The following is a 57,671-nucleotide window of genomic DNA, read 5'->3' on the forward strand; positions in this document are numbered from 1 at the left end:
CCGTCGTCCGCGACCTTCCAGGAGGTGGCCAGGCCCGGGCCGAGCTCACCGGTCTTGGGGTCGCCGACCAGCAGCCGGTCGTAGACCAGGTTCAGGTGCGGGTAGTCGTAGCCCGACGAGCTGACGGTCGGGTCCAGCGAGGTCGGGAAGTTCACGGTGCCGATCTTCACGGGCCCGGCGGTGGACGAGTCGTTCCCGGAACCACCGGACCCGCAGGCGGACAGGGTGCCGAGGACGAGGACGCCGACGGCGAGGACGGTGGTCGGTGGGCGGCGGTCGAATATGGTCATTGCTGCTCCTCATCGACGGGACGGGTGAGAGGGGTGGACCGGACGACGGGACGACTCATCCGATCCGTAGGCGGTCGCGCAGGCCGTCGCCGAACTGGCTGATCGCGAACGCGGTGACGGTGATCAGCAGGCCGGGTGCGACGGTGAGCAGGGGGGTGACGTAGAAGTCGGCGTAGGCGCGGGCCAGGTCCGGCCCCCAACTGGGCGCCGGCGGCTGCACGCCCAGGCCGAGGAATCCGAGGGCGGCCTCGATGATCAGCGCGGTGCTGGCCAGGCCGCAGAGTTGCACGACGACCGGCCCCATCGCGTTGGGCAGCACGTGCCGCACCGCGATCCGCCAGCCGCTCACGCCCAGCGAGCGGGCCACCAGCACGAACTCCGCCTGCCGAAGCGCCAGCACCTGGGCGCGCAGCAGCCGCGCGACGACGGGCGCGAAGACCACGCCGACCGAGAGCATCGCGGTGACCAGGCTGGGCCCGAGCGCGCCGGTGATCGCGATGGCCAGCACGATGCCCGGGAAGGAGATCACGGCGTCGGCGAGGCGCATCAGGATCTCGTCGACCGGCCCGCCGAGATAGCCGGCGACCAGACCCCAGAGGCTGCCGACGACGCCGGCCACCCCGACGGTGATGGCGATCCCGCGGAAGCTGGCGGCCGAGCCGTGCATCAGCCGGGACAACACGTCGCGGCCGTTCGCGTCGGTGCCGAGCCAGTGCGCCCCGGACGGCCCGGCGTACGGGTTCGCCGGGTCGATGGCCAACGGGTCGTACGGCGCCAGCCAGTGCGCGAACAGCCCGGCCAGCAGCACCAGCAGGACGACCGCGCCGCCGAGCCAGAAGGCGACGGCGCGCGAGCCACCGGCCCGCCGCGACCGCCGGGCGGGCAGCCAGGTGCGGGCCCGGAGCGGCGTGGCCGCGGTGCGCGGGTCCGTCGAGGTGGTCATCGGTGTGCCTCCCGCGGTCGCGCTGCCGGACTGGCCGACCCGCGGTCGGCCAGGTTCTGCCGCTGGTGCGCAGGGAGCCCGAGTTCGGCCAGGATCTCCGCGGTGTGTTCGCCGGTCCGCGGCACGGTGAGCGCGCCGGGGCGGGTGGTGAGGCCGACCCGCACCGGCCGGCCCGGGACCCGCACCGGGTGGCCGTCGGGTCCGTCCACGGTCAGCACCATGTCCGTGTCGGCCATCGCCGCGACCGCCTCGCCCACCGAGCGCACCGGCCCCGCCGCGACGCCCGCCGCCTGCATCGCCGCCAGCACCTCGGCGACGGTGCGGTCGGAGGTCCAGTCGCTGACCACCTGTTCCAGGCGGTGCCGCGCCGGGCCGGTGGAATCGTCGTAGCCGACCTCCCCGGCGCCGCCGAGGACGGCCCAGAAACGTCGCCAGGCGGCGTCGCCGAGGGGGGCCAGGAAGATCTGCCCGTCCCGCGCCGGGAAGACGTTCGCGAACGCGGTCTGGACCTGGTTGCCCCAGCGCCCGCGGGGGACTCCGGCGGCGGCCAGGCCGACCTCGTGCGCCAGCATGGCGGTGTACGAGTCGAGCATGCTCACGTCGACGTGGGTGCCGACGCCTGTGACGTCCCGCTCGCGCAGGGCCATCAGCACCGCGATGGTGGCGTGGTACGCGGCCACGTGGTCGGCCACGAAGGCTCCGACGAACGTCGGCTCCCCGCCGGGCTGCCCGGTGAGGTCGGCGATCCCGCCCATGGCCTGGATCACCCCGTCGTACGCGGCCCGCGGCGCGTCGGCCGCCCCGGAGCCGAACCCGGTGATGTGCACCATCACCAGTCGCGGGTTACGGGCTCGGAGCACGTCGTAGGACCACCCGAGCCGCTGCGGCACGCCGACGCCGTAGTTGGTGAGCACCACGTCGGCGGTGTCGCAGAGCCGCAGCAGCGCCCGCAGACCCGCCGAGGTCTTGAGATCCAGGCAGACGCTGCGCTTGCCCCGGTTGTGCGAGGCGAAGTAGATGCTGCGGCCGTCCACGACCGGCAGCGCGTTGCGGGACATCTCCCCCGCCGGCGGCTCGATCTTGACCACGTCCGCGCCGTGGTCGGCGAGCATCTGCGCGCAGTGCGGCCCGGCGATCGCGTGGCCGAGTTCGAGCACCCGGACGCCGGCCAGCGCGCCGGGCATGCGCTCGCTCATGCGGCCACCCGCCGATCGAGCCGGGCCAGGAGGAGGTCGGCGAAGAAGTTGAGCAGGAGCACGAGCAGCGCCATCAGCAGCACCGTGCCCTGCAACGTCGCGTAGTCCCGGTTGTCGACCGAGGACACGATCAGGCTCCCCAGGCCGGGGATCGCGAAGACGTTCTCGACCACCACGGAGGCCCCCACCAGCGTGGCCACCAGCAGCGGCACGAGGGTCACCACGGCGGGCGCCGCCGAGCGCAGCGCGTCACCGAGGTAGACCTGTCGGGGTGAGAGGCCCATCGCCCAGGCCGTGCGGACGTGCGGGCTCTCCAACGCCTGACCGACCGCGCTGCGGACGTGCCGGCAGACCAGCGCGCCGGTGGCGAAGGAGAGCACCAGCACCGGGAGCACGATCGAGCGGATCGTCTGCACCCAGTCGTCGCCCAGCGGCGTGTAGCCGACGGCCGGCAGGAGGGCCAGGTCGAGGCCGATGAAGCCGGCGGCGACCGTCGCCAGCCAGAAGTCCGGCACGGCGAGGCCGATGCCGGAGACCGCGAGGACCGAGCGGCCGTCGAGGTGGCGACGCCGGGCCGCCGACCACAGCCCCGCGCCGCCGCCGATCAGCAGGGCGAGCACCAGCGCCGAGACCACCACCAGCACGGTCGGTTCGAGCCGGCGCGCGAGCAGGGTGCCGACCGGTTCCCGACTGAAGTACGAGGTGCCGAGGTCGCCGCGCACGAGATTGCCGATCCAGGAGGCGTACTGCTCGACGAGCGGCCGGTCCAGCCCGAGCTGCCGGTTGATCGCGTCGATCGACTCCTGGGTCGAGCCGGCCCCGGCGATCGCCTCGGCGGGCCCACCCGGCACGATCTGCTGCAACCCGAAGACCATCAGGGTGATCAGCAGGAGCGTGGGCACGAAGGTGGCCAGTCTGCGGACCAGGAAAGCGCGCATGCCGTCACCTCTCACCCGGGGAGGCCGGTGGAACGAGCCCCACCAGCGGGTCTATTGTTGACACTGACGTCGGCGTCAGAATCATGGGAAGGACGTTAAGACCAGGGAGGACCCGGTGTCTAGGTTTTTTTATGATTCGGTTCACACGGCCGACCAACCCCGGCCGACCAGGCGGCATGAGATCGAATGGGGCGACGAGTGAGCGACAGGACCACCACGCCGGCGAGGCCGGACGGTGCGGCAACCCAGTCGAAGCGCTACCGCGAGCGCCGCGCCAAGCTGGTGGAGGGCGCCCACCGGGTCTTCGAACGGGACGGGTTCATCGATGCCCGGATCACCGACATCGCCAAGGAGGTCGGCTACGCGCACGGCTCGTTCTACACGTACTTCTCCTCCAAGGAGGAGATCTTCCGGGTCGTCGCGGAACAGATCCAGGCCGAGATGTTCGACGGCCAGCGCAGCGGTTCGGCGGACCTCACGCCGTACCAGCGGATCGAGGCCGCGAACCGCCGTTACCTGGAGTCCTACCGCCGGCACAGCCGGATCATGGCGATCATCGAGCAGGTCTCGACGTTCAACGACGACATCCACGCGATCCGCGAGTCCCGCGCCCAGCAGACCACCAGCCGGACCGAGCGGTCGATCCGCCGGTTGCAGGCCGAAGGTCTCGCCGACGCGGACCTCGACCCACACCTGAGCGCGGTCGCCCTCACCTCGATGCTCAGCCGGTTCGCGTACCTGTGGATGGGCGCCGACACCGGCCCGGACTACGAGTTCGACCTCGACGCCGCGGTCGACGGCCTGACCCGGCTGTGGGCCAACGCGATCGGGCTCAGGCGGGACTGACCCTCAGGTGGGACCGGCCGGTCGCACCTCCTTCGGCATCCCGAGCAGACGCTCGGCCACGACGTTGCGCAGCACCTGGGTGGTGCCGGCGTAGATGGTCCCCGGCCGGGCGTTGTAGAAGATGTCGACCCACGAGGCCGAGGTGATCGGCGCACCGGCCGCGTCCGGTCCCCCGTAACCCAACTCCAGCACGCGCCCGGTCGGCGTGGTGGCCTCCGGTCCGAGGATCTCCAGGGCGAGTTCGGTGACCGCCTGGTGGTGCGCGCTCCAGTGCAGCTTGAACAGGGCGGCGTCGCCCGCCGCGTCGGTGCCGGTGAGCCCGCCGCCGGCCAATCGCCGTCCCAGCGCGTCCATCACCTCGATCCGGACGTGCGCGTCGGCCAGTCCGTCGCGCACCCAGGACCGCTCCAGCATGCCGTTCTCGCGGGCGGTCCGGACCAACCGTTCCCACTCGGCGCGGTACCGGATGGCCTGGGTGGTGGCGGACTGCCCCCGCTCGTGGCCGAGCAGCGCCATGGCCACCGACCACCCCGACCCGACGGCGCCCACCACGTCCGCGGCCACCGCGTCGGTGAAGAACACCTCGTTGAAGTGGGAGGCGCCGGAGAGCTGCCGGATCGGGCGGACCTCGACGCCCGGCTGGTCCAGCGGCACGAGCAGGAAGGTCAGGCCCCGGTGCCGCTCGGCCCGGGTCCCGGTACGGGCCAGCACGAAGATCCAGGACGCGAGGTGGGCGTTGGAGGTCCAGATCTTCTGCCCGGTGAGCCGCCAGCGTCCGTCCGCGCCGAGCACCGCACGGGTCCGCACCGCGGCCAGGTCGGATCCGGCGCCCGGTTCGGAGAAGCCCTGGCACCACACGTCGGTGCCGTCGAGGATCCGGGGCAGGTGGTGGGCCCGCTGCTCCGGGGTGCCGACGGCGAGCAGCGTGTTGCCCAGCATGTCGATGCCGAACGGGTCGTTGCCGCTGCCGCTCGGCACGCCGGCGCGGGCGAACTCCTCCTGGAGCACCACCTGCCGGGCCGGGTCCAGGCCGAGCCCACCGTGCTCGACCGGCCAGCCGGGAGCGAGCAGCCGGTGCCGGGCCAACACCGTGCGCCACCGCGCGATCCAGGGGTGCAGTTCGTCGTCCCCGAGCGCCCCGAGGCCGCCCCAGCCGGGCGGCAGCTCCCGGTCCAGCAACGCACGGACGGCGGCCCGGAACTCCCGCGGCTCCCGGACGGTCTCCAGGCCACGGTCGGGCAGGTAGCGCTCGCGCAGGCGGTTCTTGGCGAGCTTGCCGGTGGGCAGCCTCGGCAGGGCCTCCACCACGAACATCGAACGCGGAACCTTGTGCCGGGCCAGTCGCCCGGCCAGGTGGTCGCGCAACCCGGCCACCAACTCGTCCCGGTCGGCCGCCGGATCGGCCGGTTGGACCACCGCCACGACCTGCTCCCCCAGTTCCTCGTCCGGGATGCCGAACACGGCGACGTCGACCACCGGCTCGTAGCCGAGCACCGCGTTCTCGATCTCCTGCGGCGAGATGTTGACGCCGCCGGAGATGATCAGATAGTCCCGCCGGTCGGTGAGGTAGAGGTAGCCCTCGTCGTCGAGGTGGCCGATGTCGCCGAGCGTGGACCAGCCGGGGCGCGTCGGATGCCGGGCCGCGGCGCTGTCCGCCCCGCCGACGTACTCGAACTCGGACCGGCCGCCCTCGGACTCGAAGTACACCAGCCCGTCCTGCCCGGAGGGAAGCTCGTCGCCCTCGGGATCGCAGATGCGCATGCGACAGCCGGCGATCGCCCGACCCACCGAGCCGGGGTGCGTCAGCCACTCCCGCGAGTCGATGAAGGTGGTGCCGTTGTCCTCGCTGCCGGCGTAGTACTCCAGCAGGATCGGCCCCAGCCAGTCGATCATCTGGCGCTTGACGTCGACGGCGCACGGTCCGGCTCCGTGGATCACCACGGAGAGCGAGTCGAGCACGGCGGCCCGACGCCGCTCGGCAGGCAGCCGCAGCAGCCGGACGAACATCGTGGGCACCATCAGCACGTGCGTGATGCCGTACCGCTCGATCGCGCGCAGCGCGCCGTCGGCGTCGAACCTGCGCATCAGCACGACGGTGCCGCCGGCCGCCGTGACGGTGCTGGCGAACGACAGCGGCGCGGCGTGGTAGAGCGGGGCCGGGGTGAGGAAGACCGAGTCGTCGGTGAACCGCCACAACTCACGCAACCAGCGCAGGAAGTGCGGGTGCCCCTCCTGCACGGTGCGCCCGGACAGCTCGCGCCGGACGCCCTTGGGCCGCCCGGTGCTGCCGGAGCTGTAGACCATCGCCACGCCCAGCGGCTCGTGCTCCAGCGGATCGGCCGACGACGCGGCGAGCGTCCCGGCGTAGTCGTCGAAGCCCGCCAGCGGGCCACCGACGGCCAGCCTGAGCACGGGTCCCGGCGCGGCGGCGAGCGGGCCCGCGGCCGGCGCCGCCGCGTCCACCACCAGGGCCTTGGCCTGGCAGCTACCGACGATCCAGGACGCCTCCTCGGCGGTCAGCGACGTGCCGACCGGGGTGAGGAGGAGCCCGGAGCGCATCGCGGCCCAGTACACCTCCAGGAAGCTGAGGTGGTTCGCCATCATCAGGGCGACATGGTCGCCGGGGCGCAGCCCGGCGTCCCACATCGCCCGCGCCAGGCGGCGGGAGGCGTCATCGAGCTGGCCGTAGGTCAGGGTCTCGCCGGTCTCGGCGATCACGACGGCCGGCCGGTCCGGGCACCGCAGCGCGTGCGCCGTGGGATAGGTCATCGTCGTCACGCCAGCCGCTCGACAGCCATGGCCATCCCCTGTCCGCCGCCGACGCACATCGTCTCGACCCCGACCGTACCGCCGGTTGTCGCCAGGCCGTTCAGCAGCGTGGTCATGATCCGGGCGCCGGTCATGCCGAACGGATGACCCAACGCGATCGCGCCACCGTGCGGGTTGAGCTGGTCCTCCACGGAGATCTTCAGGGTGTCCACGACGGCCAGCACCTGCGCCGCGAACGCCTCGTTGAGCTCCAGCACGTCGACGTCGCGGACGGTCAGGCCGGTGCGGTCGAGCACCCGGCGCACCGCCTCGATCGGGCCGACCCCCATGATCTCCGGCTCCAGGCCGGTGACCGCGAAGCCCATGATCCGCGCCAGGGGTGCGATGCCGAGGTTGCGGGCGCGCTCGGCGGACATCACCACGACCGCCGCCGCCCCGTCGTTCAGCGGGCAGGAGTTGCCGGCGGTGACCCGCCCGTCGGCCCGGAACGGCGTGGGCAGGCCGGCCAGCACGTCGAGGTCGACGTTGGCGCGGGGGCAGTCGTCCTGTGCCACGACGGTGCCGTCGGCCAGCGGGTACGGGCTGATCTCCCGGGCGAAGAACCCCTGGTCGCGGGCGGCGATCGCGCGGTCCTGGGAGAGTTTGGCGTACTCGTCCATCCGGGCGCGGGAGATGTCGAAGCGCTCCGCCACGTTCTCCGCCGTGCGCCCCATGGTGATGTAGGCGTCCGGCAGGGGGCCGGCGCCGAACCGAGGGTTCATCGCCGCGTCGTCGATGTGCGCGCTGGGGGTACGGGAGACGCTCTCCACGCCGCCCGCGACGTACACGTCGCCCTCGCCCGCCATGATCGCGTTGGCCGCGATCCGGATGGCGTCCAGCGAGGAGGCGCAGCCCCGGCTGACGGTGGTCCCGGTGACGGTGTCGGGCAGCCCGGCGAGCAGCGCCGCCAACCGGCCGATGTTCAGGCCCTGCTCCCCCGCCGGGTTCGCGGTGCCGACGATGACGTCGCCGATCTGGTCGGGGGTGACCGCCGGGACCTGCTCCAGAGCCCGCGCGATCGCGAAACCGGCCAGGTCGTCCGGCCGCGCCTGGCGGAGCGACCCCTTGTACGCACGACCGATGGGCGTCCGTGCGGTGGCCACGATGACTGCTTCCCGGGCTGGCGTCACGTCGTCTCCTTCGTCCTGGCGAGATCCGCGGACGGACCCGTCCATTTTCTTGACGCCGACGTCGACGTCGGATCTAATTTGAGCACCGTCACCGGGCCGACGCAACCACCCGGATCGCCAGCGACCCGGACCCACCTCCACTTCCGGCCGGTCCGATCGACCCTTGGAGCTCCCCATGGACTTCGCCTACTCGCCGACCTCCGCCGCGCTGCGCCAGACCCTGCAGACGTTCATGGACGAGTGCGTCTATCCGGCCGAGCCGGTGTACCAGCGACAGCTCGCGGACAGCGGCGACCCGCACTTCTTCCCTCCGGTGATGGAGGAGCTGAAGCGCGAGGCGCGCGCCCGCGGGCTCTGGAACCTGTTCCTGCCGCACAAGACCCAGTGGACCGAGGGGCTGTCCAACCTCGACTACGCGCCACTGGCCGAGATCCTGGGCCGCTCGCACATCGCGTCGCAGGCGCTGAACTGCTCCGCGCCGGACACCGGGAACATGGAACTGCTCACCATGTTCGGCACCGACGAGCAGAAGGAGCAGTGGCTCCACCCGCTGCTGGAGGGCGAGATCCGGTCCTGCTTCGCGATGACCGAGCCGGCCGTGGCCAGCTCCGACGCCCGCAACATCACGTGTTCGATCGTCCGCGACGGCGACGAGTACGTGATCAACGGCCACAAGTGGTGGATCTCCGGCGCCGGCGACGCCCGTTGCCGGCTCGCCATCGTGATGGGCAAGACCGACCCGGACGGCCCCACCTACCGGCAGCAGAGCATGGTCCTCGTGCCGCTCGACACCCCCGGCGTCACCATCGTCCGCAGCCTCACCGTGCTGGGCTACCAGGACCAGGAGGGGCACTGCGAGATCACGTTCGACAACGTCCGGGTGCCGGCGACCAACCTCCTGGGCGAGGAGGGCGGCGGCTTCGCGATCGCGCAGGCGCGACTCGGCCCGGGTCGGATCCACCACTGCATGCGGTCGATCGGGGCGGCCGAACGTGCCCTGGAGCTGCTCTGCCAGCGGGTGACGTCCCGGGTGGCCTTCGGCGGCCCGCTGTCCGAGCAGGGCCAGATCCAGCGGTGGATCGCCGACGCGCGGATCGAGATCGACCAGGCGCGGCTCTACACGCTCTACACCGCCTGGCTGATGGACACCCAGGGCAACAAGGCCGCCCGGACCCAGATCTCCGGCATCAAGGTCATCGCGCCGAACGTCGCGCTCCGCGTGCTCGACTACGCCATCCAGTCGTACGGCGCCGCCGGGCTCGGGCCGGACACCCCGCTGGCCAGCATGTACGCCCACCAGCGCACCCTGCGCTTCGCCGACGGCCCGGACGAGGTGCACCGGCGCTCGATCGCGCGCGCGGAACTGCGGGCGCAGACGTCGGCCTGAGCGGCACGATGGCGGCGGACGTGACGAGGCGGAGGAGCTGACCGTGGGGACCTACCCGGACCGCGTGCTGGTGGCCAACCGGGGCGAGGTGGCCGTCCGCGTCCTGCGGACGCTCGCCGACCTCGCCGTGTCGTCGGTGGCCGTGTACGCCGCCGACGACGACCGCTGCCTGCACGTACGCCGGGCGGACCGGGCCGTGCCGCTGCCCGGCGCCGGGGTCGCCGCGTACCTCGACCAGAGCGCGCTGATCGAGGCCGCCCGGTCGGTCGGGGCCACCGCCCTGCACCCCGGCTGGGGGTTCCTCAGCGAGAACGCCGACTTCGCGAGTCGGTGCGCCGACGCCGGGCTGACGTTCGTCGGCCCGGCCCCGCAGGTGCTGCGGGTGCTCGGCGACAAGACCGCGGCCCGCGCGGCGGCGGAGTCCGCCGGCCTTCCCGTCGTGCCGGCGACCGGACCGGCCACGGCGCGGGAGGCGATGGAGTTCCTGACCGCCGCCCCGGAGGGCATCATGCTCAAGGCGGTGGCCGGGGGCGGCGGGCGTGGCATGCGGCCGGTCACCGACCCGGCGGAGCTGACCGCCGCGTTCGAGCGCTGCCGGTCCGAGGCGCTCGGCGCGTTCGGCGACGGCGCCCTGTACGCCGAGCGGCTGCTCACCGGCCGCCGGCACATCGAGGTCCAGATCGTCGGCGACGGCACCGGAGCGGCCACCGCCCTCGGCGACCGGGACTGCAGCCTCCAACGCCGCCGGCAGAAGGTGGTCGAACTCGCCCCGGCGCCCGCGCTGGCCCCGGAGCTGCGCACCGCCCTGCACCGCGCGGCGGTCCGCCTGGCCGCCGGTCTCCGCTACCGCGGGGTCGGCACGGTCGAGTTCCTGGTGGGCGCCGACGACTTCGTCTTCCTGGAGGCCAATCCGCGGTTGCAGGTGGAGCACACCGTGACCGAGCAGGTGTTCGGCGTCGACCTCGTGGAGATCCAGTTGCGCCTGGCGGCCGGCGCGGACCTCGCCGCGCTCGGGCTGGCCGGTCCCGCGCCGGAGCCGGCCGGAACGGCGATCCAGCTACGGGTGACCACCGAGACGGTCCGCGCCGACGGCGGCAGCCTGCCCGCCACCGGCGTCCTCACCGCCTTCGACCCGCCGGCCGGGCGGGGCGTGCGCACCGACACCCACGGCTACGCCGGCTACCGCGTCGGCACCGGGTACGACTCGATGCTCGCCAAGGTGGTCGTGCACGAACCCGGTGGCGACCCGGTCGTCCTGCGGCGCAGGGCGTCCCGGGCGCTCGCGGAGTTCCGCGTCGAGGGGGTGGACACGAACCTCGGCGTCCTGGCGCGGCTGCTGGCGCGCCCGGAGGCGACCGACGGCAGCGCCACCACCGCCTTCCTCGACGAGCATGCCGCCGCCCTGGCCGCCGCGCCGGACGTCGAGCCGCTGTGGTTCCCCGGCGTCGACGTCGATCCGCTCGCCGCCGCCGAGCCGGAGCCGGACGACGGCACGCTCGCCGTCCGGACCCCGATGGAGGCCACGGTCATCGCGGTCCCCGCCGGCGAGGGCGACCGGGTGACCGCGACGTCGGTCCTCGTCGTGCTCGAGGCGATGAAGATGGAACACCAGGTCGAGGCCGGCGTCAGCGGCGTGGTGGACCGGCTGCCGGTGAGTGTCGGACAAACCGTGCGGGCCGGCACGCTGCTCGCCTCGCTGCTGGTCGCCGACGTCACCGCCACGACGCGGGAGACCGTCGCCGAGTCCGACCCCGACCTGATCCGCCCCGACCTGCGGCGCGTCCTGGACCGGCAGCGCAAGACCCGCGACGAGGCGCGGCCGGAGGCGGTGGCGAAGCGGCACGACCGCGGGCACCGCACCGCCCGGGAGAACCTGGCCGACCTCTGCGACCCCGGCAGCTTCACCGAGTACGGCTCGCTGGTCCTGGCCGGCCAGCGTGCCCGGCGCAGCCTCGACGACCTGATCGACCGGACGCCCGCCGACGGCCTGGTGGCCGGCGTCGGCCGGATCGACCGCACCGGCTGCGTGGTGATGGCCTACGACTACACCGTGCTGGCCGGCACCCAGGGCTACAACGGGCACCGCAAGAAGGACCGCCTCTTCGAACTGGCCGAACGACACCGCTGGCCGGTCGTCATGTTCGCCGAGGGCGGCGGCGGCCGGCCCGGCGACACCGAGAACCCGGGCGTGGCGAACCTGGACACCCGGGCGTTCGCGCTGCTCGCCCGGCTCAGCGGGCTCGTGCCGACGGTGTCGGTGGTGACCGGCAGGTGCTTCGCCGGCAACGCGGCCCTGGTCGCGTGCAGCGACTTCATCGTCGCCACCCCGGACGCCAACATCGGGATGGCCGGGCCGGCGATGATCGAGGGCGGCGGCCTGGGCGTGTACCGGCCGGAGGACATCGGCCCGACGTCGGTGCACGCCGCCAACGGCGTGGTCGACCTGGTGGTTCCCGACGACGCGGCGGCCGTGCGCGCCACCCGCCGCTACCTCGCCTACTTCCAGGGCCGGACCGAGGACTGGGAAGCGCCGGACCAGCGTCCGCTGCGGCACGCGGTGCCGGAGAACCGGCGGCGTACCTACGACGTCCGCGCCGTGATCGACACGCTCGCCGACCGGGACTCGGTGCTGGAACTGCGGCGCGAGCACGGCGTCGGCATGATCACCGCGCTGGTCCGGGTGGCGGGCCGCCCGGTGGGGCTCATCGCCAACAACCCGCGCCACCTCGGCGGCGCGATCGACGCCGAGGGCGGCAGCAAGGCGGCCCGGTTCATGGAGCTGTGCGACGCGTTCGACCTGCCGATCGTCTCGCTCTGCGACACACCCGGCTTCATGGTCGGCCCGGCGGCCGAGGAGAGCGCGCAGGTGCGGCACTTCGGCCGGATGTTCCTGGCCGGGGCCAGCCTGACCGTGCCGATGGTCACCGTGGTGCTGCGCAAGGGGTACGGACTCGGCGCGCAGGCCATGGCCCGGGGCGGCTTCTACGAGCCGGAGCTGACACTGTCCTGGCCCACCGGCGAGTTCGGCGGGATGGGCCTGGAGGGCGCGGTGCGGCTCGGCTTCCGCAAGGAACTGGACGCGGTCACCGACGCGGGCGAGCGCGAGGCGCTCTACCAGCGGCTGGTGGCGCAGATGTACGAACGCGGCAGCGCGCTTAACATCGCCAGCGTGTTCGAGGTCGACGACGTGATCGACCCGGCCGATACGCGGTCCCGGATCACCGGTGTGCTGGACGCGGCCCCGCCGCCCGCGCCCCGGGCCGGGAAGAAGCGCCCCCTGGTCCCGGCCTGGTGACCGGGTCGACAGAAGGAGGAGTCGCATGAAGGCGTGGCAGGTGACCCGGCTGGGTGAGCCGGTGGATGTCCTGGAGTGGACCGACGTGCCGGCGCCGCCGGCGACCGACGGGGCCCTGCGGGTCGCGGTCGAGGCGGTGGCCCTGAACTTCCCCGACGTCCTGCTCTGCCGGGGCGAATACCAGGACAAGCCGGAACTGCCGTTCACCCCCGGCGCGGAGGTGTGCGGGCGCATCGTGGACGGGCCGCGGGCCGGCGAACGGGTCCTGGCCGCGCCCCAGATGCCCCACGGCGGGCTCGCCGAACAGGTGGTCGTCGCGCCGCACCGGGTGTTCGCGATCCCCGACGACCTGCCCGCCGAGAAGGCAGCGTCCATGCTGATCACCTACCAGACCGGGTACGTCGGCCTGCACACCCGCGCCCGTCTGGAGGCCGGCGAGTGGCTGCTGGTGCACGCCGGCGCCGGGGGCGTGGGGTCCGCGGCGATCCAGATCGGCAAGGCGGCGGGCGCCCGGGTGATCGCCACGGCGGGCGGACCGGACAAGGTGCGGGTCTGCCGGGACCTCGGCGCGGACGTCGTCGTCGACTACCTGGCCGACGACTTCGTGCCGGTGGTCAAGGAGGTCACCGGCGGGGCCGGCGCCGACGTCGTCTACGACTCGGTCGGCGGCGACGTCTTCGACAAGAGCCGCAAATGCGTCGCTTTCGAGGGCCGGATCGTGGTGGTCGGCTTCGCCGGCGGCCGGATCGCCCAGGCCCCGACGAACCACGCCCTGATCAAGAACTACAGCGTGGTCGGCCTCTACTGGGGGCTGTACCACGTCAAGAAACCGGCCGTGATCGCCCGGACCCACGAGCGGCTGGTCGAGCTGTGGCACGAGGGAAAGGTCGACCCCCTGGTCAGTGAGGTGCTCCCGATGAGCGCCGCCCCGTCCGCCCTGGCCAGTCTCGGCGACCGCCGCACCGTCGGCAAGGTCGTGCTGGTCAACAACCCCTCCTGAGGACGTACGCATGAGTGAACAGGATCTGGTCCGCGACCGGCGCGTGGTGGTCACCGGCGGCGGCAACGGCATCGGCCGGGCGATCGCCCGGAAAATGGCCGCCCAGGGCGCCCACGTCGTCGTCGGCGACCTGGACCCGGACGCGGCCGAACGGGTCGCGACCGAGGTCGGTGGCGTGCCGGTGGGCGCGGACACGTCGACCGACGAGGGCGTCGCGCGGTTGCTGAGCGCCGCCGGCCACGTCGACATCTTCTTCGCCAACGCCGGCTCCGGCGTCGGCCGGGGCATCGAGACACCGGACGCCGACTGGCACACCGCGCTCGAGGTCAACGTCATGGCCCACGTCCGCGCGGCCCGCGCGCTGATCCCCGGCTGGCTGGAATCCGGCGGCGGCCGGTTCGTGGTGACCGCCTCCGCGGCGGGACTGCTCACCATGCTCGGCAGCGCGCCGTACTCGGTGTCGAAACACGCGGCCGTCGCGTTCGCGGAGTGGCTGGCGGTCACCTACGGACATCGCGGCGTGACCGTGCAGGCGATCTGCCCGCAGGGGGTGCGGACGAAGATGCTCGACGACTCGGGCGGGTTCCGGGACCTGCTCAGCCACGACGCCGCGCTGGAGCCCGAGCAGGTCGCCGAGGTGGTCTGGGAGGCGTTGCACGACGACCGGTTCCTGATCCTCCCGCACCCCGAGGTGCAGCGGTACTACGAGACCCGGGCGGGCCGCACCGACGCCTGGCTGAGCGGCATGCGCAAGCTCCAGAAGCGCTTCGACGACGCGGAGATGGCGGTCCGGAATGACTGAGCGCAAGGTGGCCGTGGTCACCGGAGCGGCGCGCGGCATCGGGGCGGCCGTGGCCGCCCGCCTCGGCGCGGACGGCTACGCCGTGGCCGTCTGGGACCTCGACGCCGAGGGCTGCCAGCGGGCGGTGGCCGACCTGGGCGAGCGGGGCGTTCCGGCGTACCCGGTGGTCGCGGACGTGTCCGACGAGGCCGCCGTCGAGGCCGGTGTCGAGCAGGTCGCGCAGCGGCTGGGCCCACCGGTGGCGCTCGTGAACAACGCCGGCGTCCTCCGCGACAACCTGCTGTTCAAGATGTCGACCGCGGACTGGGACACCGTCCTCGGGGTGCACGCCCGGGGCGCCTTCCTGATGAGCCGGGCGGTCCAGGCGCACATGGTCCGGCAACGGTGGGGGCGGATCGTCTCGCTGTCGAGCACCTCGGCGTACGGCAACCGAGGTCAGGCGAACTATTCGGCGGCGAAGGCGGCGTTGCAGGGACTGACCAGGACGCTCGCCGTCGAACTCGGACCGTTCGGGATCACCGCGAACGCGGTCGCGCCGGGCTTCGTGCAGACCGAGATGACCGCGGCCACCGCCCGCCGGATCGGCCGCCCGTTCGACGAGTTGATCGCCGACGCGGCTGCCGGCATCCCGGTGCGCCGGGTGGGACAGCCGCAGGACGTCGCCGAGGCGGTCTCGTTCTTCCTGGGCGAGCGGGCCGGTTACATCAGCGGTCAGGTGCTCGACGTGGCGGGTGGGCCGCAACGATGAGGGTCTTCACCGGCATCGACGAGCTGCGCGCGGCCGTCGGCGAGCACCTGGGTCACAGCGACTGGCACCCCGTCACGCAGCGGCAGGTCGACACGTTCGCCGAGGCCACCGGCGACCACCAGTGGATCCACGTCGACGCGGAACGGGCCGCCGCCGGGCCCTTCGGCGCCACCATCGCGCACGGCTTCCTCACCCTGTCGCTGATCCCCACGCTGGTCGCCCAGGTGTACCGGGTGGACGGGATGAGCATGGGCGTGAACTACGGCGCGGACCGGCTGCGGTTCCCCGCCCCCGTCCCCGTCGGCTCGCGGATCCGCGCCGGGGTCACCCTCACCGGGGTACGCGAGGCCCGCCGGGGCTTCCAGGCCACCTCGGACATCCAGATCGACCTGGAGACGGGGGGACCGCCGGCGTGCGTGGTCGCCGCCATCTCCCTGCTCGTCCCCTGATCCGGCGGACCCGAAGAACAAGGAGCGATCGCGTGCAGGATTCTTTCGAGGGCCGGACCGCCGTGGTCACCGGCGCGTCCCGCGGCATCGGTCTCGCGGTCGCCCGCCACTGGCACGACCGGGGCGGGAACGTGGTGCTCACCGCCCGCACCGCCGAGGCCGCCGAGGCCGCCGCCGCCACGCTCGGCGAGCGGGCGCTCGGCTTCGGCGCGCACGTCACCTCCGAGGAACGGGCCCACGCCTGCCTGGAGGCCACCCTGGCCCGCTTCGGACGGATCGACGTGCTGGTGAACAACGCCGGGACCAACCCGGCGTTCGGCCCGGTGGTCGAGCAGGACCACGGCCGGTTCACCAAGCTGGTGGACGTCAACCTGTGGGGTCCACTGCTGTGGACCTCGCTGGCCTGGCGGCTGTGGATGCGCGAGCACGGCGGCGCGGTCGTCAACGTGGCGTCGTTGGGTGGGCTGTCGGTGAGCCCCGATCTCGGCCTCTACCACGTCTCGAAGGCGGCGTTGATCCACCTGACCCGGCAGTTGGCCCTGGAGTTGGCGCCCGGCGTGCGGGTCAACGCCGTCGCGCCCGGCGTGGTCCGGACCCGGCTGGCCGAGGCGTTGTGGAAGGAGAACGAGACCGGCGTGAACGCGGCGACCCCGCTCGGGCGGATCGGCGAACCCCACGACGTCGCGGAGTTGGTGGCGTTCCTGGCCTCCCGCGCGGCGTCCTGGATCACCGGGGAGACGGTCCTCGTCGACGGTGGGCAACTGCTCACCGGCGCCGCCGTCGAGCCGGTCGGCGTCTGAGATGGCGCTCGACGTCACCGCACTCGGCCACTGGCTGCGGCGGTCCGGACAGCAGGTGGTCGAGCCGTTGACCGCGAACCGGATCGGCCTCGGCCAGTCCAACCTCACCTATCTGCTGACCGATGCGGCGGGCTGGCGCGGGGTGGCCCGCCGCCCGCCGCTCGGGCACCTGCTCGCCTCGGCGCACGACGTCGCCCGCGAGCATCGCATCCTGACCGCCCTGGGCCGGACCGGCGTACCGGTCCCCGGCGTGCTGGGCCTGTGCCGCGACGAGCGGGTCGCGGACGTTCCGGTGCTGGTCGTCGAGCACGTCGACGGCCTCGTGGTGGACCGGCTGGAGACCGCCGAGGCGATGCCCCCCGGCCTGCGCCGCGCCGTCGGCCTGGAACTGGGCCGCGTCCTCGCCGACCTGCACGCCGTCGACCCGGCCGAGGTCGGCCTGCACGACCTGGCCAGCCACGCCCCGTACGCGCAGCGGCAGTTGCGGCGGTGGTCCCGGCAGTGGGCCGAGAGCCGCACCCGCGAGCTGCCCGAGCTGGAGAAGCTGACCGACCTGCTCCGGGATCGGGCTCCGGAACCCGGTGACCTGGTGCTCGTGCACGGCGACTTCCACCTGGTCAACCTGATCGTGGACCCCTCCTCCGGCGCCGTCCGCGCGGTGCTGGACTGGGAACTCTCCACGCTCGGCGACCCGCTGGCCGACCTGGGCAGCCTGCTGGCCTACTGGCAGGAGCCGGGCGACCCGCCGCTGGGCCTGTTCAACGCCGCCCGCCTGCCCGGCTTCCCGTCCCGGGCCGAGATCAGCGCGGCCTACGCCGAGCGCTCCGGCCGGGACCTGGCGGCGCTCCCCTTCTGGCACGTGCTCGGCCTGTGGAAGGTCGCCATCATCCTGGAGGGCGTGTACCGCCGCGCGCTCGACACACCCGCGAACGCGGCGCGACCCGGCACCCTCCCGGACCGCGACGTCGTCGACCGTCTCGTCGCCCAGGCCTGGTCCGTCGCCCGGCACACCGGCCTCGACCGTTAGGCGGGCACGGGAAGACCTCGTTCCACACTGGAGTCAGCGTTCGGTCACGCTCCGTGCATGTGTCAGCATTTGTCTTGTTGGCGCTTGCGTCTGCGACACTGTCGTTCAGTCGCTGGAGGGTGATGAGTCATGGTCGATGATCGGCATCTGGAGCAGGAGTTGCCATCCCTCGACACCCTGGCCGCCCGGCTGGAATACCTGTTCGACCGGATCCGGCCGGTCCCCGCGGAACTCGGCGAGTCCGACGAGCCCGGTCGGCGGTACACCAACAAGGAGATCGCCGACAAGATCAACGCGACCGCGCCCGAGACCGGCGTCTCGATCAGCGCGGCCTACATCGGGGAGCTGCGCCGCGGCGTGGCAAGCGATCCCCGCACCTCCCACGTACGCGCCCTGGCCGCCGCCTTCGGCGTCAGCTCCGGCTACTTCGTCGACGACGCGGCGGCACGGCGGATACAGGAACAGATCACGCTGCTCAGCGAGCTGCGCCGGATGGACGTCAAGCAGGTGGCGCTGCGCCAGGTGCTCGTCGACAACGGATTGTCCGCGCGGGACACGCAGCTCGTCGAGCAGATGGTCGCCCGACTGCGCGCTGTCACCGACGCGGGCGGCCCGGGCGGGACGAGCACCGCACCAGACGATCTCCGATAGCCGTGTTGATCCTTCGGTGGCAGTACGCCGACGAGCGGGGGAACCCAGACGTGACGTTGCACCGACTGCGCAAGCGCTGCGAGCAGATAGCCGGGGAGGTGGAGATACCGCAGCCGTTCGACATCCAGCGGCTGTGCGACCTGCTCGGGGAACGGCGTGGCCGGCCCATCCATCTGATGCCGATCCGGCTGCCGGCCCTCACGGTGTGCGGCATGTACGTGCCGACCGGGGAGTTCGACGCCATCTTCTTCGAGCAGGACACCTCGCCCCTGCACCAACTGCTGATCATCGGTCACGAGCTGGGTCACCTGCTCGCCGGTCACCGGACCACCCAGGTCCTGGACCCGGAGGCATCCCGGCTGCTCCTGCCCGACCTGGACCCGCGGCTGGTCCAGCGCAGCCTCAGCCGGAGCAACTACGCGGCCGCGGAGGAGCGCGAGGCCGAGATGATCGGCTCACTGCTGCTGCGCCGGGCCCGCGCCGGCCGCGTCGTCGAACCGGAATCGCCGCTGGACAGCCGACACACCGAGTTGTACAGCCGACTCCGCCACTCGCTGGAACACCCCGACTGGTAGCCGAGATGGACACCATCCTCTACACCGTGTGCGCGGTCGCCGGCTGGTTCGCGGCCGGCTACATGCTGCGGCTCCAGCGGCGGCAGCCGAGCCCGGCCCGGGGCGCGATCTGCGTGGCGCTCGGCGCCTTCGCCGCCGGCATCACGATCGCCATCCCACCCGTCGCGGCCGGCATCGACGACGTGTCCGGGCTGCCGAACCTCGCCAAGGTCGTGTCCCACGGCTGTGCCATGACCATCGCCGCGAGCGCCGAGCACATGCTGCTGCACCTCTCCCTCCCTCCGGCGAAGGCGGCGGCCCGCAGCCGGATCTGGGTGTGGGTCACCAGTGGCGCCTTCCTCGCCATGGTCGCCCTGTTCGCCTACACGCTCACCTACGACCAGCCGGTGCTCCTGACCGTCGAATACGCGCGGGATCCCGCCGTCACCGCGTACCTGCTGATCTTCATGCTGGTCGGCTTCTTCGCCTACTGCACCGACATCTCCCGGCTGTGCTGGCGATTCGCCCGCATCTGCGGGCGACCGTGGCTGCGCCGAGGTCTCCGCCTCACCGCCGTCGGCGCCGCGTTCGCGCTGCTCTACAGCACCAACAAGATCGTCTACCTGGTCGCCTACTGGTCCGGCCACCGGCCGGGCGGCGAACGGCAGATCGCCGCCGTCCTGGTCACCATCGGCGCGCTGCTCATGATGACCGGCCTCACCATGCCCGCGTGGGGCCCGATCCTCACCATCACCCGACGCTGGGACGACTACCGCTCGTACCGGCAGCTCGAACCGCTGTGGCGGGACCTCGTCGCCGCCCTGCCGGAACTCGAACTCGACCCCAGCCTGCGCCGACCCCTCGGCGCCGTCCGCGACATCGACTACGCCCTGACCCGCCGGGTGGCCGAGATCCGCGATGGCCGCCTCGCCCTGCGCCCGTACACCGACGTCCGGGTGACCGAGCTGGCCGGGCAGTTCGCCGAGCAGGCCGGCCTCACCGCCGACGAGCAGCGGGCCAACGTCGAGGCGGCCCACCTCGCCTGCGCCCTGCGGCGCCACCGGGCCGGGCGCGTCGCCCCGGTCCCCCAGCCGGCGGACGAGTTGCACCGCCCCGAAGGCGGCTACGCCGGCGAGATCGGGTGGCTGGCCCAGGTCACCACCGCCTACACCCGGTCCCCCGTGGTGGCCCGGACGCTCGTCGCGGCCCGCCTCGCCGCCGCCCAGGACACCCCGAACCGGGTTGGAGACGCCCCACGATGAGACAGCGCTACGCCAACCTGACCCGCATCCGCGCGCTGGACCCCGAGCACGACTGGCTGGACATCTACCAGACCATGCTGCGGTCGGAGTTCCCGTGGGACATGAAGCTGGGGCTCAACCTCGCGTTCAACCGGTCCTTCTCCATCCCGGCCATCGCCGCGGTGCACACCGGCACCGGCGAGCTGACCGAACGCACCCAGAAACGCATCGACGACACCGGGCTGCTGATGTACGAGATGGTGCTCAACGGCTTCGACCAGCCACGCGGCCGGGAGGCGCTGCGCCGGGTCAACCAGATCCACCGCCCGTACGACATCCCCAACGAGGACTACCTCTACGTCCTCGGCTGCCTCGTGGTCGTCCCCACCCGGTGGCTCCAGCGCTACGGCTGGCGCCGGCCGTGCTGCCACGAGCGGCGGGCGACCCACCTGTTCTACCGGGAGCTGGGCCGGCGGATGGGCATCACCGGCATTCCGGGCTCCTACGAGGAGTTCGAGACCTGGTTCGACGCCTACGACGCCGCTCACCTCACGCCCAACGACGACGCCGCCGCCATCGAGCGCGCCACCCGGTCGTTGCTGCTCGGACGGATCCCCCGGCCGCTCGCGCCGCTGGGCGACGGGCTGGTCAGCGCTATGTACGACGAGCGACTGCGGCAGGCGACGCGGGTCGACGCACCGGCGTGGCCGGTCCGGGTCGGCCTGCACGTGGCGCTCACGCTGCGGGCTCGGCGGCAACGGTGGCTCGGGGCCCCGCGGAAGACACCGCTGTTCGCCGACGGGATCAGGACGAAAACGTATCCGGATGCGTACGAGATCAGCAAGCTCGGGCCGCAGCCGAGCGGGACGGCCGAGCGACCCGGCACCTGAGCGTCCGAGGTCGACCCGGGCCGGGCCCGGCGCGGGTCCGGCGCGGGTCCGGACGACACCCGCGCCGTCCAGCAGGGAAAACGGCGGAACGGCCGCGTCGACGCGCCGTTGCGGTGACGTCCCGCCAGCGAGACAGATCCTGGCCGACGCCGTCGCCTTCTCCTATTCTCGACCCGGCCCGGCCGCGGTGGAAAAGCGCGTCGACGAATGCGCGACATTGCCCGGCGGACCGCCCCGACGCACTATGTGCGCAATTGGCGAGGGCGGTGACGGATCGGGCCCACGCCGGCTCGATCTCGACCGACACTCCGAAGGAGAAATCATGCGCGTGCTGGTGACGTCCTGTTCCGAGCGCACATTCCTCCAGATGATGGCGCCCGTCGCCTGGGCCCTGCGCACCGCCGGGCACGAGGTCTGCTTCGCCAGCCAACCCGAGCTGACCGAACAGATCACCCGCACCGGCCTGGCCGCGGTGCCGATCGGCCGCAACCGGGGCGCCTGGCGCATCGCCGCGCTGCACGTCGACGAACGGGAGGCCGGCCGTCCCGACCTGCCGGCGCCCTACGACGCGCCGGTCCTGCCGCCGGACGAGCGGGACTGGGCGACGATGCGCGACGGCTACGAGGCGTTCACCACCCGCTACCACGGCGGCGGCTGGCACGTCACCGACAACTTCCCGATGATCGCCGACCTGGTGGCGTACGCCCGGCAGTGGCAACCCGACCTGGTGCTGTGGGAGCCGACCACCTACGCCGGCGGCCTCGCCGCGCAGGCGTGCGGCGCGGCACACGGCCGGCTGCTGTGGAGCATCGACGTGTTCGGCGCGGCCCGGGAGATCTACCTCGACCTCGCCGCGCGGCGACCGGCGACCGACCGGGAGGACCCGATGGCCCGCTGGCTCGGCGGGTTCGCGCGCAAGCACGGCTTCGAGTTCTCCGAGGAACTCATCACCGGCCAGTTCTCCATCGACCAGCTCCCCGGTTCGCTGAGCCTGGGCGCCGACGGCCACGACTACCTGCCGGTGCAGTACATCCCCTACGCGAGCGCCACGGTCGTGCCGAAGTGGCTGTGGGAGAAGCCCGAACGCCCGCGCATCGCCGTCACCCTCGGCATCACCGCGACCGACCGGTTCAACGGCTACGCCGTCGACCTGCAGGACGTGCTGAACGCGCTGGCAGACCTCGACGTCGAGGTGGTCGCCACCGTGCCGGCGAAGAACCAGGCGGAGCTGACCTCGGTGCCGGCGAACGTCCGGCTGGTCGACTGGGCGCCGCTGCACGCCCTGGTGTCGACCTGCGCCGCGGTGATCAACCACGCCGGCCCGGGAACGCTGCTGACCTGCGCGGTCGCCGGTGTCCCGCAGTTGACCCTGCCGTTCGACTTCGACGAGCCGGAACTCGCCCGCCGCGCCGCCGAGCAGGGCGCCGCCCTGGTCGTCCGGCCGCAGGAGGCGACCCCCGAGGCGATCCGGGCGGCGGTGCGGCGGCTGCTCGACGAGCCCCGGTTCGCGTCCCGGGCGGTCGCGCTACGGGACGAGATCCGGGCGTTGCCCTCGCCCAACGACCTCGTGGCGGAGCTGGAACGGCGGGTCGAGCGCCACCGCGCCACGCGGGAGCAGCGATGCGCGTCCTGATCACCTCGATCCCCGAGCCGACCCACGTGCTCAAACTCGTGCCGCTGGCGTGGGCGCTGCGCGCCGCCGGCCACGAGGTGCGGGTCGCCAGCCTGCCGCGGCTCACCACGCTTGTCGAGGAGGCCGGCCTGACCGCCGTCCCGGTGGGGCGCGACGTCGAGGTCAACCGGGCGATCAGCGCGGACGAGCGGGAGGAGCACCGGCGCGGGCTGCCGCCGCCGTACCACATCGCCGAGCACGGCCCGGACGACAGCCGGTGGGCCGAGGACCTCGAGGCGTACCGGCTCTTCGTCCGTTGGGAGTTCCAACTCCAGAACCAGCCGCTCGTCGGCGGCCTGGTCGACTTCTGCCGGCAGTGGCGCCCGGACCTGGTGCTGTGGGAGCCGAACACCTACGCCGGCCCGATCGCCGCCCGCGCCTGCGGTGCCCGGCACGGCCGGGTCCTGTTCACCACCGACGTGTACGGCGTCACCCATGAGCACGTCCGGCAGCGGCTCCGGACCGGCCCGGACGGTGCGTCCGACCCGTTGGCGGACTGGCTGGGCGGCTACTGCCGGCGCTACGGCCTGGACTTCGCCGAGGACCTGGTGCACGGCGAGTTCACCGTGGACCAGTCGCCGCCGTCGCTGCGCCTGCGCGCGCCCGGCGTGGACTACCTGCCGATGCAGTACGTGCCCTACGGCGGACGCGCGGCCGTCCCGGCCTGGCTGTGGCAGCGGCCGAGCCGCCCCCGGGTGGCCCTGACGCTGGGCCTGAGCGCCACCGAGCACTTCGGCGGCTACACCTTCGCCGTCGGCGAGGTGCTGGACGCCCTGGCCGACCTGGACGTCGAGATCGTCGCCACCGTCGCCGGGGCGGCGGCGCCGGCCGGACCCGTGCCGGCGAACGTCCGGCTGACCGGGTTCGCCCCGCTGCACGCCCTCGCGCCCACGTGCGCCGTCGTGGTCAACCACGGCGGGTTCGGCACGGTGAGCACGGTCGCGCGCTACGGCGTGCCGCAACTGGTCCTGCCGTACCACTTCGAGGGGCCGCTGCTCGCCGGCCGGCTGGCCGCGCGCGGCGCCGCCGTGGTCCTGGGCCCCGACGAGGTCGGCGGCGCCGCCGTCCGGCGGCAGGTGGCGCGGCTGCTCGACGAGGACGGTTTCCGGGCCGGCGCGGCGGCGTTGCGCGACGAGATCCTGGCGCAGCCCACGCCCGCCGGCGTCGTACCCCGGCTGGAGGAGCGGGTGCGCGGCTGAGCGAGGTCGGCCCGGCCGCCGCGGCGGCCGGGCCGCCGCGTCAGGAGGAGACGGCGGGCGGGGACTCGATCTGGGTGGCCGCCGCGCGGTCCAGGCTGTCGACGATCCACACCATCAGGTCCTGCTGGGTCACCTCCGCGGCCTGCTGCCAGAGCTGGCGGCGGTCGGCGATGAGGTTGAGCTGGATCTGCACGACCGGGTCGGCCGGCTCACCGCCGTTCCTGCTGGCCCGGATCTGGCGGCGCAACTCGTTGCGCGACCAGGTGAACTGCTCGGCGCGGGTCAGCCAGAGGTCCTGCTGGTCGGTGTCGAGGCTGGCCACCTCGGCGTGGTGCTGGAAGCTGAGCCGCTCGCGACGGCGTTCCGGGGCGAACTGCCGGGCGACCCAGGCGTAGTTGCGCAGCGTCTGGTAGTCCAACGAGGTCTCGGCGATGGCCCGCTTGTAGCGGTCCGGGAAGTTCGCCTGGCCGAAGATCAGCCAGTCCCCCAGCCACCAGCCGGAGGAGTCCGTGATGACGAATATCTGGCGGCCCAGGTTACGCCACACATCAATGGGCATGTCCTGTGGAATGGTGAGCGCGGTGCGCCTGGTCATCGCTTTTCCGTCGATCGCGAGCCGACCCCGCCCAGCGACCGCACCAGATGGCTTATGTGATGTGTTCATCGAATTGACCATTCCCGTTCCCCCGTCATAAAAATGCTCCGACGTGAACTAGGCCGGAAGTATGCCGGAGGCGAACGCGACTCGTCTACACGCCGTCTAAACGCGAGATTGATACAAAATGGTGAACTCGTCTAGCCGACTCAGCCGCGCGCTTCGTGGACCAGGATCGCCACCTGCACCCGGTTGGCGCAGCCCAGCTTCGTCATCAGCCGTGACACGTACGTCTTCACCGTCGCCACGCTCATGAACAACTCGCCGCTGATCTCCGCGTTGGACTTACCGGCGGCCACCGCCCGGGCCACCTCCCGCTCCCGGTCGGTCAGCCCCTCGACCGCCCGCCGCGCGGCGGTCACCCGGACCTGCTGCTCGTCCTGGTCCTCCACCCGCACCACGTAGTCGATGAGCCGTCCCACCACCGCCGGCGAGAGCATCGACTCCCCCGCCGCCACCGCCCGGACCGAGTCCTGGATCTGGCGGGGCGGCATGTCCTTGAGCAGGAAGCCGTTCGCGCCGGCCCGCAACGCGCGCAGGATGTGGTCGTCGGTGTCGAAGGTGGTCAGCACGATCACCGCGGGCGGCTGCGCCAGCGCCCGCACCTCGGCCGTGGCGGAGAGCCCGTCCAGACCGGGCATCCGGATGTCCATCAGCACCACGTCCGGACGCAGGTCCCGCACCGCGGTCACCACCTCGGCGCCGTCCGCCGCCTCGCCGACCACCTCGATGTCGGCCGCGGCGCCCAGCACCGCGCAGAGCCCCGCCCGCACCAACGCGTTGTCGTCGACCACCAGAACTCTGATCACGTCGGCCACGGTAGCCAGGCTTCCAGTTGGAAGACCACGCCGCCTTCCGGGACACGCTGCACGCCGTACGAGAGGCGACCGCCGGCCAGCTCGACCCGCTCGGCGAGGCCGAGCAGACCGGAGTGGCTGCCCGGAACCCCCGTCCCGGGCCCGCTGACCAACGGGTTGCGCAGCCGCACCCACAGCTCGCCGGTCCCGGCACGGTCCACCAGCACGTCCACCGGCGCGCCCGGGGCGTGTTTGCGCGCGTTGGTCAGGCCCTCCTGCACGAGCCGGTAGACCGTCCGTCCGACCACGTCCGACGGCTCCCCGGTGACCCGCCGGTCGACGTGCACGACGGCGCCGACACTGCGGCCCTCGGCGAAGAGCCGGTCCAGGTCGGCCAGGCCGGGCTGCGGACGCAGGCCGGCCCCGTCACCACCGGCCCGCAACACGTCCAGGATCCCCCGCAGGTCCTCCAGCGCGTCGTGTGACTGCTGCCAGATGGCCGCGACCGCCCCGGTCACCTCGGCCGGCAGGTCGGTGCGGACCTCCAGGGCGCTGGCCTGCAGGCTGACCAGCGAGATCCGGTGGGCCAGCACGTCGTGCATCTCGCCGGCGATGCGGTGCCGCTCCTGCACGCGCAGACGCTCGGCCCGCTCGTTCGCCTCGGCCTCGGCGCGCTCGGCCCGCTCGCGCAGCACCCCGATCGCCTCCCGCCGGATCCGCGCGGTGCTGCCCGCCGCCAGCGCGACGAGGATCAACGCCAGGTAGAGCACGTTGGCGTCGAAGGCGCTCAGGTCCGGGGCGGGCCGCACCACCGAGTAGGGGACGTAGACCAGCAGACCGACGCCGACGGTCGTCGCGGCGACGGACCAGCTCCGGTGCGCGCTCACCGTCCAGACCGCGACCAGGACCGCGACGACGGCCAGGTCGGTGCCGGCCAGCACCAGCGTCAGCAGCACCGCGACGGCGACCGGGAAGCGGCGACGCCACCACAGCGCCACCGCGCCGAGCACGGCCAGGCCCAGCGCCGCGGCCAGCGCGTCCCCGGCCAGCCGCCCGCTCTCCTCGGCCTCACCGGCGATGACCAGGGCGGCGAGCGCGGCAGCCGCCACGAGACCGAGGTCGACGAGGCGGCTGCGCACCGGTCCGCTCAGGCGGGGACGGATCACGACTTGACGAGCGGACGCCAGAACTGCCGCGTGCCCTCGTCCCGCACCACGTACCCCATCTTCTCCAACGTCGCGGCCAGGCTGCGGACCTCCGGCTGGGCCTTGGTCCGCAGCGCCGACTGCCGGGCCGCGAGCACGTCGTCGGCCGTCTCGGGCAGCTCCGCGGAGCCGGCACTCCACGGCCGGAACAGATCGGCGTACGGGTCGCTGTCGTGCCACGGGTAGCCGTGCCGGCGGAAGCCCTCGGCGAGCGTCGACCGCGACGCCTCGTGGGTGTCGCGCAGCAACTGGCGGGAGTGCTGGTCGAGCACCACGAGCTTCTTGCCGTCGAGGAAGACCGCGGACACGTCGTCACGGGCGAACGTGCGGACCTGGTCGTCCTTGTCCACCCGCATGTCGGCGTCGGTGACGGTGACCCGCATCGACTCGCGCGCGGCGGTGAACACCACCACCAGCGCCAGCAGGAGCCAGATGGTCAGGTTCACCGCGATCTCCCACGGCTTGTCGATCGCGCCGACGAACCGGAACACCGGCTTGAACGGCAGTGCCGTGTCCCAGCTCAGCGCCCAGCGGGCCAGCGCCGGCAGCCCCAGGCCCAGCAGCAGGACCAGCAGCGGGATGCCGACGAACATCACCAGGCGGTCGGCGAACGGCACCGCCAGCACGGTCTGCCCGGCGGCGGTGTCCGAACCCGACCGAGGGCCTTCGCGGAACTCCTTGGTGGCCATGAGGTACACCTTCCGACTCGTTCGGGCACCCCGCACGCGGCCCGGCTCGACCCCTACGCTAATTGCCCGACAATGCACGGCGCCAGTCATCGAAAGTCGTTGCCGCAGCGGTCGCCCGAATCGCCACGGCGACCCACCGAAACGCCCCTGTGCTGCGCTTTTCCGCGCTCGGCCGCCCCGTGCGGTCGAACGCGCCGGCACCGGCGGAATACTTTTGGCTAATCCCTTGTCAACTTCGGGCGCTAAAGACCGCGTGCGTGTTCCGCGTCCTCGTGCACGCGCTGCGGCGGTGAAATACTCGGGCCGGACGAGTGGCGCGCCGATTCGCTTTCGCCTCGACGACGGCGACACCGCCACAGCTCGCGGAAAGCCCCGTGACCGCCGATCCGTTCCGTTGCCAGGGCGCGCCCACGCGCCCGCCAGTGACAGGGAGCCGTCATGACCAGCAACACCGCCGTGCCCGACACCGGCACCGCCGACCCGGAGACCGGCGAGGTCGCCGCCCGCACCGAGGAGATCACCAAGGTGTACGGCACGGGCGACGCCCGGGTCGTCGCCCTGGACGCGGTGTCCCTGACCATTCCCCGGGGCCGGTTCACCGGCATCATGGGGCCCTCCGGCTCCGGCAAGTCGACCCTGATGCACTGCCTCGCCGGGCTCGACGTGGTCGACTCCGGTCGCATCCTGATCGGCGACCAGGACGTCACCCGGCTCAACGACAAGCAGCTCACGGCGCTGCGCCGGGACCGGGTCGGGTTCATCTTCCAGTCGTTCAACCTGATCCCCACGCTCACCGCGCTGGAGAACATCGTCCTGCCGTTGCGCATCGCCGGCCGTCACCCGGACCAGCAGTGGTTGGACAAGGTGGTGGACACCGTCGGCCTGCGCGACCGGCTGCACCACCGGCCGACACAGCTCTCCGGCGGCCAGCAGCAGCGCGTCGCGTGCGCCCGGGCGCTGGTCAGCAAGCCGGACGTGATCTTCGCCGACGAGCCGACCGGCAACCTGGACTCGCGGTCCGGCGCGGAGGTGCTCGCCTTCCTCCGCGACTCCGCGCGCACCACCGGCCAGACCATCGTCATGGTCACGCACGACCCGGTGGCCGCCGGCTACACCGACAACGTGGTGTTCCTGGCCGACGGCCGGGTCGTGGACCGGATGGTCGACCCGACCGCCGACCGGGTCCTGGACCGGATGAAGCGCCTGGAGCACGCGCCGGCCGGCGGCGAGGAGCTGGCCCGATGATGGCGAGACTCGCGCTGCGCAACCTGTCCGCGCACCGGCTGCGGCTGCTGTTCACCGCGGTCGCGGTGGTGCTCGGCGTCTCGTTCGCCGCCGGCACCATGATCTTCCGGGACACCGCGTCCCGCGCGTTCGAGGACGCCTTCGGCGACCGCTCCCAGGCCCGCGAGGTGTCCGTCGCGCCCAAGCAGCCGTTCACCGGCGAGGGCGCCCAGCCGCGCCTGATCGACGCCGCGACGGTGGAGTCGCTCAAGGGCAAGGTGCCCGGCGCCGACCAGTTCCGCAGCGTCGTCGAGGGCTACGCGGTGGTGATCGACCGCAACGGCGAGGTGGTCGGCGGCGACGGCGTGGCACACCGGGGCCGCGCGTACGTCGAGGGCGGGCCGGAGTCGAAGATGCGCATCGTCACCGGTCGGGCCCCGACCGCGGAGAACGACCTCGTGGTGGAGGAGCAGACCGCGGCGGAGGGCGGCATCGCCGTCGGCGACTCCGTGCCGGTGGTGACCCGCAGCGGCCAGCGCACGATGACCGTGGTGGGCGTGTTCACCCTGGGCGAGGAACGCATCGGCGACGTCGTCACCTACGTCGGCTTCTCCCCCGCCGTGGCCGAACAGCTACTCACCCGCCCCGGCCACTACTCGGCCGTGTGGGTGCGCCCCAAGGCGGGCGTCTCCCAGGAGCAACTGGCCGCCCAGCTCACCGCCGCGCTGCCGGCCGACTACGAGGTGAGCACCGCGCAGCAACTGGTGGCGGACGCGCGGGAGCGGATCAAGTCCTTCTTCGGCCTGCTGAGCGCGTTCCTGCTCGCCTTCGCGGGCGTCTCCGTCCTGGTCGGCTCCTTCATCATCTTCAACACGTTCACCATGCTCGTCGCGCAGCGCACCCGGGAGATGGCGCTGCTACGGGCGGTCGGCGCCAGCCGGCGGCAGGTGACCCGGGCGGTGATCGTCGAGGCGCTCGTCGTCGGCGTCGTCGGGTCCACCGGCGGTATCGGCGTCGGCGTCGGCATCGCGCTCGCGCTACGGGCCCTGTTCTCGCGGTTCGGCACGGAGCTGCCGAGCGGCTCACCCGTCGTCACGCCGGCGACCGTGCTGTGGGCGTACGCCATCGGCACGCTCGTCACCGTGGCCGCCGCCTACCTGCCGGCCCGCCGGGCGGCGCGGATCCCGCCGATCGCCGCGCTGCGCGACGAGGTGGCGCTGCCGACCCGCTCGCGCCGGATCCGGCTGGTGTTCGGGGTGCTGGTGGCCGTCGTCGGCGGGCTGGTCGTGGCCCTGTCGTTCGGGTCCGAGCGCGACGAGGCGCCGATCCTGCTGGCCCTCGGCGGCATCCTGCTGCTGTTCGCCCTCGTCCTGCTCGGGCCGGTGCTCAGCCGCCCGGTGGTCCGGCTGGTCGGCTGGCCGGTCGCCCGGCTCGGCGGCATCGCCGGGCAACTCAGCCGGCGCAACGCCCACCGCGACCCGCGCCGCACGGCGGCGACCGCCTCCGCCCTGATGATCGGGCTGGCCATGGTCTCGGTCGCCACGGTCGTGTCCAGCTCGCTGAGCGCCTCCGCCGACCGCCGGCTCGACCGCGAGTTCGGCGCCGACTTCTCGCTGGACTCCCGCGGCCTGACCGGGTTCGGCCCGCAGGCCGCCGACCAGGTCGCCGCCGTGCCCGGGGTGCGTGCGGTCACGCCGGTGCGGCTGGGCACCATGCGCATCGACGGGGAGGAGGCGCCGGTCACCGTGGCCGACCCCGCCGCGCTCGTCACGCCGGTCAACCTGCGGATCGAGACCGGCCGGGCGACGCTCGGCGCCGACGAGATCCTGGTCGAGCGCAGCGCCGCCGACGAGCTGGGGCTGAAGGTGGGCAGCACGACGCCGGCACAGTATCCGGACGGCGCCCGCGTCACGCTGCGGGTGGTCGGCGTCTTCGCCGACAACCAGGTCCTCGACCGGCCGTACCTGGTCGGCACCGCCGGCTACCTGGCGCACTCCGACACCGACCAGTTGCAACGCGCGTACGTCGACGTGGACGACGCGCAGCAGGCCGCCGCCACCGAGCGGATCAGGTCGGTGCTGCGCGCCTACCCGGCGGTGCAACTGCGGGACCGGCAGGACGCCAAGGACGACGCCCGGGCCGAGATCGAGCAGGTGCTCAACGCCATCCTGGCGCTGCTGGTGCTGTCCATCCTGGTCGCCGCGATCGGCATCGTGAACACGCTCGGCCTGTCGGTGGTGGAACGGACCCGGGAGATCGGGCTGCTGCGCGCCGTCGGCATGGGCCGCGGGCAGGTCCGGGCGATGATCCGCTACGAGTCGGTCGTCATCGCGCTGTTCGGCACCGCGCTGGGCCTGGCCCTCGGGGTGGGGCTCGGCGTCGCCGCGCAGCGCGCGTTGTCGTCGAACGGCATCGAGGTGCTCGACCTCTCCGTCGGCCGGTTGGCGCTCTATCTGCTCGCCGCGATCGGCATCGGCGTGCTGGCCGCGCTCTGGCCGGCCTGGCGGGCGGCGCGGATGAACGTGCTGGACGCCATCTCCCAGCGCTGATCGACACGGCTGCGGCCGGCGCCGTCGTCCCGCCAGCGAGACAACGGCGCCGGCCACGCTTGACGGCCGGCGTCGTTTGCGCAAATCTGCACCGAGCCTGGCCGCGCCATTTCGCGTCGGTGTCGGCTCTCCTTTTTCACCAGTGATTCACCGAGGCCATCGTGGCGCACCGGAGATCAGTGATGCAGCCTTACCCGAATACCGAGACATTGCGTCCGCCGACCGAAGCGACGTCCCGCCCCGAGCGGTGGAAACTCCGCCCGCCCCGCAATCGCATCGAGAAGAGAGCAATCATTCTCTGGATGCTGCACGCCGCACTCACCGCCATTGTGGTGCTCGGCGGATGCGGCATCGCCTATGCGACGGCGGAATCATCGCGGCCGTATCTGGGTCCGGTCATCGCGGTGCTCGCGGCCTTCTACGTCGTCTACATCCCGCTCATGCCGACCTGGCGTTACCTGGTGCACCGGTGGGAGGTCACCGACGAGGCCGTGTACGCCCTCAGCGGCTGGTTCGAGCGCGAGTGGCGCATCGTCCCGATCTCGCGGATCCAGAGCATCAACACCGTCAAGGGGCCGCTGCAGCAACTGCTCCGCGTGGCCACCATCCGGGTCACCACGGCGTCACGCGAGGGCAGCATCTCCATCCGGGGCCTGGACGCCGAGGTCGCCGAGACCGCCGCGCACCGGCTCACCGAGATCACCGAGTTGACGCCCGGGGACGCGACATGAGCGGTTCCCCGACCGCGGTGACCGCGCCGGAGCCGGCCGGTACGGCGGATGCGGCGGGCACGGCGGCGGAGCCGTCCGCCGAGCCGCCGTGGCGCCGGCTCGACCGGCGGGTGATCTGGCTGGACCTGGTCATGTTCCTGCTCTCGCTCACCCCGTCGTTCGTGGCGCTCGTCGTGCTCGACGTGGACTTCTCCGACGGCGCGTTCGGCATCTGGCCGCTGGCGGTGGCGACCTTCCTCGGCGTGACCGGCGCCGTCCGCGACCTGCTGCGGTGGATGAAGACCCGCTACCGGATCACCGACGAGCGGGTGGAGTTGCGCGTCGGCTGGTTGCACCGCAGATACCGCTACGTGCCCCGCGACCGGGTCCGCAGCGTGGACGCCACCGCGCGGCTCCGGCACCGCCTCGCCGGGCTGCGCATCGTGCACATCGGCACCGGCGAGGCCCAGCCGGCGCTGCGGCTCAACGCCGTGTCGGTGGCGGCCGTGGCCGGCTTCCGCCGGGAGCTGCTGGTGGCGGCCGGCACCCGCCCCACCGCAACCGACACCGCCGACACCGCCGACGCGGCGGACGGCACCGACGCCCCGGCCGCCACCACCCCGGAGACACCGATCGCCGAGCTGCGCTGGTCGTGGCTGCTCTACAACCTGGTCAACATCTGGGCGTTCCTGGCCGCGGGTTTCCTGCTCTGGTCCCTGTTCTGGCTCCTGCAACTGGTCAACGTCGACCTGCGCGACGTCGTCGGCGGGCTCGTCGACTGGCGGGAACTGGGCACCGGTTGGTCCGCCGTGATCATCATGGCCGGGTCGTTCCTGCTGGGCGTGATCGGTCTCGGTCTCGGCTTCGTCACCGAGAACTGGAACTTCCGGCTGGTGCGCGCCACCACCGAGAACGGCACCGCGCTGCTGACCCGGCGCGGGCTGACCCAGACCCGGGAGATCTACCGCGACGACCGGCGCCTGCGCGGCGTGCACACGAGCGAGCCGCTGTTCTGGCGGTGGCTCGGCCTCGCCGAGACCGAGGTGGTCTCCACCGGGCTGGCCGGGTGGACCGCCGGGCAGGAGTCGGCGAGCGTCATCCTGCCGCGTACCCGGATCGGGTACGCCCGGCGGGTGGCCGCCGACGTCCTCGCCGACGGGGTCCGCCCGCTGGACGTGCCCACCCGGGCGCACCCGCGGGCGGCGCTGTACCGGCGGCTGCTCTGGGCGGTCGGGCTCCCGGGCGGGCTCGCCGCCGCGCTGGCCTGGCTCGCCCCGACCAGCACGGTGCCCGACCGGCTCTGGCTGTACGCGCTGGCGGCGACGCCGGTCACCCTCGTGCTGGCGGTGATCGCCCACCGGTCGCTGGGCCACACGCTCGTCGAGCCGTACGTGGTCACCCGCTACGGGCTGGCCCGGCGTTACACCACCGCGTTGCAGCGGCGGGCCGTCATCGGGTGGAAGTTCCGGCAGTCGCTGCTGCAGCGGATCTTCGGTCTGACCACCCTGGGCATCGCCACGGCCGCCGGCGCCCGCCACTACGAGGTGCCGGACCTCGGCGCGGCACAGGCGGTCGCGTTCGCCCACGAGACCACTCCGGACCTGCTGGCCGCCTTCGTGGTCCGGACCGAGCCGACGCCCGTCGCGGCAGCCGAGGACCCGCAGCCCCCGGCCGCCGCGCCGGGCAGTGAAGGGTGGGAGCAGGAATGCGACAGACCGAGCTAGCGCCGGGGCTCACCTCCAGCGCCATCGGCCTGGGGTGCAGCTCCATGTCGCACGGCTACAGCCCGGGCGAGCGTGACGACCGGGAGTCGGCGCGGGTGATCGCGCGCGCCGTCGACCTGGGCGTCACGTTGTTCGACACCGCCGACGTCTACGGGCCGTTCCGCAACGAGGAGCTGCTCGGCGCGACCCTGCGGCCGTACCGGGACCGGGTCCGCGTCACCACCAAGTGCGGCCTGACCGCCGGGCCGGACGGGCGGTTCCGGCGCAACGGCCGACCCGACTACCTGCGCTCGGCGTGCGAGGGGTCGCTGCGCCGCCTGCAGGTGGAGGCGATCGACGTCTACCAGTTGCACCGGGTCGACCCGGCCGTGCCGCTGGCCGAGACGTGGGGCGCGCTGGGCGCGCTCGTCGCCGAGGGCAAGGTACGCCACCTGGGCATCTCCCACGCCACGGTGGAGGAGCTGGACCTGGTGCACGCGGTGTGCCCGCTGAGCGTGGTGCAGTACGAGCTGTCCGTCTGGTGCGCCCAGTCGTTGCAGGACGTGATCCCGTGGTGCCGGCGCAACGGGGTGGGATTCCTCGCCTTCGCGCCGCTCGGCCGCGGCTACCTGTCCGGCACGGTGCGGCCCAGCTCGCTCAGCGACGGTGACTCCCGGATCCGCGACCCACGTTTCCAGCCCGCCGCGATGCGGGCGAACCAGGCCATCGTCGACGGTCTGACGGCCGTCGGCGCCCGCCACGGGGCCACCGCGGCCCAGGTGGCGATCGCCTGGACGCTGGCGTTGGGCGAGGGCATCGTGCCGATCCCGGGCACCCGCCACCGCCGCTGGCTGGAGGACAACGTCGCCGCCGCGCATCTGCGCCTGACCGGCGACGACCTGCGGGACATCGCCGCGTTGCCGGTCGCCACCGGCCGCATGCGCTGGGACGACGACAGGTACGCCGACCGGGCCCGGCCGGCGGTCACCACCGGCTGACCCGCCGACGAACAGAGAGGGATCGACTCCGTGATCTTCCCGCACACCGAGTCCCGCCGGATCGCGCTCCAGCCGGCCAGCACCGGGGACTCGTCGCTGTTCATGCAGACCCTGCTGCGTACCGGGTTGGAGAGTTTCCGGCCGGCCGCGTCGACGGTCGGCATGTTCAAGATCCTCAACGCCGCGTTCCTGGTGCTCAACCGCAGCAGCGACGACGTGCTCGGCTTCGCCACCCTGCACGGCCTGGACCCGGCCGGGCACCTGCGGTGCGGCATCTACCTGGACCCGCCGAAGACCCGCTTCGGCATCGGCGCCGAGGCCACCAACCTGCTGCTCAACTACGCGTTCGCCTGCTTCAACATCGACCGGGTCGTCGCGCAGACCACCGAGGCCAGCTTCGACGCGTTCGGCCTCGGCCGGGGCGACGGGCGCGAGCGGCAGGTGCTGGCCGAACACCTGTGGTTCCGCGGCCAACTGTGGGATCTGCACACCTTCCAGATCCGGCGCGACGAGTGGGAGGAGCACGTCGACCTCCGGCTCGACGGCATCCTGCCGGCCCCGCTCGACTGGCGTACCGCCCCGCGGTGACCGCCGCCGGCCCGCACCGCCCGACCGTTCGCACCACCACGCGACCCGAAGGAGCTTGCCGTGTCAGGTGAGGCATCGAAACAGTTGGTCACCGTGCTCGGCGCCTCCGGCCTGCTCGGCACGGCCATCACCCGGCAGTTGGCCCGGCGTCCGGTCCGGCTGCGGCTCGTCGGCCGGCGCTGCCCGGTGGCGCCGGCCGGGCACCGGGGCGAGGTCGAGACGCGGGCGGTCGACCTGACCGAACCGGGCGCCGTCGCGGACGCGGTGGCCGGCGCGGACGTGGTCGTCCACCTGGTCGCCCACATGGGCGGCGCCGGCACCTGGCGGGTGGCCGCCACCGACCCGACCGCCGAACGGGTCAACCTGGGCCTGGTGCACGACCTGATCGGCGCGGTCCGCGCGCAGCGCCCCCACACCCCGCCGGTGGTGCTGTTCGCCGGGTCGATGTCGCAGGCCGGTCGCAGCGCCGGCCGGCTCGACGGCACCGAGCCGGACCGCCCGCTGACCGCCTACGACCGGCACAAGCTGGCCGCCGAGCAGGCGATCGAGGAAGCCCACCGGGAGGGGCTGCTGCGCGGCGCGACCCTGCGCCTGGCCACGCTCTACAGCCAGGGCAGCGACGCGAGCGCCCTCGACCGGGGCGTGGTGGCCTCGATGACCCGCCGCGCGTTCGCCGGCCAACCGTTGACCATGTGGCACGACGGCAGCGTGACGCGCGACCTGCTCTGCGTCGACGACGCCGCCGCCGCGTTCCTCGCCGCGATGGACCGCCCGGAGCCGGTCGTCGGGCGGCACTGGCTCGTCGGCACCGGCCAGGCCACGAGCGTCGCCGAACTGTTCCGGGCGATCGCCGCGGCGGTGGCCCGGCAGAGCGGCCGAGACCAGGTGCCGGTGGTGTCGGTGCCGCCGGCCGAGCACTCCATGCCCACCGACCTGCTCGACTTCGTCCTCGACCCGTCCGCCTTCCAGCGGGCCACCGGCTGGCGACCGGCCGTCGCGCTGCCCGACGGACTGCGCGGCATGGCCGCCGCCGTCGGGCGGGAACTCGCCGCCGCCGACGCGGCGTGACGGGGGCGTCCGCGATGCGCGTCCTCTTCGTCACCTACGCCGAACGGACGCACTTCCTGGCGATGGCGCCGCTCGCCTGGGCGCTGCGCACCGCCGGCCACGAGGTGCGGTTCGCCAGCCAGCCCGCGTTCGTCGACGAGATCACCCAGGCCGGGCTGACCGCCGTGCCGGTGGGCCGCTACCGCGATCCCGGGCGGGCGCTCGAACTCACCCCCGGGTGGCAGACCGCCGGGCGGGCGGGACTGCCCCGCCCGTACGACGTGGCGCAGCGGCACCCGGACGACATCGGCTGGCCGTACCTGCGCGACGAGTTCGCCCGGCAGGTCAAGGACTGGCACAAGTACGAGAACGTGCCGATGATCCCGGACCTGGTGGCGTTCGCCCGGGCCTGGCGGCCGGACCTGGTGATCTGGGAGCCCACCACCTACGCCGGGCCGATCGCGGCGAAGGCGTGTGGCGCCCGGCACGGCCGGGTCATGTTCAGCCTCGACATCTACGGTGTCACCCGCGACCACTACCGCCGGCTGCGGGCCCAGCAGCCGCCGCACGACCGGGGCGACGCGCTGGCCGAGTGGCTCGACGCCTACGCCCGCCGCCACGGCGGGGAGTTCACCGAGGACATGATCACCGGCGAGTTCACCATCGACCAGTTTCCGCGCTCGTTGCGGATGGAAGCGGACCTGACCTACCTGCCGATGCGCTACGTGCCCTACGGCGGGCCGGCCGTCGTGCCGCAGTGGCTGCGGGACGCGCCCCGTCGACCCCGGGTGGCGATCACCATGGGCCTGGTCGCCACCGAACGCTTCGACGGCTACGCGGTGAACCTCCAGGACATCCTCGACTCGCTTGCCGACCTGGAGATCGAGGTCGTCGCGACCGTCGCCGAGGCGGAGCAGCGGCGGCTGGCCCGGATCCCGGACAACGCCCGGCTGGTGCCGTTCGTGCCGCTGCACGCGCTGGTTCCCACCTGCGCCGCGGTGATCCACCACGGCGGGTTCGGCACGCTCTCCACCACCGCGCTGCACGCGGTGCCGCAGCTTGTCCTCCCGCTGCACTTCGACGAGCCGGCCCTGGCCGAGGGGCTGGCCCGGCAGGGCTGCGCCATCCACCTGCCGGCCGAGCGGGCCACCGGCCCGGCGGTCCGGGACGCCCTGCTGCGCCTGCTGGGCGAGCCCGCCTTCGCCGACGGCGCGCACCGGATGCGCGAGCAGATGCGGGCGCTGCCCACCCCCAACGAGATGGCCCGCCGGCTGGCGGCGATGGTCGCCGACCGCCGGCCGGTCACCACCGGCTGAGAGGAGACCGACGTGCGCGTGCTGTTCGCGGTCAACCCGGAGAAGACCATCTTCCAGTACCTGGTGCCGATGGCGTGGGCGCTGCGGACCGCCGGCCACGACGTGCGCGTCGCCAGCCAGCCGGCCTTCGCGCAGGTCATCACCCAGGCCGGGCTGACCGCCGTGCCGATGGGCAGCGACCGCAACCCGTGGCGGGTGACCACCCACCGCCGGCACACGCGGGAGGCGATGCGCGAGGGCTTCATGGTCCCCTACGACGCGTTCGACGACCCGGCCAAGGCGACCTGGGAGCACCTGTCCAGCGGGTACGCCGAGGCGATCCGGATGTGGCACAAGCCGCAGAACTTCCCGATGATCGCGGCGTTGGTGGACTACGCCCGCTACTGGAAACCCGACCTGGTCATCTGGGAACCCATGACCTTCGCCGGATCCATCGCCGCCAAAGCCTGCGGCGCCGCCCACGCCCGCCTCCTGTTCGGCCTCGACGTCTTCGGCGGCGTCCGCCAAACCTTCCTCGACCTACACCGCCAACAACCCCCCGACCAGGCCACCGACCCCCTCATGACCTGGTTCGACGGCTACGCCCGCCGCTACGGCTTCGACCTCACCGAAGACCTCGCCACCGGCCACTTCACCATCGACCAGTTCCCCGCCACCCTCCAGACCGAAGCACCCGGCCTGCACTACCTCCGCATGCAATACATCCCCTACGGCGGCCCCGCCACCATCCCCGAATGGCTCACCACACCACCCACCCGACCCCGCGTCGCCCTCACCATGGGCCTCAGCGCCACCGAAATCTACGACGGCTACACCCTCGACATCGGCGACCTCATCCACACCCTCGCCGAACTCGACATCGAACTCGTCGCCACCATCGCCGAACACGAACAACCCGCCCTCGGCACCCTCCCACCCAACGTCCGCGTCGTCCCCTACGTCCCCTGGCACGCCCTCGCCCCCACCTGCGCCGCCGTCATCCACCACGCCGGCGCCGCCACCCTCGCCACCACCAGCCGCCACCCCGTCCCCCAACTCGCCCTGCACTACCACTTCGACCAACCCCAACTCGCCCACAAACTCGCCACCCACGGCGCCGGCCTCCAAATCCACACCAGCAACGCCACCGGACCCACCGTCCGCGACGCCGTCCACCGCCTCCTCACCGAACCCCACTTCCACACACGCGCCACCGACCTCGCCCACGAAATCACCACCCTCCCCTCCCCCAACCAGATCGTCCCCCACCTCGAAACCCTCACCGCCCACCACCACACCCCCTGACCCACCAGGAGAACCCCCATGCGCGTCCTGTTCGCGGTCAACCCGGAGAAGAGCATCTTCCAGTACCTGGTGCCGATGGCGTGGGCGCTGCGGACCGCCGGGCACGAGGTGCACGTCGCCGGCCGACCCGCGTTCGCGAAGATCGTCATGCAGGCCGGGCTGACCGCCGTGCCGATCGGTCACGACCGGGACAACTGGCGGGTGGCGAAGATGGCCCCGGACGCCCACGCCAAGGTGCGGGCCGGCATCCCCGCGCCCTACGACGCGTTCGACGACCCGGCGAAACAGACCTGGGACTACCTGGCGCCCGGGCTGGCCCAGGCCGTGTCCGGCTGGCACCGCGGCAGCAACTTCCCGATGATCGCGGCGTTGGTGGACTACGCCCGCTACTGGAAACCCGACCTGGTCATCTGGGAACCCATGACCTTCGCCGGATCCATCGCCGCCAAAGCCTGCGGCGCCGCCCACGCCCGCCTCCTGTTCGGCCTCGACGTCTTCGGCGGCGTCCGCCAAACCTTCCTCGACCTACACCGCCAACAACCCCCCGACCAGGCCACCGACCCCCTCATGACCTGGTTCGACGGCTACGCCCGCCGCTACGGCTTCGACCTCACCGAAGACCTCGCCACCGGCCACTTCACCATCGACCAGTTCCCCGCCACCCTCCAGACCGAAGCACCCGGCCTGCACTACCTCCGCATGCAATACATCCCCTACGGCGGCCCCGCCACCATCCCCGAATGGCTCACCACACCACCCACCCGACCCCGCGTCGCCCTCACCATGGGCCTCAGCGCCACCGAAATCTACGACGGCTACACCCTCGACATCGGCGACCTCATCCACACCCTCGCCGAACTCGACATCGAACTCGTCGCCACCATCGCCGAACACGAACAACCCGCCCTCGGCACCCTCCCACCCAACGTCCGCGTCGTCCCCTACGTCCCCTGGCACGCCCTCGCCCCCACCTGCGCCGCCGTCATCCACCACGCCGGCGCCGCCACCCTCGCCACCACCAGCCGCCACCCCGTCCCCCAACTCGCCCTGCACTACCACTTCGACCAACCCCAACTCGCCCACAAACTCGCCACCCACGGCGCCGGCCTCCAAATCCACACCAGCAACGCCACCGGACCCACCGTCCGCGACGCCGTCCACCGCCTCCTCACCGAACCCCACTTCCACACACGCGCCACCGACCTCGCCCACGAAATCACCACCCTCCCCTCCCCCAACCAGATCGTCCCCCACCTCGAAACCCTCACCGCCCACCACCACACCCCCTGACCCACCAGGAGAACCCCCATGCGCGTCCTGCTGTGCACGCTCCCGCAACGCACGCACTTCCTGACGATGGTGCCGCTGGCGTGGGCGTTGCGGACCGCCGGCCACGAGGTCCGGGTGGCCAGCCTGCCCCGGCTCACCGACCTGATCACCGACGCCGGCCTGACCGCGGTGCCGGTCGGGCGGGACGTCGACGTCGAGCGGATGGACCGCCCGGAGGACCGGGCACAGTGGCGGCGCGGGCTACCCAAGCCGTACGACCTCGCCGAGGTCGGCGCGGAGAACGTCGACTGGGCCGAGCTGACCGAGTCGCACCGGGCCTTCACCCAGTGGGGCCACCGGCTGCACAACCAGCCGATGATGGCCGACCTGGTGCGCCTCGCGCAGCAGTGGCGCCCCGACCTGGTCCTGTGGGAGCCGAACACGTTCGCCGGCGCGATCGCCGCGAAGGCGTGCGGCGCGGCGCACGGCCGCCTGCTGTTCACCATGGACGTGTACGGCGTGACGCACGCCCACATCCGCCAGGTCAACAGCCGGCTCGTGCCGCCGGAGCGGGACGACGCGCTCGCCGAGTGGCTCGAGTCCTACGCCCGGCGGTACGGCTTCGCGTTCACCGAGGACCTGGTGTCCGGCCAGTTCACCGTCGACCAGCTCAGCCCGTCGCTGCGGATCGGGGCGCCGCTGCACTACGTGCCGATGCGCCACATCCCCTACGGCGGTCGTGCCGTCGTACCGCCGTGGGTGTGGGCGCCGCGGTCACGGCCGCGGGTGGCGCTGACCCTGGGCCTGAGCGCCACCGACCACTTCGACGGCTACACGCTCAACGTCGCCGACGTGCTCGACTCCCTCGCCGACCTGGACGTCGAGGTGGTCGCCACCATCGCGGCGGCCGAGCAGCCGAAGCTGCCCCGGGTGCCGGACAACGTCCGGGTGGTCGACTACGTGCCGCTGCACGCGCTGGCGCCGACCTGCGCCGCGGTGGTCAACCACGGCGGGTTCGGGACGTTGAGCACGGTCGCGCGCTACGGCGTGCCGCAGCTCGTCCTGCCGTTCCACTTCGAGGGTCCGCTGCTGGCCGGCAAGCTGGCCGCGCAGGGCGCCGGCCTGGTGGTCCAGCCCGGCGCCGCCACCGGCGCGACCGTCCGGGAGCAGCTCGGGCGTCTGCTGGACGAGCCGGTCTTCCGGGAGCGGGCCGAGGCCCTGCGGGCGGAGATCGAGGCGTTGCCCACGCCCAACGAGGTCGCCGGGCAACTGGTCGAGCTGACCGCCAAGTACCGGGCCGGCTGACCGCGCCGCACGCGAGGGGGCGCCCGTGCCGGCCGGCACGGGCGCCCCGTCGCGTGGGTGGGACCGGTCAGGCAGCGTCCGGCCGGTGCGCCACCACCACGACCACGCCCTCGCTGACGTGGTCGGGCTCGACGTCCCAGCCGTCGTCGACCGGGTCGGCCACCAAGCGGGCCAGGTCCTCGGGCAGGTCGTCGTGGGTCTTGGCGTACTCGTGCATGGCCATGTGCGTCTGCTGGTAGGTGCGCATGGTCTGCGCGGTGATGTCGACGATCTCGTCGAGCACCAGACCGGCCTCCGCGACGAAGCGCGGATAGTCCTCGACCCGCACCAGGGGCGCGGCCCGCCACGCGGCGAGCGCCTCCGCCACCGCCTGGCGGGTCTCCTCGTCCTGCTCGATGATCTCCCCGCGCAGGACGAAGTCGGTGAGCGCCAACCGGCCGCCCGGGCGCAGCACCCGGGCCGCCTGCGTCAACGCCCGCGTCCGGTCCGGGATGTGCACGATCGACTCCAGCATCAGCACCGCGTCGAAGGAGTCGGGCGGAAACGGCAGCGCGGTGGCGTCCGCCACCTGGAACACGGCGCGGTCGGCGACCCCCTCGGCGTGGGCACGCTCGTTGGCCAGCTCGACGTCGCGGGTGCTGACCGAGATGCCGACCAGGTCGGCCCCGGTGCGGCGGACCAGGTGCACCCCGGGCTTGCCCGGGCCGCAGCCGACGTCGAGCACCCGGTCGCCGGCGGCCGGCGCCAACTTGTCGATGAGCAGGTCGGTCAGGCGCTGGCCGGCCACCTCGAAGCTGCTGTCGTCGTCCGGCCCGGTCCAGTAGCCGTAGTGCATGTTGCCGCCCTGGAACCGGGTGATGAGCAGGTTGGCCCGGTCGTAGAACGCGCCGACCTCCTGCGGCGTCGGCAGCACGAAGTCGGTGCTCATCGCGCCGCTTCCGGCCGGTCGACGAGCAGTTGCGCCGCGTGCCGCCGCATCAGGTCGCGGGCCGCGCGCACCTCCGGGCCCATCGGCCGGTCCTCCGCCAGCGGCGGCGACACGCGGGCCAGCTCCGCCCAGACGCCGTCGACGTCGGGGCCCGGCTGCGTCATCGCGGTCAGTTGGGCCACGCCCAGGGCCAGCGAGCCGACCGTCAGCCAGGCCAGGTCGAGCGCCTCGGACACGCCGTTCGCGCCGTTGAGCGCCATCGGCACGTGGTCCTGGTTCCACCCGTTGGTGGGCAGCGTGGTCAGCGACGCCGGATAGACCAGCTGCCGGATCCGGGAGATGAACGAGGTGGCGCTGATCTGCACACCGGCCAGGCCGCAGCCGCGACCGGCCCGGGGGGTGAGCATCGGCGGCAGGTCACCGTTGGTGACCGGGTTGACGATCAGCCCGAGTTGCCGCTCCGCCAGGTACGCCGCCATGTGCACGGCGAGCCCGAGCTGGTCGGAGGCGAAGCCCACCGGCATGGCGTGGAAGTTGCCCGCGTGCAGCACCCGACCCCGCACGGTGATCGGGTTGTCGGTGCAGCCACGCGCCTCCCGGGCGAGCAGGTCCGCGGCGCCGGACACCTGGTCCAGGACCGCGCCGAGCACCTGCGGCGCGCAGCGCAGGCTGTACGGCTCCTGAAGTGGCCGGCTCGGGTCGCGGCGGGCGTCCACCGGCATCGCCCCGGTGATCCAGCGGGCCACGGTGATCTGCCCGGCCTGCCCGCGGGCGAACCCCACCCCGTCGTCGTAGTGCTCCGGATTCGCGCCCAGCAGGGTCGCGAGCCGGGCCGACAGCTCCGCCACGGCCCGCACCAACTGGAGCGCCGAGCGGTGGTTGAGGATGGACAGGGCCAGGCCGACGCCGGTGCCGTTGACGAACGCGAGCGCCTCGCGCACCGGCCACCGCACCGGCTCGGCGCCGATCGCGGCGAGCGCCTCGCCGGCCGGCCGGACCACCCAGTCGCCGCGCTCACGCACCCACGCCTCGCCGTGACCGGTGCAGGCAAGCGCCGCGTGGGCCAGCGGCTGGAGGTCGCCGCTCGCGCTCACCGTGCCGTCGCGCGGGATGCACGGCGTGAAGCCGGCGTTCCACAGGTCGGCGATGCGCTGCCAGAACCGCGGCGACACCGCCGAGAACCCCTTGCGCATGCTGGCCAGCCGCAGCCACAGCACCAGCCGGCTCACCTCCGGGGCCAGCGGCTGGCCCTGACCGGTGCCCAGGTGCGAGATCAGCGAGGTGCCCTGCTCCATCTCGGACTCCGCCGGGTAGAGCACAAGTGGGCCGAATCCCTGGGTGAGGCCGTAGATCGGCTCCCCGGCGGCCAGGTGCTTGTCGATCGTGGCAGCGCTGGACTCCATCCGGGCCACGTCGGCGTCGTCGCACGGCGGCAGGGTGGTGTCCCAGTCGGCGGCGCCGGTGATCGCCGCCAGGTACGCCGTGCCGTCCCCGGCGGGCATCGGCGCGCCGTGGTCGCCGTCCATGACGGCGCTTGTCGAACTGTGGGCGATCATGGTCACGTCGCTACCTCCGCGTCGGCGGTGATTGTCGGCTGGCGGTACCGCAGCTTGCCGGTCTCGGACCGGTCGATCCCGGGCACCAGATGAACCTTGCGGGGACGCATCCCCATGGCGGCGAACCCGGCGGCGAGGTCGAGGTCGGCGAGCGTCCGCCCGGGCGCGACGACCAGCAGGTCGACGTGCTCGCCGATCACCGGGTCGGCCACCGGCACGAGCGCCAGGTCGGCGCAGTCGATCGCGGCGCGCAGCACCCGTTCCCGGTCGTCGAGGTTGACCCGGCGGCCGTTCACCTTCACCAGCCGGCTGCTGCGGCCGACCAGGTCGAACGTCCGGTCGTCGCGGCGCCGGACCAGGTCGCCGGTGCCCGCCTGGCGGGGCGGCGCCGCACCCGGCCGGTACGCCAGGCGCGGGCTGCGTACGACAAGCGGGCTGTCCTTCCCCGCCCCGGCGCCCTCGGGTGGGTCCGCGAACGTGACGTCCGGGAAGAGCGTCCACGGGCCGGGCGCGCCGGTGGCCCACCGGCGGGTGGCGATCCCCCCGGTCTCGGTCGAGCCGAGGATCTCCACCACGCCCAACCGGTCCCCGCCCACCTCGGCCCGCAACTGACCCGCGGTGTCCGGCAGCATGGCGCTGCTGTGCAGCACGGTCACCCGCTCGAAGCGGCGCACCCAGTCGAGGTGCTGCAACAGCAGGGTGAAGATCCACGGCGTGGCGACCACGAGCACCCGCGACGACTCCACCTCGGGCATCGGCCCGAAGAACGACTTGCGGTACCAGACCGGCGCGCCGAGGCGGGCCGGCAGCAACAGCGTGGCCAACGCGCCGTAGATGTGCACCGGCGGCACGAAGGACACCACCGCGCCGGGCCGGTCCTCGGCGACCAGGTCGGCGAGCAGGCCCGCCTCCCGCCAGGCCGCCTCGCGGCCACGCCGCCAGCAGAGGCTCTCCCCGGTGCTGCCGGAGGTGTGGAAGTCGAGGTCCGGCGCCATGTGGCCGCGCACCAACTCCCCCGGGTCGCCGGCCACGCGGTCCCACCGGACCCGCCAGGCCCCCTCGGTCACCTCGTGGTCCGCCGGGCCCCGGGCCAGCAGGCTCCCCGGCGCGACGTCGACGTAGCTCATCCGACCGTCTCCGCGAGCTCCAGCAGGTAACGCCCGTAGTCGGAGTTGCGGGCCTCCACCCCGAGCCGGTGGCACGCCTCCGCGTCGATGTAGCCCATCCGCAGGGCGATCTCCTCCAGGCACGCCACCCGTACGCCCTGGCGCTTCTCGATCACCTGCACGTACTGGCTGGCGGCGAGCATCGAGTCGTGCGTGCCGGCATCCAGCCAGGTGAAACCACGCCCGAGGCGTTGCAGCCGGGCCCGGCCCTGCTTGAGGTAGGCCAGGTTGACGTCGGTGATCTCCAGCTCGCCACGGGGCGAGGGCACCAGCTCGCGGGCGATCTCGACGACGTCGGAGTCGTAGAAGTACAGCCCGGTGATCGCGTTGTCCGAGCGCGGGTGGGCCGGCTTCTCCTCGATCGAGACCAGGGCGCCGGAGGCGTCGACCTCGCCGATGCCGTAGCGGTAGGGGTCGGACACCGGGTAGCCGAACAGCATGCAGCCGTCCAGTTCCTCCCGCGAGGAGCGCAGCAACTGCGGGAACCCCGCGCCGTGGAAGATGTTGTCGCCGAGGACGAGCGCGCACGGCTCGTCGGCGACGTGGTCGGCACCGATCAGGAACGCCTCGGCGATGCCCCGGGGCTCCTGCTGCTCGGCGTAGGTGATGTGCAGGCCCAGGTGCGAGCCGTCGCCGAACAACGCCCGCAGCGCCGGGATGCTGGGTGGGTTGGAGATGATCAGGATGTCGCGGATGCCGGCCAGCATCAGCACCGACAGCGGGTAGTAGACCATCGGCTTGTCGTAGACCGCGAGCAGTTGCTTGGACGTCGCCAGGGTGAGCGGGTAGAGCCGGGTTCCGCTCCCGCCGGCGAGCACTATTCCATTCATCGACCTGTCCGTTCGTGGAGTCTGTCAGAGGGGCCGACCGGATCGGCCGACGCGGCGTCGCCGCGGGCCAGCGCGCGGGCCAGCGGCGCCGTCATCGCGGTGGTCACCACGGCGGTGAGCACCAGGATGGTGAAGCCCAGCTCGTTGATCAGGCCGGACCGCAGGCCGATGCTGGCGATGACCAGCTCGGTGACGCCCCGGCAGTTCATCAGCACGCCGACCCGCAGCGCGTCGCGCGCCGGCAGGCCGGCGAGCCGGGCGCCACCGCCGGCGCCGGCGACCTTCGTCGCCATCGCGACCGCGAGGACGCCGAGGAAGAGCAGCCAGTGGCCGAGGTCGCCGCCGAGCAGGCCCACCGAGGCGGCCAGGCCGACCCCGGCGAAGAACAGCGGCAGCAGGATCGTCAGGGTGAAGCCCTGGAGCTGGTGGTTGATCCGCTCCACCACCGGTGACCGGCGCGGCACCGCGACGCCGAAGAGGAAGGCGCCGACGAACGGGTGCAGGCCGACGAGCTGGGTCAGCGCCGCGAACGCGATGGCGCCGACGACCAGGACGACGACGAGCATCCGCTCGGAGCCGGCACGCCGCACGATCGCCGCCAGCACCGGCCGCAGGCAGAGGAAGAGCACGAGCACCAGGGCGAGGTGGACCGCCGCCCCGGTCACCGACCGCACGTCGGCGCCGGCGGTCGCCGCCGCGAGGATCACCGTCAGCGCCAGCCAGGCGACGCCGTCGCCGGCCGCCGCCGACGACAGGGCCAGCGCCCCCGTGCGGCTGCGGTCCAGTCGCAGGTCGACCAGGATGCGGGCCAGCACGGGCAACGCGGTGATGGCGAGCGCGAGGCCGAGGAAGAGCGCGTACGCCGGCACCGGCGCGCCGGCTCCGCGCAGCACCGGCTCGGCCGCGAGGGCCAGGCCGAAGCCCGCGACCACCGGCAGGCCCATGCCGCCGAGCACCACCAGGCCGATGGCGCGTGGTCGCCGCGCCCCGCCGGTGTGCAGCTCGCAGCCGAGCAGGAACATGAACACGACCAGCCCGAGCTGGGCCATCCGGTCCAGGTCGACAAGCACGTCCGGCGGGAAGAGCCACCGGTGCAGGCCGGGGTTGAGCAGGCCCAGCGCCGACGGGCCGAGCAGCAGGCCGGCGAGGATCTCGCCGAGCACCGCGGGCTGCCCCAGCCGGCGCATCAACTCGCCCAGCAGGTGACTGCCGGCGAGGATCACGGCGACGGCGAGCAGGAACCGGGTGACCGGGTCGACCGGCCCGACGTCGACCAGGTCGGTGCCCCACAGCGCCCCGATGCCGGCGAGCACCGCGGCCCCGGCGGCGACGACCAGCCGGCTGCCGCCGACGGTCCGCGCGCCGTCGTTCACGGCTGGGTCTCCAGGTAGGAGCGGCGGCCGTAGAGCAGCGGCCGGCCGTCGCCGCCGGTGACCTCGACCACCCGACCGAAGACGACGACGTGGTCGCCGACGGTGCGCAGGTCGACCGCGTCGCACTCGGCGGCGGCGAACGAGTCCTCGGCCAGCCAGGGCAGCGCGCGCCGCGGCGACAGCCGCCACGCCACCGCGCCGAAGCGGTCCGGCCGCGGCGCGGCGAACAGCTCCGCCGTCTGCCGGGCCGCGGCGTGCAGCAGGTTGACCATGAAGCTGCCGCGCTGACGGATGGCCGCCAGGGTGCCGCTGCACGTGTCGAGGCAGACCAGCAGCGTGGGCGGGTCCATCGTCACGCTGGCCAACGAGGTGCAGGTCAGCCCGTGCGGCCGGTCGTCGGCGCCGGTCGAGGTGACGACCGCGACGCCGGTGACGTAGCCGCGCATGAAGGTGCGGAACCCGGGTTGCGGGTCCGGGTGGCCGGATTGCGCCGCGGTCGACACGTCGTCGGACGAAAGGGTGGTCATCGGTGGCCCTCCGCTGCGGTCGGAGATCAGGCGTTGAGCCCGGCGAGGTACTCGTAACAGCTGGGCAGCGCGGCCACGAGCGCCTCGCCCTCGGCGCGGAGCCGTGCGAACTCGGCGTGGGCGCGGGCCGGGTCGAGGTGCCGCAGGGCCGGCGCCGGCGTCGCCGGGACGTGCCCCAGCCCGAGGTTCATCGCGTTCCAGGAGTAGCTCTCGAACCCGTGGTAGTACGGGTAGATCGTCTCCTCGTCGAGCAGGCGCGAGCCGGCGAGCTCCATCCGCTCGGCCAGGCCGTCGGGCAGCCGGCGTCGCTTGGCCTCCTTCCAGTACGGCGTGTCCTCGCGCTGGGCGGCCCGGTAGTGCAGGACCAGGAACTCCTTGACCCCGTCGACGGCCCGCCCGATCCGGTCGTTGTAGGCGGCGATCTGCACCGGGTCCCAGCGCTCGTCCGGGAAGTAGCGCACCAACTGCTCGATGCCGTGCTGGATGAAGAAGATCCCGGTGGACTCCAGCGGCTCCACGAACGCGCTGGACAGGCCGATGGCGACGCAGTTGTGCACCCAGGACTCCCGGTTGCGGCCGATGCGCATCCGGATGTGGTTGGCCGGCACGTCGTCGCGGCCGGGGGCGACGGCGGCGCGCAGTTCCTTCTCCGCCTCCTCCGGGCTGATGAACTCGTCGGAGTAGACGTAGCCGTTGCCGTTGCGGCGGAACAACGGGATGGTCCACATCCAGCCGGCGTTCATCGCGGTCGCCGTGGTGTAGGGGCTCATCTCGGTCGCGTCCTCGCGGGGCACCCGCACCGCGACCGCGCGGTTGTTGGGCAGCACGTCCTGGAACGACTCGAACGGGGTGCCGAGCGTCTGGTTGATCAGCAGGCCGCGGAATCCGGTGCAGTCGACGAAGAGGTCGCCGGTGACGGTCCCGTGCTCGTCGGTGACCACGTGGTCGATCCAGCCGCGCTCGTCGCGGGCCACGTGCGCCACGTTGTCGACCACGTGCCGCACGCCGCGCGCCGTGGCGTACCCGGCGAGGTAGCGGGCCACCTCGTCGGCGTCGAAGTGGTAGGCGTACGGGAACTGGGCACGCTGCTCGTCCAGGGTGGACCGGCCGAGTCGGCCGTCGAGGCCGGCGGTGAACAGCGAGCCGTCACGCATCCGCGGGGAGCGTTTCGCCTCGCAGAGGGCCCGGGTGAGGAAACACGCCTCGTCGAAGGGCCGGCTGCGGTCGCCCAGCGCGAGCCACCAGTCGGCGAGCGAGAACCCGTCGACCATCCGCAGGCGCTCGAACGGGTGGTAGAAGTGCTCGCCCGGGCGGTTCCAGTTCTCGAACCGGATGCCCAGCTTGTAGCCGCCGGCGCAGCGGGGCAGCCAGTCCGCCTCGTCCAGGCCCAGGTAGTCGAAGAAGTGCCGCAGGGTGCTGAAGGTCGCCTCGCCCACGCCGATGCGCGAGACCTGGGCGGACTCGACGAGCGTCACGTCGACGCGGTCGGCGAACGCCGCCTTGAGGTAGCTGGCCGTCATCCATCCGGCCGTCCCGCCGCCGACGATGACCACGTTTCGGATCATGTGCTCTGTCTCCCTGACGTCTGGTCGGGACGGCCGAGCCGTGCCCGTGGGGTGGTGTGCCGGGGCCGGTCAGTCGATCCGCACCTCGGGGACGTACCGGATCCAGCGGCCACCGGCCGCCCGGAACCCCTGTTCCTTGGCCTGGATCTCGTCGGCGTGGTTCCACGCGAACAGCAGCGCGTAGTCCGGGTAGGGGTCGGCGAAGGCCGCCGCGTCGACCACCGGGATGTGCGCCCCGGGGGTGAGCCGGTTCTGCTTCGCCGGGGTGGTGTCGACGACCGTCGACACCAGGTCCGGGCCGATGCCGCAGAAGTTGGTCACGGTCGCGCTCTTGGCGGTGGCGCCGTAGCCGACGACCCGCTTGCCCTCGGCCCGCAGCCGGCGCAGCAGCGCGGTCAGGTCGTCCCGGATCCGCAGCACCCGCTCGCCGAAGCCGTCCAGGGTGGCCCGGTCGGCGAGCCCGCGCGCCCGCTCCTCGGCGAGCAGGTCGGCGACGGCCGGTGTGGGCGTGCGGGCGCCGGCGACCGCGAGCGTGTAGCGCACCTCGCCGCCGTGCACCGGCAGCCGCTCCACGTCGACCAGCTCCAGGTCGTGCCGCTGCGCCATCTGCTGCACCGAACGGGCGGTGAAGAAGAAGAAGTGCTCGTCGTAGATCTGGTCGAACGAGGCCCGCTCGACGATGTCGCCCAGGTAGGGGTCCTCGAACACGAACACGCCGGTGGGGGCGAGCAGCGCCCGCACCCCGGTCAGGATCGACCCGATGTACGGGATGTGGCACAGCGTGTTGGCGGCGTAGATGACGTCGGCCGGCCCGTCGGCGTCGCGGATCTCACGCGCCGTCGACTCCTCGAAGAACGACTTGCGGACCCGGATCCCCTTCGCCGCGGCCACGTCGGCCACGCCGCCGGAGGGCTCCACGCCGAGGTGGCGGATGCCGGACTCGGCGAGCGTCCGCAGCATCACCCCGTCGTTGCAGCCGACCTCCACGACGAACGGGTCGTCGCCGGTCAGCTCCGTGGTGAGCAGCCGCTTGGCCAGGCCCTCGAAATGCGACCGCATGTAGGCGGATCCGGACGAGTGGTACGGGTACGCCTCGTGGAACATCCGGTCGCGGGGCACCTCCTCCATCAGTTGCACCATCGTGCAGTCCGCGCAGAGCCCGGTGGCGAGCCGGAAGAAGAACTCGCCGTCGAGGTCGGCGTCGGGCGCGAGGAAGGCATCCGACAGCGGCTGACGCCCGAAGTCGAAGAACTCGTTGACCGTGCCGCCGCACACGCGGCATTGGGACGTGCTCGACATGACAACTCCTGACTAGACCGATCGACGTCGAATGCGGCGCGAAGAGGCCGCGGCGTGATGAGAGAACCAGATACGTGCCGGCACATCACGACACCTGGAAGCGATCCGGCGCGACGCTACCGCACGAATGGGAGTGTGCCCCGACATTCGTGCCCGGCAGAAGAGCGCACCGACCCGCGTCGCTGCCCGGGTCGCGTCGCGACGGCCACCGGGGATGTCCCGCCAGCGGGACGTACGCGCCGGTCCCGCCGGGCCGTCGTTGACCGGCGGACGGCCCGCTCGTTAGCTTTCGGGCGCCTCCCCGGGCCGCTCGCCGGACGCCCACCCGACGTCGGCGTCGACGTCTCGCCCCGTCGGCTCGCCAACTGGAGGACACATCTCGGCCGTACGCCGACGGGAGGAACAGTCGTGATCGTCGCAGGGCTCAAGCTGACCGGCAGAGGTGGTCTCGCGCTGATTCGCAACGGCCGGATCGAATTCGCCTCGGCATTGTCGGCAATCGATGCGGAAGGGTCCGCCGAGGCCACCGTCGACCGGGTCGCGGAAACCCTCGGCGCGAACCGGCGCACAGTCGACACCGTCGACGCCTGGGTGGTCGACGGCGGGCCCGGCACCACCGACGGCCGGCTCCGGCTGGGGCCGCCGGACGCGCCGGTGGAGCTGGCCGTCGCCGGGCACCTGGACACCCATCCGCCGGTGCGGGCCGAGGGCACGCTCACGGTCGGCGGCACCCCCGTCCCGTACGTCAGCCACGCCCACCTCGCCGGGCACGTCGCCGCCGCGTACTGCACCAGCCCGTTCGCCCGCGACGGCGCCGGCGCGACGGTGCTGGTGTGGGACGCGGACAGCTTCCCGCGCCTGACCCGGGTCGACGGGCGGGGGCGCGGCGAGTCGCGGGGCGAGCTGTTCCCGATCACCGGCATGGTCCTGGACATGGCCGCGCGGATGCTCGGACCCGCCGGTCAGGGCCGCGAGCCGGCACCCGGCGCGACCGGCGCGGCGCTGGCCGACCTGGCCGGGTCCGGGACGGTACGCACCGAGGTGACCACGCTCGTCGGCAGGCTCGTGGACGAGCACTTCGAGGCGGACACCGCGGCGGCCAAGGAGTACCGCGCGAGCGTCCTCGGCCGCGGGCGGTCCGTCGAGCCGTCGGTGTGGCACACCACCGCGTTCCTGACCGACCTGCGCCGGGCCGCCGACCGGCGGGGCGTCGACGCGGCCGACCTGGCCGCCGGCCTCCAGCGCTTCCTCGGCGACCGGCTCGCCGACCGACTGGCCGACCTGCTGGCCGGCGACGGCCCGGTCGACCTCTGCTTCACCGGCAGCGCCGCCGGCTCGCCGGCGCTGACCGCCGCCCTGCGGGCGCACCCCCTGGTGCGGCGGATGTGGGTGCCGCCGTACCCGGACGGCGCCGCCGGCGCGGTCGGCGCGGCTGCGCTGGGCCTCGGTGACGGCCTGCGCTGGCTGCCGTGGGACCTGCGGCTCGGACCCCTGCCCGGGCGCACGCCGCACGTGCCGCCGGGATGGTCGACCGCGCCGTGCCGCCCGGAGGAGCTGGCCCGGCTGATCCACCGCACCGGCCGGCCCGCCGTGGTGCTGCGCGGTCGGCTCTACGCCGGTCCGGGCCCGGTCGGTTCCCGGGCGATCCTCGCGCCCGCCACCGCGCCGGCCACGCGCGACCTGCTCAACCGGCTCGCCGACCGCCCGGCGTACCGGCGCGCCGCCGCGTTGTGCCTGCGGGACCGGGCCGCGACCGTGTTCCGGCCCGACGCCGCCGACCCGCACGCCGGGTACGACACGCAGCTCGTGCCCGCCTGGCGCTCCCGGCTGCCGGTCGTCACCCGCGCCGACGGCACGGCCCGGGTGAGCGCGGCCGACGACGACGCCGTCCTGCGGACGATCCTGCGCGAGTACCGCACGTGGAGCGACGTACCGGTGCTGGCCGTCCTCGGCGAGGTCGACGTGCCGCCCGGCGTGCTGGACACGGTGGAGGCCGCGCTGCGGTGGGGCGGGGTCGAACTGGTCTGGGCCGACGGCGTGCTGCACCGTCGGGTCCACCCCGGCGGGCAGCGGCGGAGCACGACGTGACGACAGGAGCCGGATCGATGAGCCACGCACCGCGCACCATGGTCATCTCGTTCCAGAAGTCAGGCACCCACCTGATGCAGGAACTGATGCTGGAGATGGGTTACCGCATCGTCGGCGTGCCCCGTCCCGGCCCGCGTACGGTGCCGGAGTTCGACGACGAGCAGCGCGCCGCGATCGCCGCCCTGGTGCTGGCGAAGGGCGACCACGACGACCTGCTGGCGCTGCGCGGCACCGCCCGGTTCGCCGACGTCACCGACCAGGCGTGGTCGGCGCTGACGTGGCACTGGCAGCAGCGACTCGGGCAGCAGTTGGTCAACCGGTACGGTCAGACCCGCCTCGACGTGGCCGAGGACTTCGTCACCAACCCCTACCTGCCGTACACCCGGTTCGCCGACACCCCCGACGGGCTGTGCTGGATCCTGCACGAACTCGACATCCACCGGGTGGACGGCAGTTTCCTCAGCGAGTGGGTGGAGACCGCGTCGCCGCCGCTGATCCTCAACTACCGGGATCCGCGCGACACGGTCGTCTCCATGATCAATTTCCTGGAGGGGCGCACCCGCGAGGGGTACGGCAACTTCTACGAGGCCGACATCTTCAGCCGGATCCTGGCCAGCAAGAACACCTGGGAAGAGAAGATCGACTACGCGCTGCGCGACCCGTCCTTCCTGGCCCGCGACCAGTTCGAGAAGGCGCTCTGGATGCTCCACCACCCCGGCGTGTGCAAGGTCCGCTACGAGGACCTGATCGGCCCCCGCGGCGGCGGCACCCGGGAGCGGCAGGTCGCCGCCGTCAGCGACGTGCTGCGGCACATCGGGTCCGACAGCGACGCCGAGGCGATCGCCGACCGGGTCTACAACCCCGACGCGTGGAGCTTCCACCAGGGCCGCAGCGGCGGCTGGCGGGACCGGTTCACCGCCCGGAACCTGGCCCGGTTCACCGAGCAGTTCGGCGACATCCTCCAGCAGTACGGCTACGAGTGAACGCCGAGCCCGCGCCCCCCGCCGCCGACGGCCACCGGACCCCGGCGGTCTGCCCGGTGGCCCACCCCGCCCCCCACTACCGGATCAGCCGCGAACGCGACGTGCGGGCGGTGCTCACCGACGACACGACCTGGCCGTCGCGCCTCGGCCCCGGCCTGGTCCACGCCCAGCCCGGCGGCGTCCTGGTCGCCAGCGACCCGCCGCTGCACACCCGCCAGCGGGCGCTGCTCGCCCCGGCGTTCCGCCCGACCGCCGTCGCCGGCCTCGGCGGCTCCGTCCAGGAACTGGTCGACGACCTGGTGGACGGCCTCGCCCCGCGCGGCCACGCCGACCTGATGGCCGACCTGGCGGTACCCCTGTCGATGACGGTGACCTGCCGGATGCTCGGCGCCGAGGTCGAGCACGCCCCGCGGTACTGGTCGTGGGTGCTGGCGCTGGCCGAGGGGCTGAGCCGCCCGCGCGGGTCGCTCGACCATCGGGTCGCGCCCGCCTACCGGTCGTTCCACCTGCACTTCGACGCGCACCTGCGGCGGCGCCGCGCCCATCTGGACGGCGGTGGCACGCCCCCGCCGGACCTGCTGACCACCCTGATGACCGCCGAGCCCGACGGCCGCCCGCTCCGCCACGCCGAACTGCTCGGCTTCTGCCAGTTCCTGCTGGTCGCCGGCAGCTCCACCACGGCGCTGCTCATCGGCAACGTGGTGCACCGGCTGCTCACCAGCCCCGACCAGCTCGACCTGGTGCGCCGCGACCCGGGCCTGGTGGCCGCCGCCGTGGAGGAGAGCCTGCGGGTCGACGCGCCGCTGCGCGGCCTGTTCCGCACCGCCGGCCGCGCCACCGACCTGGCCGGCGTCGCCATCCCCGAGCGGGCCAAGGTGCTGCCGCTGCTCGCCGCGGCCAACCGCGACCCGGACCACTGGCCCGACCCGGACCGGTTCGACATCACCCGCCCGCCCGCGCAACTGCGCCGGCACCTCGCCTTCGGCCACGGCGTCCACTACTGCCTGGGCGCGTCGCTGGCCCGGCTGGAGGCCACCACCGCGGTGCGCGCGGTCCTCGAGGGGCTGCCCGGCCTGCGCCCGGACGGCGTACCCGACCGGGTCCGCGCCGAGTTGCTCAACGGCTTCGAACGGCTGCCGGTGGCCTGGCGGGTCTGAGCCGCCGGGCCACCCGGCCGGCGGCTCGACCGCCCCGGCGGACCCGGCCCTAGATGTCGACCACGAGCGCGGCCTCACGCACCCGGTCCATCAGGTCGGCCTGCTGCAACGTCCACTCCTGCTGCGCCCGCAGGTCGTCGCCGTCGAGCACCGCCCGGGCGAACTCGCGCACCACGTTGGCGAACTGGTGGTCCACCGGCAGGACGAACTCCTCGCGGTGGTCCTGGCGCTCGATCCGCAGCACCGGCTGGTAGGTCTCCGGCGGCGTGAACACCCGGTCCAGCAGGATCCGGCCGGTGCTGCCGGCGAGGCTGTAGCTGTTGCGGTACGAGTGCTCCATGCCGAAGCTCAACTGCGCGGCGATGCCGTCGGAGGTGCACAGCAGCACGTGGCCGGACATCACCACGTCGTGTCGCGGGTCGCGGCGGAACATCGCGCCGACGATCCGCAGGTCGCCGCCGAGGAACTGCAACGCCGCCCGGATCGGGTAACCGCCGAAGTCGAGGAACGCCCCACCGCCGACCTTCTGCTGGTAGCGGATGTCGCCGACCGGCTTGGGCGGGATGGTGAAGGCGCTGCTGAAGGCGCGCAGCTCGCCGATGGCGCCGTCGGCGACGAGCTTGCGCACCGCCGAGTGCTGCGAGTGGTAGAGGAACATGAAGTTCTCCAGCAGCACCAGGTGCCGGGCGCGGGCCAGCTCGACGAGTCGCCCGGTGGCCGGGCGGCTGTCCGTCATCGGCTTCTCGACCAGGACGTGCTTGCCGGCGGCGAGCGAACGCTCGATCCACTCGGCGTGCAGCCGCGCCGGCAACGGCAGGTAGACGGCGTCCACGTCGTCCCGGTCGAGCAGGGCCTGGTAACCCTCCACCGCCGCGCCGGCGAACCGGTCGGCGAAGACGGCGGCCTTGTCCCGGTCGCGGCTGGCGATCGCGGTGACCTGGATCGCCGGCTCCGCCAGCATCGCCGGCAGGGTCTTGCGCCAGGCGATGTCCGCGCAGCCCATCACCCCCATGCGGACCCGGTCGGTCGTGCTGCGGCTCATCATCGGCAAGGACTCCGCTCGGCAGTGGGCTGGACAGGGGGACGGTGACGTCGGGCGCTCAGCTCGGCACCGGGCTCGCCTTCAGCGCCGCGTAGTGCGTGCGGCACTCGTCGTAGCTCGGCAGCCTGCCGGCCGCCGCCGCCTCGGCCAACGACGGCGCGGCGGCGTCCTTGTCGGACATGATCGGCTCCTCGGTCAGCGACCAGGTGATGCCGATCTCCGGATCCAACGGGTTGATCTCGATCATCGTGCCGGGCACGAACTCCTCGGAGCACAGGTAGCTCATGACCGCGTCGTCGGTCAGCGCCAGGAAGGCGTGCCCCAGGCCGTCGGCCAGGTACACCGCCGTGCCGGAGTCCGCCTCCTGGTGGGTGACCTCGAACCGGCCGTACGTCGGCGACCCGATCCGCAGGTCCACCACCACGTCGAGCACCGCGCCGCGCACACAGGTGACCAGCTTGGCCTGCCCCGGCGGCAGCGACGTGCCGTGGATGCCCCGCACCGTGTTGCGGCGACTCGACGAGTAGTTGACCTGCCCCAGCCGGAACGGGTAGCCGATCGTGGCGGAGAGCTGTTCCTCCCGCAACGCCTCGAAGAAGTAACCGCGCCGGTCGAGGTGCCGCTCCGGCTGGATCCGGTAGGCGTTCGGGATCTCCATCTCGGTGATCGTCATCTTCGACACAGTCATCAACCTCGCTTCGGCAACGGACCGGACCTCATGGCGCCCCCGCCGGGCGCCGCCAACTTCACCAACTCGTCGGAGACCTCGACCGGCGACGGATGCGTCGCGATCTCGGCGGCGATCCGCCGCGCCTCACGGACGTGACGGGAGTCGTGCAGGAGCCGACGGCCGAGCTCGGTGACCGCCTCCGGCGTCGCCTCCCCCGGTTGCAGCGTCAGCCCGGCGCCCGCCCGGGTCACGGCCCGGGCGTTGTCGAACTGATCGTCGAACTGCGGCAGGCACAACTGGGGGCAGCCGGCCCCGAGCGCGGCCAGCACCGTGCCCTGGCCGCCGTGGTTCACCAGCACGTCGCACTCCGGCAGCACCTGCCCGAGCGGCAACCGGCCGACGCGCACACCGTCGGGCAGCGGCCCCCACGCCGCGGCCGTCCCCTCGTCGGCCGCGACCAGCACCTCGACGTCGAGCCCGGCCAGCCCACGCACCCACCCCGCCACGTCCGGGCCGGTCGCGCCGCCCAGCCGGGGCACCAGGGTGCCCAGGGTCACGCAGATCCGGGGCCGGGTGCGCGGTCGCAGCAGCCACTGCGGCAGGAACGCCGCGCCGTTGTACGCCACGTCCCGGATGCTGCGCGCCGCCGGCCGGGCCGGCCGCAGCGTCGCCGGCCACGGACTGAACACCTCGACCGGGTCCGGCGGCGCGCCGGCGCCGGCGCGGGCCAGCTCGGTCACCGCCCCGGCCCGGTACTCCACGAGCGGCGCGACGCCCCACCGGTACTCCACGTGCGTGATGCCGGCGGCCACCGCGGCCAACGGCCCGGCGAACTCGGTCCGCTCGCTGACCACCAGGTCCGGCGCCCAGTGCGTCACCACGTCCGTCATGCCGGGCAGCGACGCCGCCGCCACCCGGCCCAGCGCCCGGCCGGTGGCGTACCGCCGCTCGGCGCTGCCGTGCGGCGGCGCGTCGGGCGCCGCGAGCCGACCGGCCAGGTCCGCCGCCGGACCGCAGGACGCCACCGGCAGCCCGGCCGCGAGCGCCGTCGCGACGAAGTCGTCCGGCACGGCCACGAGCACCTCGTGCCCGCTGGCCCGGGCCGCCCAGGCCACCTGCGCCAGCGGATAGAAGTGCCCGTGCAGGGGCGCGGTGGTGAAAAGCAGGCGCACAGTCGCTCCTTCGTCCCGGCCGGTGCTCAGCACATGCTGGGCAGGCAGGCCAGCAGGCTACGCGCTTCGATGTTGAGGTAGTGGCCGTGCCGGAGCAGGTCGGTGAGCTG

The 57,671-nt window shown here is 73.1% G+C and carries 51 protein-coding genes (2 of these 51 only partly in view); 29 read left to right on the plus strand and 22 right to left on the minus strand.

Annotated features, from left to right (window positions below):
- The 4 genes in view from O7619_RS21825 to O7619_RS21840 are tightly spaced (at most 55 nt apart) and all read right to left on the minus strand, a layout consistent with a single transcriptional unit that may run on beyond the window.
- Positions 1-290, minus strand: partial view of an ABC transporter substrate-binding protein gene (locus O7619_RS21825; RefSeq protein ID WP_282283115.1) — the start only. 1,243 nt of this gene lie to the left of the window's left edge; the window shows 290 of its 1,533 coding nt (coding positions 1-290); the start codon lies at positions 288-290; the stop codon falls past the left edge of the window.
- A 55-nt stretch (positions 291-345) separates the two neighbouring features.
- Positions 346-1,233 (minus strand): ABC transporter permease, encoded by an 888-nt coding sequence (locus O7619_RS21830; protein ID WP_282283116.1) that lies wholly within the window; start codon positions 1,231-1,233, stop codon positions 346-348.
- The gene (locus O7619_RS21835; RefSeq protein WP_282283117.1) at positions 1,230-2,429 is read right to left on the minus strand and encodes a CoA transferase; all 1,200 of its coding nucleotides are present in this window, start codon (positions 2,427-2,429) and stop codon (positions 1,230-1,232) included. Before O7619_RS21835 ends, O7619_RS21830 begins: the two co-directional genes overlap by 4 nt.
- The gene (locus tag O7619_RS21840) at positions 2,426-3,367 is read right to left on the minus strand and encodes an ABC transporter permease (protein ID WP_282283118.1); all 942 of its coding nucleotides are present in this window, start codon (positions 3,365-3,367) and stop codon (positions 2,426-2,428) included. The genes O7619_RS21835 and O7619_RS21840 overlap by 4 nt, the downstream gene beginning before the upstream one ends.
- 198 nt (positions 3,368-3,565) lie before the next feature.
- Between O7619_RS21840 and O7619_RS21845 the strand changes: the two genes are divergently transcribed.
- Positions 3,566-4,213: a TetR/AcrR family transcriptional regulator gene (locus O7619_RS21845; RefSeq protein ID WP_282283119.1), complete on the plus strand. Its 648-nt coding sequence runs from the start codon at positions 3,566-3,568 to the stop codon at positions 4,211-4,213.
- A 3-nt stretch (positions 4,214-4,216) separates the two neighbouring features.
- Here O7619_RS21845 and O7619_RS21850 read toward each other — a convergent pair whose 3' ends face one another.
- Positions 4,217-6,982 (minus strand): AMP-binding protein, encoded by a 2,766-nt coding sequence (locus O7619_RS21850; RefSeq protein ID WP_282283120.1) that lies wholly within the window; start codon positions 6,980-6,982, stop codon positions 4,217-4,219.
- Positions 6,983-6,987: 5 nt separating this feature from the next.
- Positions 6,988-8,151 carry an acetyl-CoA C-acyltransferase gene (locus tag O7619_RS21855; RefSeq protein WP_282283121.1) on the minus strand — a complete coding sequence of 388 codons (1,164 nt, stop codon included), beginning with the start codon at positions 8,149-8,151 and terminating at the stop codon, positions 6,988-6,990.
- A 175-nt stretch (positions 8,152-8,326) separates the two neighbouring features.
- Here O7619_RS21855 and O7619_RS21860 point away from each other — a divergent pair, with 175 nt between their 5' ends.
- From O7619_RS21860 to O7619_RS21925, 14 genes are all read left to right on the plus strand, one after another.
- Complete coding sequence (locus O7619_RS21860; RefSeq protein WP_282288896.1) at positions 8,327-9,538, plus strand: acyl-CoA dehydrogenase family protein; 1,212 nt, start codon at positions 8,327-8,329, stop codon at positions 9,536-9,538.
- Positions 9,539-9,581: 43 nt separating this feature from the next.
- Positions 9,582-12,833 carry a carboxyl transferase domain-containing protein gene (locus O7619_RS21865; RefSeq protein ID WP_282283122.1) on the plus strand — a complete coding sequence of 1,084 codons (3,252 nt, stop codon included), beginning with the start codon at positions 9,582-9,584 and terminating at the stop codon, positions 12,831-12,833.
- A gap of 25 nt (positions 12,834-12,858) precedes the next feature.
- Positions 12,859-13,833: an NADPH:quinone oxidoreductase family protein gene (locus O7619_RS21870; protein ID WP_282283123.1), complete on the plus strand. Its 975-nt coding sequence runs from the start codon at positions 12,859-12,861 to the stop codon at positions 13,831-13,833.
- Positions 13,834-13,843: 10 nt separating this feature from the next.
- Positions 13,844-14,635, plus strand: a complete 792-nt coding sequence (locus O7619_RS21875; protein WP_282283124.1) for an SDR family oxidoreductase — start codon at positions 13,844-13,846, stop codon at positions 14,633-14,635.
- Positions 14,628-15,383, plus strand: a complete 756-nt coding sequence (locus tag O7619_RS21880) for an SDR family oxidoreductase (RefSeq protein WP_282283126.1) — start codon at positions 14,628-14,630, stop codon at positions 15,381-15,383. Before O7619_RS21875 ends, O7619_RS21880 begins: the two co-directional genes overlap by 8 nt.
- Positions 15,380-15,832 (plus strand): MaoC family dehydratase, encoded by a 453-nt coding sequence (locus tag O7619_RS21885; protein WP_282283127.1) that lies wholly within the window; start codon positions 15,380-15,382, stop codon positions 15,830-15,832. Before O7619_RS21880 ends, O7619_RS21885 begins: the two co-directional genes overlap by 4 nt.
- A gap of 32 nt (positions 15,833-15,864) precedes the next feature.
- A complete protein-coding gene (locus O7619_RS21890; protein WP_282283129.1) occupies positions 15,865-16,632 on the plus strand; it encodes an SDR family oxidoreductase in 768 nt (255 codons plus the stop codon).
- A 1-nt stretch (position 16,633) separates the two neighbouring features.
- The gene (locus O7619_RS21895; protein WP_282283131.1) at positions 16,634-17,659 is read left to right on the plus strand and encodes a phosphotransferase family protein; all 1,026 of its coding nucleotides are present in this window, start codon (positions 16,634-16,636) and stop codon (positions 17,657-17,659) included.
- A gap of 129 nt (positions 17,660-17,788) precedes the next feature.
- Complete coding sequence (locus O7619_RS21900) at positions 17,789-18,310, plus strand: hypothetical protein (protein WP_282283132.1); 522 nt, start codon at positions 17,789-17,791, stop codon at positions 18,308-18,310.
- A 50-nt stretch (positions 18,311-18,360) separates the two neighbouring features.
- Positions 18,361-18,885: a hypothetical protein gene (locus O7619_RS21905; RefSeq protein ID WP_282283133.1), complete on the plus strand. Its 525-nt coding sequence runs from the start codon at positions 18,361-18,363 to the stop codon at positions 18,883-18,885.
- A 5-nt stretch (positions 18,886-18,890) separates the two neighbouring features.
- A complete protein-coding gene (locus tag O7619_RS21910; RefSeq protein ID WP_282283134.1) occupies positions 18,891-20,126 on the plus strand; it encodes an MAB_1171c family putative transporter in 1,236 nt (411 codons plus the stop codon).
- On the plus strand, positions 20,123-20,995 hold the full coding sequence (locus O7619_RS21915; protein ID WP_282283135.1) for an oxygenase MpaB family protein: 873 nt from the start codon (positions 20,123-20,125) through the stop codon (positions 20,993-20,995). The genes O7619_RS21910 and O7619_RS21915 overlap by 4 nt, the downstream gene beginning before the upstream one ends.
- Before the next feature lie 322 nt (positions 20,996-21,317).
- Entirely contained in the window at positions 21,318-22,628 is a 1,311-nt protein-coding gene (locus O7619_RS21920; protein WP_282283136.1) for an activator-dependent family glycosyltransferase, read from the plus strand.
- Positions 22,616-23,866, plus strand: a complete 1,251-nt coding sequence (locus O7619_RS21925) for an activator-dependent family glycosyltransferase (RefSeq protein WP_282283137.1) — start codon at positions 22,616-22,618, stop codon at positions 23,864-23,866. Before O7619_RS21920 ends, O7619_RS21925 begins: the two co-directional genes overlap by 13 nt.
- A 40-nt stretch (positions 23,867-23,906) precedes the next feature.
- On the opposite strand, the gene O7619_RS21930 is transcribed toward O7619_RS21925, so the two are convergent.
- The 4 genes from O7619_RS21930 to O7619_RS21945 all read right to left on the minus strand — a co-directional run bounded on the left by O7619_RS21930 (position 23,907) and on the right by O7619_RS21945 (position 27,212).
- On the minus strand, positions 23,907-24,461 hold the full coding sequence (locus O7619_RS21930; protein WP_282283138.1) for an LmbU family transcriptional regulator: 555 nt from the start codon (positions 24,459-24,461) through the stop codon (positions 23,907-23,909).
- A 209-nt stretch (positions 24,462-24,670) separates the two neighbouring features.
- Positions 24,671-25,339 (minus strand): response regulator transcription factor, encoded by a 669-nt coding sequence (locus tag O7619_RS21935; RefSeq protein ID WP_282283139.1) that lies wholly within the window; start codon positions 25,337-25,339, stop codon positions 24,671-24,673.
- Positions 25,327-26,484, minus strand: coding sequence for a histidine kinase (locus tag O7619_RS21940; RefSeq protein ID WP_282283140.1), 1,158 nt, complete (start codon positions 26,482-26,484; stop codon positions 25,327-25,329). Before O7619_RS21940 ends, O7619_RS21935 begins: the two co-directional genes overlap by 13 nt.
- Positions 26,481-27,212: a hypothetical protein gene (locus O7619_RS21945; RefSeq protein ID WP_282283141.1), complete on the minus strand. Its 732-nt coding sequence runs from the start codon at positions 27,210-27,212 to the stop codon at positions 26,481-26,483. The genes O7619_RS21940 and O7619_RS21945 overlap by 4 nt, the downstream gene beginning before the upstream one ends.
- 438 nt (positions 27,213-27,650) lie before the next feature.
- On the opposite strand from O7619_RS21945, the gene O7619_RS21950 reads away from it, so the two are divergent.
- The 11 genes from O7619_RS21950 (at position 27,651) to O7619_RS22000 (ending at position 41,205) form a co-directional block, all read left to right on the plus strand.
- On the plus strand, positions 27,651-28,457 hold the full coding sequence (locus tag O7619_RS21950; protein ID WP_282283144.1) for an ABC transporter ATP-binding protein: 807 nt from the start codon (positions 27,651-27,653) through the stop codon (positions 28,455-28,457).
- Positions 28,454-30,985, plus strand: a complete 2,532-nt coding sequence (locus O7619_RS21955) for an ABC transporter permease (protein WP_282283146.1) — start codon at positions 28,454-28,456, stop codon at positions 30,983-30,985. The genes O7619_RS21950 and O7619_RS21955 overlap by 4 nt, the downstream gene beginning before the upstream one ends.
- A gap of 302 nt (positions 30,986-31,287) precedes the next feature.
- Positions 31,288-31,716, plus strand: coding sequence for a PH domain-containing protein (locus O7619_RS21960; RefSeq protein WP_282283148.1), 429 nt, complete (start codon positions 31,288-31,290; stop codon positions 31,714-31,716).
- Complete coding sequence (locus O7619_RS21965; RefSeq protein ID WP_282283150.1) at positions 31,713-33,419, plus strand: PH domain-containing protein; 1,707 nt, start codon at positions 31,713-31,715, stop codon at positions 33,417-33,419. The genes O7619_RS21960 and O7619_RS21965 overlap by 4 nt, the downstream gene beginning before the upstream one ends.
- A complete protein-coding gene (locus O7619_RS21970; RefSeq protein WP_282283151.1) occupies positions 33,401-34,396 on the plus strand; it encodes an aldo/keto reductase in 996 nt (331 codons plus the stop codon). Before O7619_RS21965 ends, O7619_RS21970 begins: the two co-directional genes overlap by 19 nt.
- A 30-nt stretch (positions 34,397-34,426) precedes the next feature.
- Positions 34,427-34,984, plus strand: a complete 558-nt coding sequence (locus tag O7619_RS21975) for a GNAT family protein (RefSeq protein ID WP_282283152.1) — start codon at positions 34,427-34,429, stop codon at positions 34,982-34,984.
- A gap of 60 nt (positions 34,985-35,044) precedes the next feature.
- On the plus strand, positions 35,045-36,052 hold the full coding sequence (locus tag O7619_RS21980) for an NAD-dependent epimerase/dehydratase (RefSeq protein ID WP_282283153.1): 1,008 nt from the start codon (positions 35,045-35,047) through the stop codon (positions 36,050-36,052).
- A 14-nt stretch (positions 36,053-36,066) separates the two neighbouring features.
- Entirely contained in the window at positions 36,067-37,347 is a 1,281-nt protein-coding gene (locus O7619_RS21985; protein ID WP_282283155.1) for an activator-dependent family glycosyltransferase, read from the plus strand.
- A gap of 12 nt (positions 37,348-37,359) precedes the next feature.
- A complete protein-coding gene (locus tag O7619_RS21990) occupies positions 37,360-38,631 on the plus strand; it encodes an activator-dependent family glycosyltransferase (RefSeq protein WP_282283156.1) in 1,272 nt (423 codons plus the stop codon).
- Positions 38,632-38,649: 18 nt separating this feature from the next.
- The gene (locus O7619_RS21995) at positions 38,650-39,921 is read left to right on the plus strand and encodes an activator-dependent family glycosyltransferase (RefSeq protein ID WP_282283157.1); all 1,272 of its coding nucleotides are present in this window, start codon (positions 38,650-38,652) and stop codon (positions 39,919-39,921) included.
- An 18-nt stretch (positions 39,922-39,939) separates the two neighbouring features.
- Positions 39,940-41,205, plus strand: coding sequence for an activator-dependent family glycosyltransferase (locus tag O7619_RS22000; RefSeq protein ID WP_282283159.1), 1,266 nt, complete (start codon positions 39,940-39,942; stop codon positions 41,203-41,205).
- Between the two features lie 67 nt (positions 41,206-41,272).
- Here O7619_RS22000 and O7619_RS22005 read toward each other — a convergent pair whose 3' ends face one another.
- The 8 genes from O7619_RS22005 to O7619_RS22040 form a co-directional block, all read right to left on the minus strand.
- A complete protein-coding gene (locus tag O7619_RS22005; RefSeq protein ID WP_282283160.1) occupies positions 41,273-42,133 on the minus strand; it encodes a methyltransferase domain-containing protein in 861 nt (286 codons plus the stop codon).
- On the minus strand, positions 42,130-43,689 hold the full coding sequence (locus tag O7619_RS22010; protein WP_282288897.1) for an aromatic amino acid ammonia-lyase: 1,560 nt from the start codon (positions 43,687-43,689) through the stop codon (positions 42,130-42,132). Before O7619_RS22010 ends, O7619_RS22005 begins: the two co-directional genes overlap by 4 nt.
- Before the next feature lie 2 nt (positions 43,690-43,691).
- Positions 43,692-44,816 carry a class I adenylate-forming enzyme family protein gene (locus O7619_RS22015; RefSeq protein ID WP_282283161.1) on the minus strand — a complete coding sequence of 375 codons (1,125 nt, stop codon included), beginning with the start codon at positions 44,814-44,816 and terminating at the stop codon, positions 43,692-43,694.
- Positions 44,813-45,685: a glucose-1-phosphate thymidylyltransferase RfbA gene (gene rfbA, locus O7619_RS22020; RefSeq protein WP_282283162.1), complete on the minus strand. Its 873-nt coding sequence runs from the start codon at positions 45,683-45,685 to the stop codon at positions 44,813-44,815. The genes O7619_RS22015 and rfbA overlap by 4 nt, the downstream gene beginning before the upstream one ends.
- On the minus strand, positions 45,682-47,058 hold the full coding sequence (locus tag O7619_RS22025; RefSeq protein WP_282283163.1) for a cation:proton antiporter: 1,377 nt from the start codon (positions 47,056-47,058) through the stop codon (positions 45,682-45,684). Before O7619_RS22025 ends, rfbA begins: the two co-directional genes overlap by 4 nt.
- Positions 47,055-47,585, minus strand: coding sequence for a flavin reductase family protein (locus O7619_RS22030; protein WP_282283164.1), 531 nt, complete (start codon positions 47,583-47,585; stop codon positions 47,055-47,057). The genes O7619_RS22025 and O7619_RS22030 overlap by 4 nt, the downstream gene beginning before the upstream one ends.
- A gap of 26 nt (positions 47,586-47,611) precedes the next feature.
- Entirely contained in the window at positions 47,612-49,150 is a 1,539-nt protein-coding gene (locus tag O7619_RS22035; protein WP_282283165.1) for a tryptophan halogenase family protein, read from the minus strand.
- 69 nt (positions 49,151-49,219) lie between these two features.
- On the minus strand, positions 49,220-50,449 hold the full coding sequence (locus O7619_RS22040) for a class I SAM-dependent methyltransferase (protein WP_282283167.1): 1,230 nt from the start codon (positions 50,447-50,449) through the stop codon (positions 49,220-49,222).
- A 408-nt stretch (positions 50,450-50,857) separates the two neighbouring features.
- On the opposite strand from O7619_RS22040, the gene O7619_RS22045 reads away from it, so the two are divergent.
- The 3 genes from O7619_RS22045 to O7619_RS22055 are packed head-to-tail and all read left to right on the plus strand — an operon-like array spanning position 50,858 to position 54,677.
- On the plus strand, positions 50,858-52,537 hold the full coding sequence (locus O7619_RS22045) for a carbamoyltransferase N-terminal domain-containing protein (protein WP_282283168.1): 1,680 nt from the start codon (positions 50,858-50,860) through the stop codon (positions 52,535-52,537).
- A gap of 17 nt (positions 52,538-52,554) precedes the next feature.
- Positions 52,555-53,520 carry a hypothetical protein gene (locus O7619_RS22050; protein WP_282283169.1) on the plus strand — a complete coding sequence of 322 codons (966 nt, stop codon included), beginning with the start codon at positions 52,555-52,557 and terminating at the stop codon, positions 53,518-53,520.
- Positions 53,517-54,677: a cytochrome P450 gene (locus O7619_RS22055; RefSeq protein ID WP_282283170.1), complete on the plus strand. Its 1,161-nt coding sequence runs from the start codon at positions 53,517-53,519 to the stop codon at positions 54,675-54,677. Before O7619_RS22050 ends, O7619_RS22055 begins: the two co-directional genes overlap by 4 nt.
- A 49-nt stretch (positions 54,678-54,726) precedes the next feature.
- Here O7619_RS22055 and O7619_RS22060 read toward each other — a convergent pair whose 3' ends face one another.
- The 4 genes in view from O7619_RS22060 to O7619_RS22075 are tightly spaced (at most 58 nt apart) and all read right to left on the minus strand, a layout consistent with a single transcriptional unit that may run on beyond the window.
- Positions 54,727-55,719 carry a Gfo/Idh/MocA family oxidoreductase gene (locus O7619_RS22060; protein WP_282283171.1) on the minus strand — a complete coding sequence of 331 codons (993 nt, stop codon included), beginning with the start codon at positions 55,717-55,719 and terminating at the stop codon, positions 54,727-54,729.
- A 58-nt stretch (positions 55,720-55,777) separates the two neighbouring features.
- On the minus strand, positions 55,778-56,392 hold the full coding sequence (locus tag O7619_RS22065; protein WP_282283172.1) for a dTDP-4-dehydrorhamnose 3,5-epimerase family protein: 615 nt from the start codon (positions 56,390-56,392) through the stop codon (positions 55,778-55,780).
- Between the two features lie 14 nt (positions 56,393-56,406).
- Positions 56,407-57,561 carry a nucleotide disphospho-sugar-binding domain-containing protein gene (locus O7619_RS22070; protein WP_282283173.1) on the minus strand — a complete coding sequence of 385 codons (1,155 nt, stop codon included), beginning with the start codon at positions 57,559-57,561 and terminating at the stop codon, positions 56,407-56,409.
- 26 nt (positions 57,562-57,587) lie between these two features.
- Positions 57,588-57,671 carry the 3' portion of an NDP-hexose 2,3-dehydratase family protein gene (locus O7619_RS22075; RefSeq protein WP_282283174.1) on the minus strand. Its footprint extends 1,347 nt past the window's final position, so the window shows 84 of its 1,431 coding nt (coding positions 1,348-1,431); its start codon lies off the right edge, out of view; its stop codon occupies positions 57,588-57,590.

Source organism: Micromonospora sp. WMMD998 (assembly GCF_029581235.1).
Taxonomy (GTDB): domain Bacteria; phylum Actinomycetota; class Actinomycetes; order Mycobacteriales; family Micromonosporaceae; genus Micromonospora.

Excerpts from the sequence above, each read along its gene's own strand:
- O7619_RS21830 (WP_282283116.1), bottom strand. The coding sequence starts at position 1,233 with ATGACCACCTCGACGGACCCGCGCACCGCGGCCACGCCGCTCCGGGCC.
- O7619_RS21835 (WP_282283117.1), bottom strand. The coding sequence starts at position 2,429 with ATGAGCGAGCGCATGCCCGGCGCGCTGGCCGGCGTCCGGGTGCTCGAA.
- O7619_RS21840 (WP_282283118.1), bottom strand. The coding sequence starts at position 3,367 with ATGCGCGCTTTCCTGGTCCGCAGACTGGCCACCTTCGTGCCCACGCTC.
- O7619_RS21850 (WP_282283120.1), bottom strand. The coding sequence starts at position 6,982 with ATGACCTATCCCACGGCGCACGCGCTGCGGTGCCCGGACCGGCCGGCC.
- O7619_RS21860 (WP_282288896.1), top strand. The coding sequence starts at position 8,327 with ATGGACTTCGCCTACTCGCCGACCTCCGCCGCGCTGCGCCAGACCCTG.
- O7619_RS21870 (WP_282283123.1), top strand. The coding sequence starts at position 12,859 with ATGAAGGCGTGGCAGGTGACCCGGCTGGGTGAGCCGGTGGATGTCCTG.
- O7619_RS21875 (WP_282283124.1), top strand. The coding sequence starts at position 13,844 with ATGAGTGAACAGGATCTGGTCCGCGACCGGCGCGTGGTGGTCACCGGC.
- O7619_RS21880 (WP_282283126.1), top strand. The coding sequence starts at position 14,628 with ATGACTGAGCGCAAGGTGGCCGTGGTCACCGGAGCGGCGCGCGGCATC.
- O7619_RS21885 (WP_282283127.1), top strand. The coding sequence starts at position 15,380 with ATGAGGGTCTTCACCGGCATCGACGAGCTGCGCGCGGCCGTCGGCGAG.
- O7619_RS21895 (WP_282283131.1), top strand. The coding sequence starts at position 16,634 with ATGGCGCTCGACGTCACCGCACTCGGCCACTGGCTGCGGCGGTCCGGA.
- O7619_RS21900 (WP_282283132.1), top strand. The coding sequence starts at position 17,789 with ATGGTCGATGATCGGCATCTGGAGCAGGAGTTGCCATCCCTCGACACC.
- O7619_RS21910 (WP_282283134.1), top strand. The coding sequence starts at position 18,891 with ATGGACACCATCCTCTACACCGTGTGCGCGGTCGCCGGCTGGTTCGCG.
- O7619_RS21915 (WP_282283135.1), top strand. The coding sequence starts at position 20,123 with ATGAGACAGCGCTACGCCAACCTGACCCGCATCCGCGCGCTGGACCCC.
- O7619_RS21920 (WP_282283136.1), top strand. The coding sequence starts at position 21,318 with ATGCGCGTGCTGGTGACGTCCTGTTCCGAGCGCACATTCCTCCAGATG.
- O7619_RS21925 (WP_282283137.1), top strand. The coding sequence starts at position 22,616 with ATGCGCGTCCTGATCACCTCGATCCCCGAGCCGACCCACGTGCTCAAA.
- O7619_RS21930 (WP_282283138.1), bottom strand. The coding sequence starts at position 24,461 with ATGACCAGGCGCACCGCGCTCACCATTCCACAGGACATGCCCATTGAT.
- O7619_RS21945 (WP_282283141.1), bottom strand. The coding sequence starts at position 27,212 with ATGGCCACCAAGGAGTTCCGCGAAGGCCCTCGGTCGGGTTCGGACACC.
- O7619_RS21950 (WP_282283144.1), top strand. The coding sequence starts at position 27,651 with ATGACCAGCAACACCGCCGTGCCCGACACCGGCACCGCCGACCCGGAG.
- O7619_RS21955 (WP_282283146.1), top strand. The coding sequence starts at position 28,454 with ATGATGGCGAGACTCGCGCTGCGCAACCTGTCCGCGCACCGGCTGCGG.
- O7619_RS21960 (WP_282283148.1), top strand. The coding sequence starts at position 31,288 with ATGCTGCACGCCGCACTCACCGCCATTGTGGTGCTCGGCGGATGCGGC.
- O7619_RS21965 (WP_282283150.1), top strand. The coding sequence starts at position 31,713 with ATGAGCGGTTCCCCGACCGCGGTGACCGCGCCGGAGCCGGCCGGTACG.
- O7619_RS21970 (WP_282283151.1), top strand. The coding sequence starts at position 33,401 with ATGCGACAGACCGAGCTAGCGCCGGGGCTCACCTCCAGCGCCATCGGC.
- O7619_RS21985 (WP_282283155.1), top strand. The coding sequence starts at position 36,067 with ATGCGCGTCCTCTTCGTCACCTACGCCGAACGGACGCACTTCCTGGCG.
- O7619_RS21995 (WP_282283157.1), top strand. The coding sequence starts at position 38,650 with ATGCGCGTCCTGTTCGCGGTCAACCCGGAGAAGAGCATCTTCCAGTAC.
- O7619_RS22000 (WP_282283159.1), top strand. The coding sequence starts at position 39,940 with ATGCGCGTCCTGCTGTGCACGCTCCCGCAACGCACGCACTTCCTGACG.
- O7619_RS22005 (WP_282283160.1), bottom strand. The coding sequence starts at position 42,133 with ATGAGCACCGACTTCGTGCTGCCGACGCCGCAGGAGGTCGGCGCGTTC.
- O7619_RS22010 (WP_282288897.1), bottom strand. The coding sequence starts at position 43,689 with ATGATCGCCCACAGTTCGACAAGCGCCGTCATGGACGGCGACCACGGC.
- O7619_RS22015 (WP_282283161.1), bottom strand. The coding sequence starts at position 44,816 with ATGAGCTACGTCGACGTCGCGCCGGGGAGCCTGCTGGCCCGGGGCCCG.
- rfbA (WP_282283162.1), bottom strand. The coding sequence starts at position 45,685 with ATGAATGGAATAGTGCTCGCCGGCGGGAGCGGAACCCGGCTCTACCCG.
- O7619_RS22030 (WP_282283164.1), bottom strand. The coding sequence starts at position 47,585 with ATGACCACCCTTTCGTCCGACGACGTGTCGACCGCGGCGCAATCCGGC.
- O7619_RS22035 (WP_282283165.1), bottom strand. The coding sequence starts at position 49,150 with ATGATCCGAAACGTGGTCATCGTCGGCGGCGGGACGGCCGGATGGATG.
- O7619_RS22040 (WP_282283167.1), bottom strand. The coding sequence starts at position 50,449 with ATGTCGAGCACGTCCCAATGCCGCGTGTGCGGCGGCACGGTCAACGAG.
- O7619_RS22050 (WP_282283169.1), top strand. The coding sequence starts at position 52,555 with ATGAGCCACGCACCGCGCACCATGGTCATCTCGTTCCAGAAGTCAGGC.
- O7619_RS22060 (WP_282283171.1), bottom strand. The coding sequence starts at position 55,719 with ATGAGCCGCAGCACGACCGACCGGGTCCGCATGGGGGTGATGGGCTGC.
- O7619_RS22065 (WP_282283172.1), bottom strand. The coding sequence starts at position 56,392 with ATGACGATCACCGAGATGGAGATCCCGAACGCCTACCGGATCCAGCCG.